The sequence below is a fragment of the Aporhodopirellula rubra genome (assembly GCF_014192335.1).
Lineage (GTDB): Bacteria > Planctomycetota > Planctomycetia > Pirellulales > Pirellulaceae > Rhodopirellula > Rhodopirellula rubra.
On sequence record NZ_JACHXU010000007.1, the window covers coordinates 115344 to 164323 of the forward strand.

General features: G+C 56.8%; 27 protein-coding genes (1 of these 27 only partly in view). 13 read left to right on the forward strand and 14 right to left on the reverse strand.

Annotated features, from left to right (window positions below):
• A protein-coding gene (locus FHS27_RS11635; RefSeq protein ID WP_184305116.1) for a glucuronyl esterase domain-containing protein crosses the window boundary here: on the forward strand, window positions 1-881 show its 3' portion. 424 nt of this gene lie to the left of the window's left edge; only the last 881 of its 1305 coding nucleotides appear in the window; its start codon lies off the left edge, out of view; its stop codon occupies window positions 879-881.
• 119 nt (window positions 882-1000) lie between these two features.
• Here the strand turns inward: FHS27_RS11635 and FHS27_RS11640 are convergent, their stop codons facing one another.
• Entirely contained in the window at window positions 1001-1930 is a 930-nt protein-coding gene (locus FHS27_RS11640) for a glycosyltransferase family 2 protein (protein ID WP_184305117.1), read from the reverse strand.
• 443 nt (window positions 1931-2373) lie between these two features.
• Here FHS27_RS11640 and FHS27_RS11645 point away from each other — a divergent pair, with 443 nt between their 5' ends.
• The 5 genes from FHS27_RS11645 to FHS27_RS11665 all read left to right on the forward strand — a co-directional run bounded on the left by FHS27_RS11645 (window position 2374) and on the right by FHS27_RS11665 (window position 6977).
• Window positions 2374-3627 carry a cell surface protein gene (locus tag FHS27_RS11645; protein WP_184305118.1) on the forward strand — a complete coding sequence of 418 codons (1254 nt, stop codon included), beginning with the start codon at window positions 2374-2376 and terminating at the stop codon, window positions 3625-3627.
• 327 nt (window positions 3628-3954) lie between these two features.
• Window positions 3955-4473: a TadE family protein gene (locus FHS27_RS11650; protein WP_009094295.1), complete on the forward strand. Its 519-nt coding sequence runs from the start codon at window positions 3955-3957 to the stop codon at window positions 4471-4473.
• A 7-nt stretch (window positions 4474-4480) separates the two neighbouring features.
• Window positions 4481-4954, forward strand: a complete 474-nt coding sequence (locus tag FHS27_RS11655) for a TadE/TadG family type IV pilus assembly protein (protein WP_246419580.1) — start codon at window positions 4481-4483, stop codon at window positions 4952-4954.
• 97 nt (window positions 4955-5051) lie between these two features.
• On the forward strand, window positions 5052-6359 hold the full coding sequence (locus FHS27_RS11660) for a vWA domain-containing protein (protein ID WP_184305119.1): 1308 nt from the start codon (window positions 5052-5054) through the stop codon (window positions 6357-6359).
• A 57-nt stretch (window positions 6360-6416) separates the two neighbouring features.
• A complete protein-coding gene (locus tag FHS27_RS11665) occupies window positions 6417-6977 on the forward strand; it encodes a hypothetical protein (RefSeq protein WP_184305120.1) in 561 nt (186 codons plus the stop codon).
• 136 nt (window positions 6978-7113) lie between these two features.
• Here FHS27_RS11665 and FHS27_RS11670 read toward each other — a convergent pair whose 3' ends face one another.
• From FHS27_RS11670 to FHS27_RS11680, 3 genes are all read right to left on the reverse strand, one after another.
• Window positions 7114-8298, reverse strand: coding sequence for an ATP-grasp domain-containing protein (locus FHS27_RS11670; RefSeq protein ID WP_184305121.1), 1185 nt, complete (start codon window positions 8296-8298; stop codon window positions 7114-7116).
• A gap of 241 nt (window positions 8299-8539) precedes the next feature.
• Complete coding sequence (locus FHS27_RS11675) at window positions 8540-8935, reverse strand: hypothetical protein (RefSeq protein WP_184305122.1); 396 nt, start codon at window positions 8933-8935, stop codon at window positions 8540-8542.
• A gap of 235 nt (window positions 8936-9170) precedes the next feature.
• A complete protein-coding gene (locus FHS27_RS11680) occupies window positions 9171-9902 on the reverse strand; it encodes a methyltransferase (RefSeq protein WP_184305123.1) in 732 nt (243 codons plus the stop codon).
• Window positions 9903-10275: 373 nt separating this feature from the next.
• On the opposite strand from FHS27_RS11680, the gene FHS27_RS11685 reads away from it, so the two are divergent.
• The 3 genes from FHS27_RS11685 (at window position 10276) to FHS27_RS11695 (ending at window position 19700) form a co-directional block, all read left to right on the forward strand.
• On the forward strand, window positions 10276-13485 hold the full coding sequence (locus FHS27_RS11685; RefSeq protein ID WP_184305124.1) for a RecQ family ATP-dependent DNA helicase: 3210 nt from the start codon (window positions 10276-10278) through the stop codon (window positions 13483-13485).
• Window positions 13486-13696: 211 nt separating this feature from the next.
• Window positions 13697-16966, forward strand: coding sequence for a response regulator (locus FHS27_RS11690; protein WP_184305125.1), 3270 nt, complete (start codon window positions 13697-13699; stop codon window positions 16964-16966).
• Window positions 16967-17300: 334 nt separating this feature from the next.
• Window positions 17301-19700 carry a glycoside hydrolase family 95 protein gene (locus tag FHS27_RS11695; protein WP_184305126.1) on the forward strand — a complete coding sequence of 800 codons (2400 nt, stop codon included), beginning with the start codon at window positions 17301-17303 and terminating at the stop codon, window positions 19698-19700.
• Between the two features lie 72 nt (window positions 19701-19772).
• Here the strand turns inward: FHS27_RS11695 and FHS27_RS11700 are convergent, their stop codons facing one another.
• The gene (locus tag FHS27_RS11700; protein ID WP_184305127.1) at window positions 19773-20285 is read right to left on the reverse strand and encodes a YkgJ family cysteine cluster protein; all 513 of its coding nucleotides are present in this window, start codon (window positions 20283-20285) and stop codon (window positions 19773-19775) included.
• A gap of 309 nt (window positions 20286-20594) precedes the next feature.
• Here FHS27_RS11700 and FHS27_RS11705 point away from each other — a divergent pair, with 309 nt between their 5' ends.
• Window positions 20595-21485: a formyltransferase family protein gene (locus FHS27_RS11705; RefSeq protein WP_009094280.1), complete on the forward strand. Its 891-nt coding sequence runs from the start codon at window positions 20595-20597 to the stop codon at window positions 21483-21485.
• A gap of 6 nt (window positions 21486-21491) precedes the next feature.
• Here FHS27_RS11705 and FHS27_RS11710 read toward each other — a convergent pair whose 3' ends face one another.
• From FHS27_RS11710 to FHS27_RS11745, 8 genes are all read right to left on the reverse strand, one after another.
• A complete protein-coding gene (locus FHS27_RS11710; RefSeq protein WP_184305250.1) occupies window positions 21492-22538 on the reverse strand; it encodes an AAA family ATPase in 1047 nt (348 codons plus the stop codon).
• 72 nt (window positions 22539-22610) lie between these two features.
• Window positions 22611-23678: an SAM-dependent methyltransferase gene (locus tag FHS27_RS11715; protein ID WP_246419581.1), complete on the reverse strand. Its 1068-nt coding sequence runs from the start codon at window positions 23676-23678 to the stop codon at window positions 22611-22613.
• Window positions 23679-23761: 83 nt separating this feature from the next.
• Window positions 23762-25369 carry a hypothetical protein gene (locus tag FHS27_RS11720; protein ID WP_315854532.1) on the reverse strand — a complete coding sequence of 536 codons (1608 nt, stop codon included), beginning with the start codon at window positions 25367-25369 and terminating at the stop codon, window positions 23762-23764.
• 59 nt (window positions 25370-25428) lie between these two features.
• Entirely contained in the window at window positions 25429-27342 is a 1914-nt protein-coding gene (locus tag FHS27_RS11725) for a DUF4129 domain-containing protein (RefSeq protein ID WP_184305130.1), read from the reverse strand.
• 6 nt (window positions 27343-27348) lie between these two features.
• Window positions 27349-28359, reverse strand: coding sequence for a stage II sporulation protein M (locus FHS27_RS11730; protein ID WP_009094275.1), 1011 nt, complete (start codon window positions 28357-28359; stop codon window positions 27349-27351).
• Between the two features lie 88 nt (window positions 28360-28447).
• Window positions 28448-29245: a 3-keto-disaccharide hydrolase gene (locus tag FHS27_RS11735; protein ID WP_184305131.1), complete on the reverse strand. Its 798-nt coding sequence runs from the start codon at window positions 29243-29245 to the stop codon at window positions 28448-28450.
• 488 nt (window positions 29246-29733) lie between these two features.
• Entirely contained in the window at window positions 29734-30195 is a 462-nt protein-coding gene (locus tag FHS27_RS11740; protein WP_184305132.1) for a RidA family protein, read from the reverse strand.
• Window positions 30195-31307 (reverse strand): ROK family protein, encoded by a 1113-nt coding sequence (locus FHS27_RS11745; protein ID WP_184305133.1) that lies wholly within the window; start codon window positions 31305-31307, stop codon window positions 30195-30197. Before FHS27_RS11745 ends, FHS27_RS11740 begins: the two co-directional genes overlap by 1 nt.
• Window positions 31308-31629: 322 nt before the next feature.
• Here FHS27_RS11745 and pepT point away from each other — a divergent pair, with 322 nt between their 5' ends.
• Both pepT and FHS27_RS11755 read left to right on the forward strand, forming a co-directional pair.
• Entirely contained in the window at window positions 31630-32895 is a 1266-nt protein-coding gene (gene pepT, locus FHS27_RS11750) for a peptidase T (RefSeq protein ID WP_184305134.1), read from the forward strand.
• 78 nt (window positions 32896-32973) lie between these two features.
• Complete coding sequence (locus FHS27_RS11755; RefSeq protein ID WP_184305135.1) at window positions 32974-33741, forward strand: DUF4332 domain-containing protein; 768 nt, start codon at window positions 32974-32976, stop codon at window positions 33739-33741.
• A gap of 329 nt (window positions 33742-34070) precedes the next feature.
• Here the strand turns inward: FHS27_RS11755 and FHS27_RS11760 are convergent, their stop codons facing one another.
• A complete protein-coding gene (locus FHS27_RS11760) occupies window positions 34071-35402 on the reverse strand; it encodes an acyltransferase family protein (RefSeq protein ID WP_246419586.1) in 1332 nt (443 codons plus the stop codon).
• 673 nt (window positions 35403-36075) lie between these two features.
• Between FHS27_RS11760 and FHS27_RS11765 the strand changes: the two genes are divergently transcribed.
• Window positions 36076-48980: Ig-like domain-containing protein (locus tag FHS27_RS11765; RefSeq protein WP_184305136.1), on the forward strand; the 12905-nt coding region annotated here is incomplete at its 3' end.

Here is a 48980-nt window from a genome sequence, read left to right on the forward strand (position 1 = left end):
ACACCGTCTCGCCAGATCCCTCGATCCGAATCCCGTCATCGTGGGTTCCCGATCGAGGCTCGCAAACCACCGACGGGCACCGCGCGACCGAGCGTGGCCGCGGCGTCGCCGCATCGCGGTGGCCAAATCGCATGATCAACGGCGCAGGCTACGCAGTGATCACGGCCTACTGCGGCGACATTGACCCAGACTTTGACGACGGATTTCAAAACGGCCTTCATGCGTTGATGCCTGACTATGTCGAGAGTCTGCCGCCCGATCAACGACCGGGGACGATCGCGGCATGGTCCTACGGCCTGTCATGCATTCTTGACGCGGTCACGGCGACAGAAGAACTCAACATCGATGCCTCAAATGTCGCGTTAATCGGGCACTCACGATTGGGCAAAACTTCGCTGTGGGCTGGTGCGACGGATACACGTTTCGCGGCCGTCATCAGCAACAACTCGGGATGCGGCGGCGCGGCACTGTCACGGCGCGCCTTTGGCGAAACCGTTGCCCGGATCAACCGAAATTTCCCTCATTGGTTTTGCGAGGGATTTCATCATTACGACCAGCGCGAAAGTGAACTGCCCGTCGACTCACATCAACTCTTAGCGATGGCCGCACCACGCCCCATCGCCGTCGGCAGCGCAGTCGATGATCAGTGGGCCGACCCGAGAGGTGAATTCCTGGCCTCGCTTCACGCATCCCCGGTCTATGAAGTACTCGGCCTCGCGGGCCTGAAGGACGAAGAAAACCAAACGCCTTCCGATCTTCCCGTCGTCGACGATGCCTTCACCTCGGGCACCATCTCGTATCACCTCCGCACTGGCAAGCACGACCTGAAAGAATCCGACTGGATGCGGTACATCCAATTCCTTGATCGCTTCCTCAAATAATAAAGGCGTCGGTACCTTTCCGCACGCCGATGCATTCATTGCATCGCAGCGTTTTTCCACTCAGGCAAACGTCATCGATCAAAGTCGGACAACGTTTTCACTCAGAAAGAACGTTCGACTTACGCGGCGCGGTATTGGATCAACCCGCGGAGCGTCTGCATCAACGTCGAGATACGAGGACGGAATTGATCGTCGAGAAACTCACCTTCAAAGCTCGTCGGAACTTCCATCACGACTTTGGCCCGACGCGCGACCTTCGCGGTTACTTCGGCGTCAAAGCCACGATCGCATTCACGCAATTCAAGCGAACGGATCAGGTCACCACGGAACACCTTGTGTGAACTTTCCATGTCCGAGATTTTCATCCCGGTAGCGAGGTTTGCCACGAGCGTTGTGATGCGTCCCGACAAACGCGACGCGATCGAGATTCCTCGACGTGTGTCACGACGAAGCCGCCGAGAACCGTAAACGGCGTCGGCCTTGTTCTCGAGAATCGGCCATACCGCGCCGAGCAAGTCGGCAGGATCGTACGCCATGTCAGCGTCTTGGATGGCAACGACACGGCCCGTCGAATGTCGCAATGCCATCCGAATCGCCGAACCACGGCCGTGGTGTTTACGACGGCGGAGCACCGTCAAATTTGATTTCGGCATCAGGCTTCGAGCGTAATGCCAACTTCCGTCAGTGCTGCCATCATCGACAACGATCACTTCGCATGACGCGGGCATCACTTCTTCGATCCGCGATAGCACTTCAGGCAAACTCTCACGGGCGTTGTACACCGGCACGATGATTGAGATATCAAACGACGTGACGGGTGTGTTACCGCAGGCAACCTGCTGCGCCTCAGCAATCAAACTGAGAGTATCATCAATTCGTTCGAGAACGTCGTCTGCATACGACGTCGAGTGGGGCGATTCCCATGCGGTCTCGTCAGCGATCTTTTCAATCGCGGGAACGTAGTCCAGTGTCGCCCCGTCGTCGTTCGGACTCAGCGGGAATGCTGGTGAGTCGGTCTTGCTCGGTGATTCAATCGTCGAAGTTGCCATATGCCCATTACTCTGCGTTGCTGAGAAAGGCGATCACTCGCGCCGGTGAGTCTTTTCATCGGCGCCGAGGAAGTGTTCGCCAAGGGAACTATGGGGAACGATCACTCGGCGAGACGCCACCTCGCCGCAAATCCGAACGATTCTCTAGACAACTGTTTCGTCCCCCCTAACGACAAATCCGAACGAATCGATTGTGCGGATCAACGCCGAGTTTGACATGTGATGCCGCCTTCCGAATCGAGGTGCAAACGCCGTCATTTGGTTTTCGTTGCATTAATCCCACACCCAAATGGCATCGCCCCGTGAGACGAATCATTTCTTAATCTCACACCAAACTTACCTTTGGCGAACTTGACGGCTGATTGCGGGCTGGTTCACGGACGTTTACCTTAATAGGAACACGTTACTTCCCTCGTCTACCTCCGCAATTACGAGTTTGGGCCATGAGCCAACAAGCACAAGCCAACGCTCCTGACGATAAACCTCAGTCGCAAACCCAATCGAGTCCCTCCCAGCCAAACTTGGATACCCGCTCCACATCGATGCGGGATTATCTCGACCGGGCACTCGAAACATTGAAGAAATTCGGAGGCGGTAAGAACGAAGCGCCTCAAGAACTGATCACATTGCTCGAAGACGTGAAGTACCTCGACGAAGCCAAGGTGCTCGCGATCGCGGAAGTGATCAAACACATGAGTTCGTTCAACGCGTTGGTCCGCGAGAACGTCGAAAGTGTTCAAATCGGCAACCGGTACATGGACATCGCACAAATGTTCGATTCCATCCGGGACGACAGCAAACGCTTGATCTCGCAACTCGACGACGGCAAAATCAGCGGAACCGAGAAGGTATCCAATTGGTGGATGAAGATGCGTCGGGGTACCCCGAGCGACCGATTCGAGCAGATTGTGGAAGTCTACGGCGATGTCGCCAAAGACACCAAACACGCTCTGAAATCGGAAGAGCAAATCATGGACGCGTACATCGATTTTCGGTTTGCACTGAAGGAATCGGAAGTCCTCGCCCGAGAACTGCTCGACCAGCACCTGCCGATTCTCGAAGCGGCCAAAGATGGTCTCGCCACCGCGCAAACCACATTGGACAATTACGAAGGAACGGATGAAGGCGGCAAGAGTCAGCTAGAGCTTCGCCGCGACGAAGCCCGGCACCGGTTCGAGAAAGAAGACAAGACTTATCAATTGCTGAAAGACATCGCCGAAAACCTCGAAATCGGATACGACGTCGGCGAAACCCTGATCACCAAATTGAAACAAACCCACGACGTAAAAGAACGCGTGTTCCGCCGTGCGGTCACGTTCTTCACCACCAACGAACACGTCTTCACAATCCTCGGCACGGTCTACACGAGCCAGCACGGGTTACATGAGGTCACTCAGGCGACCGAGGCCATGAAAGACGGCGTCAATCGCGGACTCGAGGACGTCGCCAGCCTCGGACGTGAACTCGAACGGGCTGCCCTCAAAGCCGGTTATGGCAGCACGATTGATCCGGAATCCGTCCAAAAGCTCGTCGACGCGATCAGCGGATTCCAAATTGAATCGCTGCAAATGATCGCCGAACTCCGCAAAGAGAGCGAAGAAAGCACCAAAGCGATTCGTAAGAGTGTCGAAGAGGGCAAGCGAAAATATCAAGCGACGCTGGGACGCTACGCTCGCGGTGAATCCTTGACGGGCTAACCGTTCCTAACCCAACGAATGATTCATGTCCCCGCCCGACGCAATGCGTTGGGCGGGGTTTTTGCTGCGCATTGCCCTCAGCCCCCATGCCTTTTTCGCCCGCGATCTTCCCCTACGAAAATCCCTGAATAATTCGACCTCAGGGGAAATCCTGACCTAGATTTGCTACTAGAGGGAGGTATCGGATGCCAGTTCGGCAACTTCTCTCCCAAGTGATTTTTCACCGAATCGTTGCAACTCGCTCACCAACTTGGCGTGTCTGTGCTGGCAACAAAACGTTTGCCATGCTGAACACCGGAGACGCCAGGAACTGGGATTTCCCGCACTATGAACGCCCCAACACGCATCCCAACCGCACAACGCGACGGAGCCAACCGTCGGCCACGCTTTCGTCGCGTCTCCCGTGGCGCACACCCGACTCGTCGGGGCGGCAATTTCCTAGGCATCAAACGCGTCGCCACCGCGACGGCCGAGGTGGCGATTTGCCTGCCCGTTTTGATGACACTGACCCTCGCGACGATTGACCTCTGCTCAGTCTTCTTCTTGAAAGAAACCGTTTCGATCGCCGCCTACGAAGGTGCTCGTCGGGGCGTCAACCGCGGCGGCACCAACGCCGCCGCGATCGCCCGCGTCCAGCAAGTCCTCAACGAACGCGGAATTCAATTCGGCAGTGGTGCGATCTCCTTCGAAGGGGCCACCTACGACAGTGCCGAGACACTCGAACACGTCACGCTCGTCGTGACCGTCCCCGCCGCGGGTAACCTCGCCGCACCGGCGGGTTTGTACGGCGACCTGCAGCTCACCGCGCGTGTCACGATGCGTAAAGAATTCGAGAACCAAGAGTAGTCGTCTTATGAAACACAATTCACCGAATCGCTCGACTCTCTCGCACCGCCCTCGACGCTCTCAACGGCGCTCTCAGGTGCGTCGCGGCCCCAAACGTGTCGCGGCGACACTGGTCGAATTTGCACTCGTTTGCAACGTGCTGATCGTCACGATCTTCACCTGCATGGAGTTTGCGAGAATGAACATGGCACGCAACCTCGCTCAAGACGCCGCCTACTTTGCGGCTCGTACAGCGATCGTGCCTGGTGCAACGGCAGCCGAAGCCGAGGCCGAAGGAGAACGCATCATGAGTTCGATCTTCAGCAGCGGATACACGGTCACCTGTAGCCCGATCTCCGACGAAACCGAAGAGGTCTCGGTACGCGTCGCCGTCGAGCTTGACGATGTCGCCTTCTTCTTGCCGCTGTTCCTCAGTGGCATCGAATTGGAGTCGACCGCAAAAATGCAAACCGAACGCTACAGCGGTTTCTACGAGCAATAACTGTTTCCAACATCCACCCAATTGAACTTGGCCCGGGGGGGCTTTTTTCAAACTCTCTCTCACCACTGCCTCACTCACCTAGACCGAGTCTCTCACCATGTACCACTCCCCCCTCTCTCGCAATCGAGATCAACGCAGCAACACGTGCTCGCCTTCGATTCAATCGAACGTCCAGTCGCGTCCACACCATGGTGGCGTCACCGTGTTGTTGGCCGTGGTGTTGCCGGTACTCGCCATCCTAGCCGCGTTCGCTATCAACTCGGCTCACATGCAGTTGACGAAGACTGAATTGATGATCGCCTCCGACGCCGCCGCTCGTTCGGCAGGCCGTACGTTCAGTGAAGAGCAAACCGTCGAAGCCGCCAAACAGGCCGCAATGATCACCGCGGCTCTGAACAACGTTAATAACGAACCGTTGCAACTGAGCACCTCGGACGAAGGCAACGAAATCGAATTCGGGTACTCCGAACAAAACGGCTCCGCCGGTCGATTTGTGTTCAACAAAATCCCGACCAGCCAAGTGAACGGGAACGAGTTGACAGTCAGCTCCGTCCGGATCAACGCCAAACGAGACAGCTCCTCCCAAGGTGGCAAGGTTGAACTGATTTTCCCGAGCCTGATGGCCCGCAAGGACTTCTCACCAACGACCAGCAGCGTCGCAATGCAAGTCGACCGCGACATCGCATTGATCCTCGACCGTAGCGGATCGATGGAATGGCCCGATTACGATTGGCCGTCGGGGTTCAACATGTGGAGTCGCTCGGCAATGGATGCCGCAGAAGATGCAAACATCATCTATTACAACCGATACGGAAACGCCTACTACTCGAGCGGGCAAAACGAGAACACTTACAAAGAATTCATGTGGGAGGAATACCTCGACCTTGGCCCTCGACCTCCGACGCCTTGGGAAAATCTCGTCGTCGCCGTGAACGCATTCCTCGACGTGCTCGAAGACACTCCACAAAACGAACAAGTCTCGATCGCGAGCTACTCGAACTACGGCACACTCGACATCTACCTGACACACGACTATGACGACGTCCGTGACACGGTCGCCTCACTGCGAACCGGCGGTGGCACAGGAATCGGACGCGGAATGCAGTCCGGTGAAGCCGCGTTCGAACACGCCAATGCTCGCCCGTTTGCATCGAAGACGATGGTCGTCATGACCGACGGAAATCACAACACCGGTATCGATCCTGACGACGTCGCTCGATCCATGATGAGCAACGACAACGTCAACATCCAAACCGTGACATTCAGCGACGGTGCCAACCAAGCCGACATGCAAGAAGTCGCACGCATTGGAGCGGGCAAACACTATCACGCCTCATCGGGCAGTGAGTTGGTGAGTGCCTTCCAAGAGATCGCTAACAACTTGCCGACAATTTTGACGAAGTAGTCAAATTGACGCAGCTTTTGCCTTCATCTGCCAAAGCGTCACCTACACTCTCAGTGTATGAACAACAACGTCTCCCGAAACGAAAACGAACTATCCGCTGCGGCTCTCTTGAGCCGTGGCGGATCGCCGCGTAACCCCGCACCAACGATGCACCCGTTGTCGAAAGGGTTGCTCGCCGTCTCAATCATGCTCGGCGTCATCCTGCTCTGCGGATTGGCACTGCGGATGAGTGTCGGATTGGTCAGCGACCAGCAACATGCCTCGTTGGGTGTTTCCGCCAAACAGGCTTCCCGATCGAACGACGAACAACTCAGCGAACGCCAGCGTGAAATCGAACGGATCCGCGAAGAAGCACGCCGCAAAGATCGTGAACTACTCAATCGGCGCCGGGAACGTCTTTGGCGTGAACAGTGTGTCGACCGACCTGATAAAACCGCTGCGTACCAAAATTGGTACCACGAGGTCCGCGAAATCGAAGACCAACTGAAGGGCGCCGAAGAAATCCAAGCACAACTCGGCCCCGAAGAAGCCAAAAATGGGCCACTCGCGGAAGGCAGTGTGCTGTGGCATCGAAAGCAGCGGTTACTGGATCTCAAAGCCGACGCGCCCTCGCTGTAAGCGAGCAATCTGAACAGTGCCGCGTCAAACGGTCCTCTCGAATCGTCAAGACCGCTTCTCGCTCGATCGCCCTCGCAACGAATGGACTGTTACAACGCCGTAACAGGCGACAATCAATCTAGCCAGATCCCACGAACTAGCGTGGGCATCCCGGTAGCGCCGCCTCGCAATCACTGAGACACCATTGCACCGATTCGGTCGGCACGTTGATCAACGGAGCTCGATCACTCCCAAGAGACAACAACCGCGTGAGATTTTGGTCGGTCATCTTACGCAGACCGATGTAAGACGTGGTCAGTCGTGAATTGATTTCAATCACGGCGTCATGGTTAGCGTCTCTACCGAGGATCAAATCGATCCCGAGAAACCCGCTGAGCTTTCCAGGTAACGCTTGCATCACACGTGTCACCAACGCGTGGGCACGCAACTGCATTTCGACGGGCACGGGCCCACATCCGCCGCGGTATACCAATTGGCTGGTCGATAACGGAGCGGCACCCGATTGCGAGATCGCGTCATCGGGTTCGTGGGGAACCTCTTCAATCGTCTGCCACACGGCGGGCAACATGTTCACGCGACCGTTGCCACGCTGCCCTGTCACGATCACGGATGCAGATCGACCGACCAAACGTTGCTGCGTGATCTCATGATCCTGCATCGACTCGAGTGCGGGCTGCAATTCGTCGTAACGTCGGATGTCCATCGCACCACACCCATCGCGTGGTTTGACCAAATATCCGCCCTCAGGAAATCCGCCGATCAGCGGATTCACCTTTCCCGTCGAAAGAGGCCGCGAACATACGTACGGTCGCTCATCGCTGCCGACTTTGCGGCGTTCGACACACCATGTGTCAGGGTGGGCGATGTCCTCGCCGTGCAGCCATTTCGCCGTCGCCCATTTATCTCCCGAGAGCCCGATCGCATTCCCGCTGGGCGCGAGCACCTCAACCCCGGCTGCTCGCATCAACGAAATGCCTTTGGTCAACAGAGCATCGTTTTCAGGAATGACAACAACCGCGAAATCGCATTGACGCGCCGCCGCGATCCACTGATTCCATGGTGCCGCACATGGTTCCATCGCGACGACATCAATATTCGGCGTGTCGAAGACAGGGAACTTCAATCTCGGGTCGACCGGAGTGCAGACGCTCGCCCATTCCGAAAAATCCTCCACCAACGCTCGCCACATCGAGCCCCCTTCCCCTAGCAGCGATTCGGGAATGGCATGGGGCAGAGTGTCAAACATCCCTCCACCGCAGAGATACTCGGCGACAAAAACACGCGGTGACCCCGATTGAGATCCAGGGGCGTTGTCGTTCATGACAGACGATCCGTCCGAGATAGAATTAAAGGAAATACCTTTCGTTGCACCGAAACGCTACAAGACCGCAGAGTGAAGTGCGGTGACTCATTTGTCGACGCTCCTGTGACGAAGGCCCATGACGCGACTGCTCATGAACCGAACAGGCCTAAACGAGCTAGACCCAAACCTACTGCGATCAACCTGACGAAGTATTAACCGGCCAGGCAACCACTCACCAAACCCAAAACGCAATCGCGACTTAACGGGCCGATTCTGGATTCGCGTCGTTCCACTGAGTGTCGACGTTCACACCGGGTGAATTGACCTTCACACCTCGTTGCAATGACGCGTCGACTTCGGTGTTCGGCGTTTTCACTTGGACGCCTTTGCCGTGGGCAACATCGACGTCAACGTTTTCGGTTCGGACGGTGACGCTCTCGCCTGCCTTTCGTTTGACGTCGACTCCTGGAGCCTGCACGTCAACGCTGCCGTCGCCGTCGATCTTCACACTCCCGCTGCCCCAATTCAGTTCGAAACCGTCCGACTTCGCTCCCGCACCGCCGTTGTTGTTCCCGCCATCGCACCCGGCGATGCAAACACAGAGTGACGCGGTCATAACCGCCAGTCCAGAGAAAGCTGTTTTAGTCAGGAGCATTTTGAAGATCCGTGAAATCGAAAGTAGGAAAATGAAAGAAGAAAGCTGAACAACGCCATGACCGGGAAACATCCCGACACGACGCCGATAGAATGATGTCTTAATTCGTCGCGAGACGCCCTTGTGTTACCGGACGATTGATCGCTGGTAGACAACGCGGAACTCGATTCCGTGACACTCCCAACAACCGTCGTCGACACAGTGATTTACGAGGAAAGATCGTCTCCGCACCGAGTTATTCATTGGCACCATAGCCGATATAGACTGTACTAGGCAGCCAACGAGGTTTTCTTTTCTGAACGTTTTGAAATCCATACGGCTCCATCGCTTCGCGCACCAACGCGTCCGGCAGGAAGATTTCCTGAACGCCAAAGACGACGCACCCTCCCGGCGCCAAAAAACGACGCGATTGGTCCAGAAAATCTCTCAGCACGCTCGCCCCGTCGTCACCACCGTCCCACATTTGGTCGCCGTCCACTTCGAGCCGGCGGGTCAGTTGCAATTCGCGCCCTGTTTGGGTGGGGACGTAGGGCGGGTTGAAGTAGATGAAATCGTAGGTGGACTCCGAGGTAACCTCGGAAAACAAATCACTGAGCCAAAACTGAACATCGTGCTTGTTGAACCGCGCCACCTCCTGGGAACTATTCACTCGGCTCGGTGAACAGTCAACACCGTCAATTTTTACTTGGTCCGGCGGAGTCTGTGCCGCGATCGACAGACTGACCAGGGCACCTTGGCCGATCCCCATTTCGAGCAGCCTCAGCGGTCTGTCGTTGGTTCGTTTCGCCAGAGATTCGGCGACCATTTCGTTCATCGTTCTCGCCAACAACACCGTCGTCGGGTCGTACTGAACGGCGACCCCACGCGGCAATCGCACCCCAAAGACGTATCGAATCAGCCACGGGCTACGTCGCAATCTCTTCAACAGAGGCTGGACAACCGGATAGACCAGATGACTTAGTCGCATAAATAAGCTGTGATTCCGATGCGACCGTGCCTTTCACTCGCTAACCATCCGAGCCGACAAAAACAACACAGCCTCGAAAGAGACACTCTAAGAATGTCTCACCGGGGGTAGCGTGACACAGCCCATAGTTTATCAAAATGCCCCCTGCGGTCCATCGCACGACGAGGTACGTAAAAGCCGCGGATTTGCTATAACGGGATCTCCACGTCTGCGACGACATGCCCGATGGACGGCTGTATCGTTCCAGGCCCAGGTAGGCCGCACGGCAGACAAGTCGAAAGCCAGGCAGAGCGTCCAAATCGCGAGAGCCTTACCGCGACGCTTCCGTCACCGCTAATCGTTTCCAACCTCTCCTCCCGCCTAGGCGTTTCGGATGACACCGCCCGCGACTTCTCCCACCGCGTCTTCGCAAACCCCATCGGCAACGGCAAAATCTCGAGTCGTCCGCCCCACGACAGACAACCCGGAATCGTTGTTACCACGATTCGGTCTCGAGTCGTTTCGTCCCGGGCAACGCGGCGTCGTCGATGCCCTGGCCTCGGGTGAGGATTGCCTCTGCGTGATGCCGACCGGCGGCGGAAAGAGCCTCTGCTATCAATTACCAGCCCTCGCGCGCCAGGGAACCACCATCGTGGTCTCCCCTTTGATCGCGTTGATGAAGGACCAAGTCGACACGCTGCAATCGCGAGGTATCCGCGCCAAATTGATCAACAGTTCGCTCTCGCAAGGACAGCAAGAGTCCGTGATGGAAGCGATGTCTCGAGGCGAACTGGACCTGGTGTACGTCGCGCCCGAACGACTCCGCAACGGTCTCTTTCTCGACGCGGTCGCCAAGGCCGACATCTCGCTCCTCGCCGTCGATGAAGCCCACTGCGTGAGCGAATGGGGGCACGACTTTCGGCCCGACTATGCACGGCTCGGAAAATTCCGCGACCGCTATCTCGATGGCGTGCAAACGATCGCGTTGACCGCCACAGCGACGCCAACGGTTCGCGACGACATCTGCGAACTGTTGAACCTGCAGGAACCACGGGTCTTCGTCACCGGGTTCGCACGCACGAACCTGAAGTTCGCCGTTGAGTCCTGCAACAACGACACCGCCAAACGTGATCTGCTCCAAAAATACCTAAGGGGCCGCGACGGTACCGGGATCATCTACGCGGCAACGCGAAAACGTTGCGAAGAGATCGCCGAATGGTTGCCTGAAAAGACCGGTCGCAAAGTCGGCGCCTATCACGCGGGACTGCATCCCGATGATCGTCGCCGAGTTCAAGAGTCGTTTATGAAAGGGGAACTTTCGGCGATCGTCGCGACGAACGCATTCGGAATGGGAATCGATAAATCCGACATCCGTTTCGTCGTCCACTTCAACATCCCCGGGTCGCTCGAGGCCTACTACCAGGAAGCCGGACGTGCCGGACGCGACGGCGAGATGAGCGATTGCTTGCTGCTCTTCGCATACTTCGATCGCCAGATCCAAGAGTTCTTTATCGAGAACCGGTATCCATCGAAAGCCACCGTCAAGAAGGTCTACGAATACCTGCTTTCGTGCGAAGAAGATCCGATCGAATTAACACTCGAACAACTCCGCACGGCAATTGATGTTCGCGACGGCACCGAAGCGATCAGTACATCGGAAACCCTGCTCGCTCGCGCCGGAGTACTCAAACGGCTCGATGCCGGTTCGAACCAAGCGATCGTGCGAATCGACAGCGACGCACCGACCTTGCTCGATTTCCTGCCACGCGAGGCGAAAATCAAACGCCGCGTCATGACGGCGGTCGAAAAGGTCGTTGGAATCCGTCGCGGCGAGGACGTTTACGTGCGTCCCGACACGATCGCAAAGCTCGCCGAGATGGATCGCGCCAAAGTAACCACCCAACTGCGTGAACTGACCAAATTGCGTTCGTTCGATTACGTGCCTCCCTTCCGTGGCCGCGCGGTGCATATCACTCGTCGCGACCTTCATTTCAATCAACTCGCGATTGACTTCGACGAACTCGAACGACGCAAAGCCGCCGAATACGAAAAACTCGAAGCGGTGATCCAGTTCGCACGCGCCCCCTCGTGCCGACAACGCGTGATCCTCGATTACTTCGGTGACCCCAACGCAGCCGATTGCACGCGGTGCGACCGATGCGATCCCGTCGGCGGAAAACTCATCCGAGACGGCGATTGGACGGGAGGCAATACCAACACGGAGACGAACGGATCCGGCAACGCGCCGTCGACTTCGATCGCCTACCCCGACATCGACGAACGCCACCTACTCACCGGAGTGCGAGTGGTCTTGTCTGGCGTCGTGCGAACCCACGGCCGACTGGGCAAAAACTTGATCGCACAAATGCTCGCCGGTTCGAAAAACAAACGCGTCACGCAACTGCGTCTCGACCGCCTCAGCACCTACGGCATGCTCACCGGCATGACTCAGTCTGAACTTGCCGACGTGATGGACTCTCTGTTGGCCGCCGGTTTACTCGAACAGAAAGAAATCAGCGAACGTCGCCCCACGGTACACATGACCGACCCGGGACGCCGCGTGATGAACTGCCACGATCCGTTGCCCGCCGCCTTTCAATTGAAACATCGGTTGGCCAAAAAACTCGCCCGCGCCGCCTCTCAAATTGAGTCCGGCGACGTCGCCGTTGACGAATCGTCTGACATCGTGATTGGTTCGCCCCCGAGTCCCCGGAATCCCCCGAGTCCACCGGCGTCACCATCGCCCGAACCGAGCCAACGAACCACCACTTCGACAACGCCGGACTCAGAACCGCCTACGGCGCCAACGCCTGCACGTTCGGTCGATCGTCCCTCATCGCCCGCTCAGGAGAAATCCACGCGAGAACCCTTGGCGCCGAACAACTCGCTGGGTGGCATCGACCTAAAAAGCATCGTTGCCGAAGATCCCGAACAGATCCTAGTTCGCGAACTGACGGATCGAATGAAACGATTTCGCCGCAAACGATCGGCAGCCCTGGGAGTTTCCCCGCACCAAATCCTCACCGGATCGACAATTGAACGATTGGCACAAAGTCGCCCCGCCAACGGCACGCAACTCGAGAGCGTCTCGGGGATCAGTAGCGAATTCATGGAGGCCTACGGCAGCGACCTGCTAGAACTGATCGCGACAACCATGTCGCAGCACGAAATCGACTACCCACCGCAACCGTCCACACCGCAAACTGCTGAGTCCAAACCCGCTACACCACCCACGACGACACCGACTGCCGATAAATCATCCTCACGCCCCGTCGTGACTGCGGCGGAGCCCACACCGCCCAACGATGCATCCAGACAGGCACCGGAACCAGTACCCGTTTCTGAACCGGAGACTCGCCCGAATTCCTCACGCGATGACGAGGCAACGGTTCATTCCGATCCAGAGGCGTGGCGGAAAGACTATTGGACGTGGCGACTGTGCCGCGACGGTTATACGCTTGACCAGATCAGCGAGATCCGAGGTGTCAGCGTTGACGGACTCATGGCCCATCTCGTCGCCGCCGCTCGTGCCGGACACACGGTTGACCCACAGTGGGGAGGTTCGCCCGAACGCACCGCAATCCTACGACGTATTCTTGGCTAGACAACTTATGCGGGCGTGTAGTGCGGTTAAACGCCAACAGCAATCGCTGATTCAATCAATCTCGCTAAGTGTATCCGATCAGATTTCGCGTGAAGCGGGCTCCCGATCTACGATGCAACCCCCTATTGGGTTACAATCCGATCAGTGGGCATTAGATGACGTAAAAGTTAAGAGAACCTAGCCTTAGGCGGCGCAATCGAGAGCGGGAGCAGTGCGAATTATCTACAAACTGCTGCTCGCGACCCTTTTGCCAGCAGCATTGATCTGGACCGTCGGCAACTATGCCGCGAGCGTCGGGCAAAAAAGCCTACAAACCGCGATCAGAAAAACGTCTCAAACACGGGCCGCGGCCGTCATGGATGAGATCGACCGGATCGTACAATCTCGGTTCATTCAGTGGAAAGCCTACACGCGAAGCGACCTCGTCCAACAAACGCTCGCGGATTCAAACGCGTCCTTTCTTGAGTTCGATGACGTCGAGTCGATTATCGACACTCGCGACACCCAGTGGCGGTCCACGCCCCCGGGCGAAACCACGCCCCTCATGAAATTGCTGATGAACAACAAGGTCGCTCGAGACCTGCGTTCATTGATGGAAAAACTCAACGAAGGCAGCGGCTACACCATCTTTGGAGAAGTCTTCTTCACCAATCGGTTTGGTGCCAACATCGCGCAGTCCAACCGAACGTCCGACTACCGACAAAACGACGAACAATGGTGGCAGGACGCGGTTCGCGACGGCATGTCGATCAGTGACGTGAAGTTCGACGAAAGTGCCAACATTCACTCCATCGACCTTGCCTTACGGATCGACGACGCCGACGGGAAGTTTCTAGGGGTGATGAAGGCCGTCATGAATATCCGCGAGGTGTTCAGCGTGGTCGACCGCCGCAATGAAAGATACGGCGCAGGCGAACGCCTCCTGCTGCTCGACAACAATGGCGCCGTCTTGCACATCGGAAATGAATCACCGATCCCAATGACCGATGCGTCTTACTACCTCGACAACGTGCAACTGTCCGAACGACTCCCCTACGCGACCGCCTATCACACGGACCCGAAAACCGACGAAACCTACCTCGTCGCGTTGGCGTTATCACAGGGGTATGGTGACTTTGACGGGCTCGGCTGGATCCTCGTCAGTGAAACACAAGAGTCGCACGCGTTTGCCCCCGTGAACGATCTGCGACGAAGATTGAGATGGTTTTCGCTAACTGCCACATTCATGGCCGCTCTCGCCGGTGGACTGATCGCGTGGTCACTCTCTCGGCGCATCGCACGATTGACCGAAGCGACCGTTGCGATCGCCGGTGGTGACCTGGACACTCGCGTTGTCGATGGTGGGCACGATGAGATCACAAAGCTCGCAAATCATTTCAATTTGATGAGCGAACAATTGCAGGAAACTCAAACCGCATTGGTCGCCGCTCGAGACGAAGCGTTCAAAGCCAACCAAGCCAAGAGTGCGTTCCTGGCCAACATGAGTCACGAAATCCGCACCCCGATGAACGGCATCATCGGCATGAGCGAACTGCTCGCCGATACGCCACTGGAACACGAGCAACGCGAATACCTCGGGATGGTTCGCAGTTCGGCCGATTCGCTCTTACGATTGATCAACGACATTCTCGACTTCTCGAAGATCGAAGCGGGCAAGATGGAACTCGAGGTCATTCCGTTTGACCTGCGTGATTGCGTCGAGACCACCGCTCGTTCGTTGAGCCTGAGGGCGGCCGACAAGGGTCTCGAAATGGCCTGCCGGATCGATCCCAAGATACCGCAGTGGGTGCAAGGCGACCCCGGACGCCTACGTCAAATCATTATCAACCTTGCTGGCAACGCGATGAAGTTTACCGAGCAAGGCGAGGTCGTTATCTCGGTCGAACAAGAAAGCGGAACCGATAAAAAAGTGCTTCTACATTTCACGGTTCGTGATACGGGCATCGGTATCCCCAAGCAAAGTCTGACCAAGGTTTTCGATTCGTTTTCGCAGGTCGATTCGTCGACCACACGCAAGTACGGTGGATCGGGATTGGGCCTGACGATCTCATCGCAACTCGTCGATTTGATGGGTGGTCGTATTTGGGTAGAGAGCGATCTCGGTGTTGGTACTAAATTCCATTTCACCGTGCCGCTAGGAATCAGCAGCCCGGCACCTCCCCCAGCCCCCGCCGCACTCGACGGCCTGAGCGGAATGCCCGTCCTGATCGTGGACGACAATCCGACCAACCGACAGATTTTTCGCGAATTACTCAAATCGTGGAAACTGTGCCCGACCTGTGTCGAAGACGGACCGACCGCGTTAGCCGAACTGCGACGCGCCGCCGCTTTTAAAAACGGTGTTATTTCAAATGGCGCGACACATCGCGAAGAACGCAGTGGCAACAACGATCCAACGTGTTCCGAACCCACGACAACGCCTTATCAGCTCGTCTTGCTGGACTGCATGATGCCGGACATGGATGGATTCACCGTCGCACAAACGATGCGTGAAGATCCCGCCATCGCGGACGTTGACGTTATCATGGTCTCCTCCGCCGCGGGCAGCGACGACTCACGACGATGTCGCGAACTGGGGATCGCGCGTTACCTTACCAAACCGTTCGTGCAGTCCGAATTACTCGAGACGATTTTGCAGGTCAAACACCGTCACGAGAAACAAACCACACACACGACGATCACAGCACCCGCGACCACACCACTTAACGTGCTGCTCGTAGAAGACAGCTACATCAACCAACGTGTTGCCACCGGACTGCTCGAACGCAACGGCCATCACGTCGAGACTGCTGAAAACGGAGAACTCGCCATCGACGCGTGGCGCAACGGAAACTTCGACGTAATCTTGATGGATTGGCAGATGCCCGTCATGGACGGTACCGAAGCGACGGCCATCATCCGCGCCGAAGAGAAGTCAACCGGAAAACACATTCCCATCATCGCGATGACCGCTGCCGCGATGAAGGGCGACCGCGAAATGTGTCTCGCCGCCGGAATGGACGATTACCTCAGCAAACCAATCGACCCTGCCATACTAGTTGCGAAACTTTCAAATTTAAAACACTCGCATACGACGCAGAACGAGTCATCCAGCGCATCGCCAAATCATTCGATCGACGCGTCCAATTCGTTCGATCACAACGGCATCAATATCGAAACCGCTCGCGAGCAAATGGGCGGCTGCGACGATTCAATCCTAATCGAACTCGCCAAAGCACTCGCGACGGAATGCCAAACAAAGCAAGACGAAATGCGCAACGCCCTAGATCAACAAGACCTCGAAGTCGCTGGACGTGCCGCACACACGCTCAAGGGAGCGTCCACTCTTTTCGGCGCTAGTGAACTGGTGGATCAACTGCAGGAAATGGAACGCTTCGCTCGTGAAAACGATCTCGAGCGAGCCCGGGAGTTGTTTCCAACGATTCAAGAATCCTGCAGTACGGTCATGACCCAACTCGAAGGCTTCATCGGCGACTTGTGACGCACCGAAACGGCACGAGCTCGATTTCCCGTAGTAAAATCGATCAGACGTGATTTTTTTTCGCGGAGCGACGATCGAGTCAGCGACGAACTCCTGGCGTCTTCTCTCCGCCGAAACGTGCTCAACAGAACCACGAGTGACCACGCGGCGCACAATCCCACAAATTTTGCGTTACCGACACGCTAAATCAGTTCCAAATCAAGCTGACACACGTCTCATCGAGACAGATCGCCACGCCACACGATTGCTTCGTGGAGTTGAATCGACACGTCGAATAGGGTTGTCTATGGAACACCCTGAGTCCCCCTTTGAAATTCATCGAGTAAACAAGTCCATGATTGACGCACGTTTGACATCGGCCATTTTGTTGTTTGCAGTCCTTACCTTCGGAGCGGCGGCCAATCTCCCCGGCCAGAACAAGTTCGTCCATAAGGAAAACGTTGAGATCGTCCCACTCGATAAGGCTCCTGAGGAGGAGCTGTCGTTGTGGTTCAACGAGCCCGCGACTTACTGGGAAGACGCACTGCCTCTGGGCAACGGTCGACTCGGGGCCATGGTTTATGGCGGCGTCGCAAACGAACTGATCCAGCTCAATGAAGAAACGATCTGGGCCGGACCGCCGTATCCCGTCGTCAAGAAGAACATCAGCCAAGAGACCGATGCGATTCGAAAATTGCTCTTCGAAGGCAAGTACGCGGAAGCTCAGAAATGGCAACAATCTCTGATGGCTCCACGTATCTCTCCACGCAGCTATCAAACCATGGGTGAACTCCGGCTACAGTTTGACGTTGAAAAAACAGCAACCGACTATCGCCGTGATTTGAATCTCGATACCGCTGTCGCAACCACGCAGTACACCGTCGATAACGTCACCTACACCCGTGAAGTAACGATCAGCCCGGTCGACCAAGTCATCACCGTGCACATCACCGCGAGCGAACCGGGAAAGGTCTCCTTTACCGCCTCGGTCGAGCGTGACGGAAAATTCAGCGTCACCGGAGAGGGTGACAATGTCTTGGTCGCACGCGGACAAGCCGCTCACGGTGACAAACACCTCGGCGTTCATTTTGCCACGGTCTACCAAACCGTTGCCGAGAACGGGACAACGGAAATCAACGACGACAAACTCGCCGTCCGCTCGGCTGACTCGGCAACGATCTATATTGCCGCGTCCACTGATTACAACCGCGACAACACGGACTCACCGCTAACACACGACTTAGTGGACGCATCCAAGAACACAATCAATTCCGCGACAAAGAAAGGCTACACCGACCTGCGTTCAGACTCCATCGCTTCGCACCAACAGCTTTTCCGCCGCATGTCGCTGGACCTCGGACCACCTTCGCAGCGGTCGACGCTCGCTCGCCTGAATCAATACGCTAACAGCGCTACGGGAACGGATCCTAATTTGGAGGCACTCTATTTTCACTACGGCCGATATCTGCTGATCACGTCATCGCGAAGCGGGAACCTGCCCTCCAACCTGCAGGGGCTCTGGTGCAAGGACATGAAAGCACCTTGGAACAGCGATTACCACATCAACATCAACATTCAGATGTGCTATTGGCCCGCCGAAACATGCAACCTTTCGGAGTGCCACCTTCCTTTCATCGACTACATCGAACGCCTCGTCCCGTCAGGTCAAGAAACGGCACAAGACCTCTACAGCAGCCGCGGATTCCTCGCCGGACACACGTCCGATGTTTGGCACGGAACGGTTCCGTTCGGAATGGCACAATACGGGCAATGGGTCGTCGGTGGCGCGTGGTGCACGCAGCACTTCATGGAACACTATCGATTCACGAAGGATCGTGAGTTCTTAAAAACGCGTGCCTACCCGATCCTCAAAGAAGCCTCGCTGTTTTTCTTGGACTGGCTCGTCACCGATCCGCAATCCGGAAAACTGGTTTCAGGACCGAGCACATCGCCCGAAAACAAATTTCTGGTGCCCGGCACCGACGTTGCAACGAATCTTTCGATGGGCCCGTCCATGGACCAGCAAATCATCTGGGACGTCTTCACAAACACACTAGAAGCCGCTGAGGTTTTAGGGATCGACGATCAGTTCATCCAGGACGTGGAAACCGCGTTAGCAAACCTAGCACTCCCCAAGGTCGGTTCCGACGGGCGGCTGATGGAATGGACCGACGAGTTTGAAGAGGTCGACATGGGGCACCGACACATCTCGCATCTTTATGGCCTGTATCCCGGACGCCAATATCACCTCAACAACAACCCCGAAATGGTGGCCGCGGCGCGAAAGTCGATCGAGACACGACTGGCCAAGGGCGGCGGACATACCGGTTGGAGTCGAGCGTGGATTATCAACTTTTGGGCCCGGTTCAAAAACGCCGACAAAGCCCACGAAAACATTGCTTTGCTGCTGAAGAAGTCGACCCACAACAACCTTTTCGACAAACACCCACCGTTCCAAATCGACGGTAACTTTGGCGGCACCGCGGGCATCGCCGAGATGCTGGTTCAGTCTCACGCGGGCGAAATCGAACTGCTACCTGCGTTGCCTGACGCGTGGCCCAGCGGATCGGTACGCGGGCTTCGCGCACGTGGCGGATTCGAAATCGACATGGAGTGGGCACAAGGCAAACTAGTCGCAGCAACACTCCGTTCGCTTTCGGGAAACCAATGCACGGTCCGCTACGGCGACAGCAAAATCGACGTTGAAACCGAGAAAGACGCCGAGATCGATCTCACTGAAATGCTTTCGATTTAAATGCGGCCTGGTTTCGTTTGGGGTGATCAACGCGGATCACTCCAAACGATCAGTCTCAAACCACGTACGTCATCAAACGACCGGCAACCCGGTCGGTCGTCGGCTTCGGATCGCGTCTTGTTTCCGACGCCCGGCCTGTTCGAATTGCGGCCCAAACAGGGCGTCGGCATATTCGTCGATTTGCTCGGGCGTTTCAAAGTAACGCTCATAGCACCAGTCGTCTTCGAATTCGCAATTGTCGGTCGTGTACTCGCGACAAATCTCAGGACGGGTTTCGTAGATCCCGCAACGATAGTCATCCTGCAGATGCTTGCATGTGGTATGCACGAGCAAGTACCAAGTTTCTTCATCCACGAACACGGTCGCTCGGTCATGCAGCAAATACCAGCGGATGAAATCAAAGTCCTTCCGCGAGACCGGTTCGTCGATCGGTAGTGCAAAGTAATGACAACACTTTGCCGTGCAGTAATCGCACAGGCTCTCTCCCTTCGGCAAATCCGCACGACTTCGTACCCGGCTGCGGGTGGTCGCAGGCGTCGGATCAGAATTCCGTTTCAGTTTCTTTTTCGTTTTTGTCTTCGACATTGATGCGAGTCGGGTGCAGGACGGCGAAAGGAGGCGGATGGTCGGAATCGCCGGCGGCGTTAACCAGATTGGCGGGACCGAAAACGCGTTGGCAGAACGAACGAGCGAGGTGGCAAACAAAACCGAGGGAAACCGGGCCCCTGATCGGTCATGGAGATCCGGTCACATCGCCGTTACCCACGACGTGGACGGGGTGGCAATGAGAATTGGCACGGTGGTAGAGTAGTCCCACGATCGCTGCATTCTGACTATCAGATCCAGCGAAGTCCACCCGCTCGTCATAACTCTTAACGCCACGTTTCGCCCGCCATGGAAGTCGTCATCACCGCACTCGGTCCCGACCACACGGGTCTGGCCGATCCGATTATTCACCACCTGACCGGTCGCGGGGCCCGAATCGCCGAAATCCAGATGTACGATCACGACGAACGTTCGTTGTTCGCGATGTTGTGCCGAATCGAATTCGATGACCTGCCCAAAGGCAATGGGGAGGTTTCCCTGACGAAACTGCAGGACGAAATGCGCCAAATCGGCGAACATACCGGGCTTTCGATCCGAGCCTGGAGCCCCGATTTTCGTGCCCGAAGGCCACGACTCGCCGTCGCGTGCACCTACGTCGAAGACACGCCTCGTGCAGTCCTGCAGGCGGTTACCGACGGTGTCATCGGCGCGGACGTCCCCGTGGTAATTTCGAACCGCAAAAAACTCGCGCCGCTGGCTGCCGAGTTTGATACCGAATTCCGAATGATCGGTGACGGACAGGGCGGCGCCGATAACGCGATGCTAGTCGCCACGCTCGACGAACTCGATATCGACTACTTAATCCTCGCACGCTACATGCGAGTCCTCCCGGCGGAAGTGTGTTGGCAATTCGCCGGTGGGCGGATCATCAATTTGCATCACGGATTGCTGCCCGGGTTCCCCGGTTTTCGCCCCTACCACGATGCCAATAACGCCCGCATGTTGACCTTTGGTGCTACCTGCCACTTCATCATCCCCGAACTCGACGCGGGCAATCAAACGATCAATCAACGGACCTTTTCAGTCGCCCCCGGTACACCAATCGAACAAATCATCGCCGAAGGCGAACGCGACAATGAACCCAAGTGCCTGGTCGAAGGTGTCCGCCGCGTGGTCGACCAAGAAGTGTATCTGCACTTCCACCGTGTCGTTCCACGAAAACAATTTCGACCTGAATAGGCGAGATCAAAGAAGACTCGCGGGAGCCACACGGTGTTCTTTCACTAACCGCTGCACCAAATCAGCGACCGTGACACCATCCGCCTCCGCAGCGAAGGTTGGCACGATGCGGTGCCGAAGCACCGGCAACGCGAGCGTCTGAACGTCATCAATCGTCACGTGTGTGCGACCGTGCAACAGTGCGCGAGCTTTCGACGCGAGCACCAATTGTTGACTCGCCCGAGGCCCAGGGCCCCACTGGATCCATTCCCGCACCCATTCTTTGGCTTCGGGATCCGTCGGCCGCGCGTCACGGACCAAATCGATTACCCAATCTTTGACGTGTGGCGGCAACGGTACGCGGCGGACCAACGACTGGAACCGAACGATGTCCTCGCCACTGATCACATGCTGAACTTCGGGCAGTTCACCTGAGGTCGTCCGGTCAACAATCTCCGCTTCCTCGTCACGACTCGGATAGGCAACAACAACGTGGAACAGGAATCGATCACGCTGCGCCTCCGGCAACGGATAGGTCCCTTCCTGCTCAATCGGATTCTGTGTGGCAAGCACGAAAAACGGTTCAGCCAATGGGTATGTTTTTCCGCCCGCAGTCACCTCATGTTCCTGCATCGCTTCGAGCAACGCGGCTTGCGTTTTCGGCGGCGTCCGGTTGATTTCATCAGCCAGCAACATCTGCGTGAAGATGGGCCCCTTGCGAAAGATCATCTCCCGCCGACCGGTTTCGTGATCCTCTTGAATGATGTCTGTCCCGGTAATATCACCGGGCATCAAATCTGGCGTGAATTGAATACGTCGAAAATCCAGACTCATCGACGAAGCCAACGTCCGGACCATCAACGTCTTCGCGAGCCCCGGAACACCTTCGAGCAAACAGTGCCCGCGTGCGAGAATCGCGATCAACAATTGCTCGACGACATCGTTCTGCCCAACGACGATGCGGCTGACCTGATCTTTGACCTTGTTAACGCTCGCGATCAATGCCATCGCGGCTTCATTGTCACCGATCGGCAATTGTTCGGATTCGATTTCTCGCGGTGGTGGCGTGATCATCGTGTCGTTCAATCTGTAAGGTAGGGAGGGAATGCAGGAGGCGGGATCACCATTATACCCACTCGTTCCGGCTTACGTGCGGAGTGTGACCGCGAAACAAACCTCACATCGGTTTCTCGCCAAATGGCGAATCTCGATCCGTTCGGGACGCCACCGTTCCACTTCCCGTCTCCACCGGGGGATCTGGCTGGCCCGCTCGTAGTCACCCAACTTCATCGTGATCAAGCAACCACGAATGCTGGTCTCACGGCTATCAACGATATTACGCACCGTGCTCAACGTGGCATCGGGCTTGACCGTCGAATCCACCAATAACCACTTCGCACCGCGATAAATTCGTCGCGGCAAATCCCCCGCTCGCGCCGCGTAGTGCATGAATCGAGGATGTTCTGCAATTCGCGGGTCCATCTCAGCCGGGTCAATCCCAATCACATCGAGTCCCATCTCGAGCAGTCGTCCGCAGGCGCCCCCGGGTGCGCTGCCCACCTCGACGGCGAGGTCACCGGGCCGCAGATCAAAACCGCTCCACGCGATCGCCTCGGCCGCTTTGTAGTAGGCCCTCGAAATCGGTTCATACTCCGGTGAAACGGGCTGCACTCCTCCGGGCCAACGTGTCGGCAGAGTCGTTGCCGTGTGCGTTCCAAAGAACCAATGCGAAGGATCAACCAGAACGACATCGAGGACTTCCTCAGATGGTTGTGCGATTTCATTTGCGGCCGAACACCGAAGCCGCTCGGGGCCCAATCGCTCGAGAATCCGCGAAGCAACCGCCATCGAAACCTCATCGCTGCCCGGTTCAAAATCGAATCGACCGATCGGCGCTCGGTCCCGTGGCCAAACATGCAGATGATCCAGTGGCAACGACAGCGTTGAAATCGATTCGATCAAACGCTCGATCAGCTCGTCGGCGTTGCTCGATTTTCCGCTACCCAATGATCGCGACGCTGTTCGAATGAAGATATCCGTCGGCAACGGTGCGTTGTCATTATGTTTGGCAGTAACAAAACCGGGCCGCGAAAAGGACAGCCGCCACCCCGCCGACGCGATCGACTCTTTGACGATGCCTTCCGCGCCGTGGGCGCAAGAAAACATCGCGAAACTCGGCCCAGACGCGGGCGAGGGCTGAGGGGCAGTACTCATGGTGGACGGCAATCTGTAGTAATTCGAAAATAGAAGAGCGGAATATAAACAAGAAGGCAAAATCGTATACGGCTATTCCACTTCTAAGATTCCTTTACAGACGATTCGGCATCGGTCGTCGGCGTTCCGGGGTCATCTGCGGTCTCAGTCGCCGCTGAGTTTGTCGCGGCCATATCGCGTTTCGTAGCACCCGATGGCTCAGAAGCGACCACCGCGTCAGAATCAACCGCATCGCCTGCCGCCGAAGGCACGGTTTGAGGAGACTCCGCATCGGGAGGCCCCGAGTTAGCAGCCCCCTCATTCGGCGGCGATGCGACTGAAGGCGGTGGGACCGGTTCCGGCAAAACCCACGGCCCCGACGTTTCGCCGCGAACATGCCTCAGGTACTGACTGATCCGTTCCTGAGCGTACTCCTTCCCGCCGCCACGCCGCATCAACGTGGCCATCGCGGACAAATGATTGCCGAAGTGCGTCACGCGGTTATACCGAACCCGACGTGGCCGGCCGAACACCGGCAACAACATCAGACACAACACGACTCCCAAAAACGCCACGTGCATGTTGATCAGGCTCAGTGGCATCTCCGTCATCAATTCCCATCCTTTCGATTTGGGAATTCCGGGTTTGACCGTCGAGATGGGAATTGGAAACTGATCCGATGCTAGAAACGAGACGCGTAGCGCCGAATCGCTCGACTCCTCGTCGGTTGTGCTCGCAGCGAAACGAATCTCATCGCGAATCGTCTTTGCCATCTCCTGAGCCGCATCGGACGTCATCGCAAAATTCGTCAACAATCCACCACTTGCGACAACGAGAATTCTCGAGTCCCCCCATCGCTCGTCCATGATGCGCAGCAGCGTCGTCAGTGATGACTTGCCACCAGGCACCGACACAGTTTCCTGTAAGAGTGGATCAAAACGTCTCGTCTCCGGTTGGACGGGTGTGTCGTCCTCTGCATCCGATTGCTCATCATCGTTGTCATCGTCTGCCCCTTTGTCCCAGTCCAACTCAGACAACTCGTTACCTGACGCCGCTGCGTTTCGCGAGCGTGGCTCCACGTAAGGTTCCAAGTCGAAATCGCAAACTCGACGGTCTGACAAACGAACTCGATAAGGCAAAGCGTCCGCGGCAAACCAGTCCTTGACCCGAATGCTTTCGCGTCCCGCGTCGGTCAACAATCGTTCGTTAATTTCCCTCGCCAACCTTCGTCGGTATTCCAAACGTTGTTTTGGTGGCGCGACCTCGGCGGCAACATGAAAGTACTCCTCCGTACTGCCTCCATCGGGCACAATGAACACGAGCGTGTGGTTCCCTTGGGTGAGCCATCGCTCCATCCACTTTCTGACCGAAGTCTCGTTGATCGGTGCCCACTCGTTGGGAACCCATACGATCGCGTCGTTCTGTTCCTCACGAACCGACAAACGAACAAGATCACGCGTTTTCATCTCACGCGGACTCGCCGCCTCGCTCGCGTCGGGTGCCGGTGTCTCGTCGGGTGCCTGTTGCAGCAACGCCCGAAAAGCACCGAATCCGTTGACACTCTGCTGCCCAGACGCTCCCGTCGACGCACCGTACTCGGTATCAAACCCCATGCATCCGCTCACAACGAGCGACATCAACGACACAATCGACACGACCGCGTACTTCGTGCCGCAGAACTCCGAGGACGATTTGATCTTCGTCGAACGCACTGCACTCGATTTTTTCGATGGGGCCGAAAGGGCGTCAACTGAGGGAGATCGCGAGGCACTCATGATGCGGACCCTTTTCCCGAGAGGGCCTGTTCGATTTGCAAATTGTTTTGCCACAACCCCTCGAACTGCTCACGGCTCAATGAGTGCTTTCCGAAATACGATCGTTCGAACGCATCAACCGTTTCGTTGAGTTGGTCGCCGATGCGGACATGAGATTGTTTCGATTCACGAACATACTGCTTGTTGGTTTTCCAACGTGACAAACGCAAACAACCCGCGCGGTCGAGCATCAACAATTGGTGCCCATAGAGAAAAATGATCGCACGATCAAAATCTCCCGCATCCATCAATCGTTCCAACTCGGAACGTGGATTCACATTGGTGTCCCTCAGTTCCGCGGGCAGTTCCGCGATCCGCTGTTTTGTTTGTTCATCGAGGGTCCGCGCGTGCACCACGGATTGCGACAACGCGTCGGGCCGAAAATCGAAAGAGCTGTTTGCGAACACGTACATCAACAATCCCACCAACGCACCGATGAGACACATCAGCAGAAGCCATCCGAGCACGTTCACAAAGCTCAAACCATTCCACCATGAGCCGTTTGCCACAGCGGGTTTCGTTGGTGTCGCAGGACGCGGCTTGGGCTTCGCCGGTTTCACCAGCCACCGACTGTCTCGATTATCGGTGTCGTCGCGAGTATCACTCAGTTCGATCGGCCGGATCTTTCCTTCCTCGGCATCGAACCAAGCCGAGTCCACAACAACGGGCGTCTCCGCTGCTGCAACAAAATGAAAATCCGCCGACGACGCGGTCGCCGATGCTGAAAAAAACACGCCATTGGCAACACTGAGCACGAACAACAACCACACCAACATCCCCGGTGGCGAGGACACGTTCGATGCCGACGACTCAGATACAGGAGCAGTCGGCGTCGCGTTCGCCGAAGGGGCAACCGTCTCGGGTACCGCTTTGGAGTCCGATGAATCGGTCGCACTTGTTTCACTGACCGCCGGTTGTTTCATGCCCGTCGCACGATTGGGAACCGGCCTGGCCGGAGCCCCCATGAAGTCTTCACCGAATTGCCGATACGCCTCCGCTCGGATCGCCAACTCGACTTCCCAACCCTCCAATCGAATCCGCGCGTCGAGATACCCGAGCAATCGAACGACCACGCTCAACGATGCGATCAACCATAACGACAGTGGAAAGAAAACCAGCATCGCAAACATATCCGCCGACCAATCGCCCAACGCGATGCCACGTGTCCACACCAACGCGAAGAACACACACGCGAGCAACGCGGTCAGCGTCAACGAGACCGTAAGGAACCGGCCCCCCAAATCACTTGCCATCGGAGAATGAAGTGCTTTGGAGCGACGCTTTAACGTGATCGCGTTGGCATCCTTACTGCGGATCGGACAACGTTCGAGCAATATCATTTCGGGGATAAACGGACGATTACTTCGAATCAACGCCGCCACCAGAATAAAGCTGATTGGCATCACGAAATCAAAGAAGACATGCGCGTCTTGCTTCCACTGCATCGCCACCACAATCATGGCAGGGATCGCCAACCGTTTCACACCGAGCGTCCACAACAATGGCCAAAACATCGAACGCACTTCGCGGACCGCACTGCGCAGAGTCGGCTGTTTTTCGAAGATCGCCTGCCCGAGCATGTATGTCGTCAGCACACCCGCGATCGGCGTCTGCAAGAACACCAACGTCATCATCCAAAACACATATCGCCCACGCTCGACGTCGCCTTCATCGTCGAAAAATCCTTGGTTGGTAAACCAACTCGGTAACCACCCCAACAACAATAGGTCGGCAATAATCCAAAACGCAGCCCCCACAAAAAACGCATGGAAGAATGCGTGCGGATAGCGACGTATCATCAACAGCGACAAGTCGCCAATTTCCGATAACGTTCGCACACGAATCGCGACGTGAGTTTGATCTAGTTGCACGGCGTTCTAACCGCCTCGAACGAGAGTACGTCGGGGACCGCGTGGGAAACCCAAGACAACGAAGTAGAAACTGATCAAGGCCGAAGACATGATCGCCCACCCCGCTTTAAAAAGATAAGGTGCAGGACTCGGCGACAAGAACCCTTCCGTGAACGCCGCGAGCACAAACAACGTCGCCGCCGCCGCCATGATCGGAACGCTGCGATGGGCCGATCGTCGCATCGAGTCCATTCGGGTTAAACCATCGGTGTGAAACAAGCCCACGCCCAAACGCAGCCCCGCCGCAGCCGACAGCGCGATCGCCGTCAATTCGAACGGGCCATGCGCGGTCACAAAGTGGAAAAAGTTGTCACTGCCGCCGACATCTTCACGCGCCATATAACCGAACATCGTGCCCAGCGCGACGCCGTTGTACGCCAGAATGTACAAGCACGGAATCAACAGAATCCCATACGCAAAACACTGCAATCCGATACCGGTATTATGCATGATGTAAAACCCCGACATCGTGACATAGTGATTCAACGAACCATCGATCCGCTGGTCATACATCTGCTCGAGCGCGTCGAGTTGTTCCGTTCCGACAACGTTGTCTGCGAAGTTTGGAAACAGCGTCTGCTGGTAACCGAGATACATCGACAAACCGAACAATCCGAAGAAGACAATCGTGGCGATCCTCACGCATGGATCCGCGAAGATTTGACGGGGAGCATCACGAAAAATCAGATCGAAGAAACCGACCGGCGAAAATTTGCCCGATCGGTAGAGCTGGTTGTGAGCCCTCGCAACCAGCCGGTGCAGATACGTGACCGTCGCCGGGGGCAAGTGATAGGCGTCCGCAAGAGCAAGATCCGCACAGACGCCTCGATACAACGTCGCGAACCGAACAATCCCCTTCGCACCGCGATACTGTTCGCCCGCCTTGACGGTCTTTCCGCCCACTTCCATGGCTTCGCAAAGCCGCTCGAGTTCATCCCAATTGCTGCGACGTTTTTCGAGTAGCTTTGCGATGTTCATTCGCCGTTACCTGCACTATCCGAGTGGGACGATCGATCGTCCAATGAGTATAGCGTTTGAGCCGAGATCGTGGGCGTGTTGAAAACGACTACTCTGCCGAATCCGATGCCGCCGCCGACTCTGTTTCCGATTCACTCGCGGTTTCGTCGGCAACCTGTGCGGGCTGATATTCACGCACCCAAATGTTCCGAAATCGAACAGGGTTGCCGTGATCTTGAATCGCAATTGGCCCCTTGGGCCCATGCGAGTTGTACTGGGGTGCACGATTAAACGGTGTGTCTCCCAACAACTCAAAATGATTCAAAACAAGCACGCCGTTGTGCGTCGCAGTGATGTAAGCCGGTGACAACAATTCGCCGTTGTCATCAAACCGCGGTGCCGTCCAAAAAATGTCGTACGAATTCCATTCTCCGGGCGGACGCATCGCGTTGACCGCCGGCGGCGTCTGCTTGTAGATCGCTCCTGCCTGGCCGTCGAAGTAGGTCTTATTTTCATACGAATCAAGAACCTGCATCTCGTACCGCCCCATCATGAAGATGCCGCTGTTGCCGCGGCCCTGTGACTTGCCTTTGGGCGGCGTGGGTGCCGACCACTCCACGTGAATCTGGCAATCGCCGAACGTGTCCTTGCTGCGGATCATCCCTTTGCCGGAAATCAACACATCGTCATTGGTCATCCAGTTTTCGCCGTTCTCCCATTTCGCTACGTCCTCGGCACCCCCGAACAGAACCACCGCATCGGAGGGTGGATCGTTGTCTGTTTTTCCGGGCGTGATAATTTTGGGTTCGAGCCAATCGATCCCGGTCAAATATTCTTCAGCCGTCAACAAATTGGCGGAAGCCAAAACCAATGTTACCGCAACGATTGCAAATACGGACGTTTTCATGTGGAAGCTCGGTGGGTGTGGTGGGAGGAAGGAGAGGAAATGGTCCAGCGATTTCCGACGCCGTCAAAGCCGGCAAATGAAACTTTGCCAACGTCACACGGCCTCAAAAAACCGGCCACAAAACCATGATGGGTCACAGTGTAACTTCGGGGCAGCGTGCACGCTCGCGTAAACGACGCTCCGCGAACCTGTCGGGGAAAAATAAAACGGAAATCCAGTCGCACGCGACACCGCCCAGTTTCAATTCGCCCCAATTTCAATCGCGGAATCGGTTCGGACCGACAGATCGAAATCAATCAGGCTTCCCGCCGTCTGGACGCGTGTTGTGCGAGCGTCCAACTGAGATTGCCGCGACGCTTTCGAACGACACTGGCGGTACCGACGGGAGCATTTCAAACGATGATGTGCCTGGTCACCGTAGCTGGCTTTGCCAAGGTTCAGGCCCCGCGAAGTCCGACGACTCCGTCTACATCATTAGAGAAAATGCTCTATTCAATTTCGAAGATCGCCTCGATCTCCACCGCCATTTTGCCAGGCAGGGCGTTACTGCCGACGGCGCTGCGTGCCCCCACACCGGCATCGTCACCGAACACCTCTCGCATCAACTCGCTACAACCGTTCACAACGGCGGGCTGCTCGTCAAACTCTTCGGTACAACGAACGAAGCCGGTCAACTTAATCAACCTCGTGACGCGGTCCAACGATCCTAGGTGCCCACGTAACGTGGACAAAATCGCAAGCCCGACCAACCGAGCGGCGGCGTAGCCTTGATCGGAATCCATATCCGCCCCCAAACGTCCGGTCACCAAATAGCCGTCGCTCTGGAGCGGGCCGTGCCCCGACAGGTACAAAAGGTTGCCATCTTGGATGACGGGTTTGTAAAGCCCGAGTGCTTGAGGTGGTGGCGGCAGTTCGAGGCCCAGCTTCTCGATTTGTGCGTCGTGACTCATCAGTCAGCCTTCTTTTCGTCGTCGTTCTTGGAAGAGTCTTTTTTACCTTCGTCTTTCGAAGCCTTGCTCTTTTTCGCGTCTTCGGAATTCGCTTCCTTCGCGTTCTCGGCCTCGATGTCGCTCTCGAACTGCAGCTTAGCCCATGCAGCCGACCCCATCACACCGGCATCGTCACCCAGTTTCGCGGCCACGATTTTGAATCGATTCTTGTAAACCGGCATCACACATTCATTGGCAACCTTGCGAATGTTGTCCAACAACAACTCTTCCATCGCTTCGACCAATCCTCCACCCAAGATGATCTTGTCCGGGCAGAGTACATGAACGATGTTAACCACGGCATAACCGAGCACGGTGGCGGCTTCCTCGATCAATCGCTTAACCGCCTTGTCACCTTTCTTGACCGAATCCGCTAACGCGCCGCTTCGGATTTCGGCAATGTCGGTACCCGACGATTCAAACAGTGCCGGGGCCTCACCACGGTAGGCGAGCTTGGCCGCCTCAGCCGCGATCGACAACCGACTCGCTTCGGTCTCGAGCGTCCCGGGAATTTCACCACCGCTGCAACGCACGCCGGCACTGATCCGGGTGTGGCCGATCTCCATACACGAGATCCCGGCGCCTTGCAGAATCTTTCCTTCGTAAACGCAACCGCCTCCGATTCCGGTACCAGGAAATAGCCCAACCGCACATCGACTGCCTTCGGCCGCACCAAACCGGTACTCGCCGTAAACCCCGGCGTCGACATCGTTGAGCACCGCGACGCGGCAAGCAAACTGTTTGCTTAAGAACTTCTGAATGTCGACATTGTCCCAACCGAGGTTAGGCGTCGACAGCAATCGGCCGGAATCGAGGTCGATCGGGCCCGGACATCCAATCCCGATACCGGCGATACGTTCTGGCTCGATGTCGTTTTCGTTCAACAATCGTGTGATCGTCGATGCGATCCTCGCGATTCCGTTGTCAGACCCCTCGCGTCCACGCGTCTTTCGTCGCCGACGAGCGATGGGCTTCATGTCGTTGTCGTACGCAATGGCGAGCATTTTGGTGCCGCCGAGATCGAACCCGATCCAGATATCTTTCAAAACAATCCTCGAGTTGTATGTGTTCATGCTGATTCGGGAGCGAGCCGATACGACTTCACCGCCCGGGGCCTACAACGGCACAATCCGGTGCTGTGAATAAAGAAGAATCTGAGAGGCCGGATTCTTCAAGCCCTGATCTTTCTTCCATGCTCCGCCGGACGCCTCCCACCGGACATCCGCGTTGCGGTCTCCCCTGTCTCAACGTTGCCCCCATCGCGATCGATCTGCCACGCAGTATAAATACATGCCAGCAGTCAAAAACAGACGCACGGGAACTCGCCCGACGCCGGCTTCCCAAACGCCCCAACATCGCCCATCGACGTCCCTCCTTCGATCGAAAGCACGCACCATGTCCAATTCGCCTGTCGCTGATCTCCCGCTTCAGACCGATCGCCTGCTCGAGCGTTTCCTCCGATACGTCAAGATCGACACCGCTGCCGATCCACATTCGGACACCTATCCGAGCAGCGTGAAACAGCTCGAACTCGGAAAACTTCTTGCCGACGAACTGATGGCGATGGGAATCGAGGACGTCGATTTCACCAGTGATGGACTCGTGATCGCGACCGTGCCCGCCTCCGCACCGGGCGATTTGCCCGTCGTTGCGGTGGTCGCTCATGTCGACACCTCTCCAGAGGCCCCCAGCGCCAACATTCAACCGCAAGTCGTACGGGAATACGCCGGCGGCGACATCTCGCTGCCCAACGGGGCATCCATCACCGTCGCCGACTATCCCAAATTGGAACAAATGGTGGGACAAACGCTGGTCACGACCGACGGCAACACGCTGCTCGGCGGAGACGATAAAGCGGGCGTGGCGATCATCATGGAAGTCGCGCACACATTGATGGAACACCCCGAAATCCCACACGGGCCGGTGCGAGTCGTCATGACGTGCGACGAGGAAATCGGTCACGGGACTGACAAAATAGACCTGTCACAACTCCGCGCCACCGTCGGCTACACGATCGACGGCGGCGGCCACGGCGAAATCGATGTGGAGACATTCTCCGCGGATGCCGTCACGGTCACCTTCACGGGGCACAACATCCACCCCGCGATCGCCAAGGACCGAATGGTCAACTCGATTCGCGCCGCCGCACGCTTCGTCGACTCGCTCCCGATTTCCGACCAAACGCCTGAAACGACCGATGGCCGCGACGGGTTCATCCATGTGCACGACGTCCTCGGCGGTGTCGGAAAAACGCGAGTCGAATTGCTCCTGCGAAGCTTCGAAAGCGACAAACTCGAACAATATGCGGCCCAAGTTAGCGAACTCGCCGACGCCGCCGCGGCAGCCGTCACCGGGACCAAAGTCCAGTGCGACGTCCGGCGACAATACCGTAATTTGGGAGAGGGGCTCGCCGCCCTGCCCGAGGCGGTCGCGCTCGCCGAACAGGCCTTCGCGAACCTCGGATTGCCGTGCTCACGCGAGATCGTACGCGGCGGGACCGACGGCAGCCAATTGACCGAAAAAGGCTTGCCGACCCCAAATTTATCCAGCGGCCAGCATAATATTCACAGCGTCCTGGAGTTCGCAAACCTCAACGAAATGCGTGATTCAGCGCGACATTTGATCGAATTGCTGCGACTGTGGGGCGAAAAACTCTCCTGATTGCCCTGGCCTTGGGAGGCCGCCGCCTGATACCGAAAAAACTCCTCGAATGCTTCTTTCAATCAGGAGTCTTATCACATGTTCGAGTTTTTTAAACGTTTGGTGTTCCCCGCCAAAGCCGAAAAAAACGATGTCGTTTTCTGGGTCGATCTCCCCGAGATTCCCAAACCGCCACGCAATCACAAAAACGCCGCAGTGAACCGCTCCTCCGCGGCCGAACTCACGACGCGGCAACACGCTTCTCCCGAACCAGCCATCAGTGCCAGATCGATCGCCGAACCGGTCATCGTGGGCTCCTCCTCCGCCGATCCACATCGACGCACGGTGCAACGCGGCAAACCGCAACCCATGCGACGCCGCGCCGCCGAATCACCGCTGTCGTCGCACCGCGAACGGTTGCTAGCGATGCGAATCGAACATTTGAAACTCTGCCCCGTCGAACGTTGCGAACAGTTGGCGGCGATCGGCGTCCAAACCGCCGGCGATCTGATCTACGGCGACCCCAAGCGAATCTCACAAACGTTTCGCAAGCCAGAACGAGCCGAGCGGGCGATCCGGCGATACCGGGCCGCGATCCGGTTGGCCTTGGCCGTCGATTCCATGATGCCGCGAGACGCGTTACTGCTGGTCGCAATCCATCGCCGCAGCGTTGCGAGCCTCTCAAGAGAATCCGCCGCACAATTGCACCGCGACCTCGAACGGTTCTCGCTCAGTAGCCGCGGAAGCAAAATGATCGGCCGTCGCGGCGTCCCCAGCTTGCGACGCGTCAAAGCCTGGGTCGCCACCTGCCGAGAAATGGCCGCCGCAGCAACCGCTCCCCCTGAGTTCGCCAGACAAGCCGCCTAACGCCAAAGCCGCGTCAAACATCTCAACGCAAGCCACCCGGTCGAAAACGATCAGGTGGCTTTTTTCATAACAACACCCACCACCGCAAAGCAGTCAACCACGCCCGTCAGTCTGCCACGTAATGCAGGTTGCCACGTCTTTCAGTCTACCACGTAATGCAGGCTGCCAGCCTGCAACCACCACACTCACCCGCGAACAAGACACCAACAACGCAGCTCACTCGTCTCCCTCAGCCCCAACGACAACGAGCAGCACGCGCGCACGCGGGACAACAATCATGCGGCGCAGTCCCGAGAAACAATCACCACGCCAACCGCACGCGTGCCGCCTTACGCGGCCCGCTTCTGCGTCGAGGCAACTTCGCTCGGTCGTGGAAACTCGATCGAGCGAGTCGGTTCTTCCGCTTTGGTTCGCTCCGCAAGACGCCGTCGACGACACGAGGCCAGCCAACTGACCGACCACCCCGCCGATACCCCCAGCCCCGTCACCAACGCGACTTTAATCACCGGTGAAACGCCTGGTAGCGCAAACTTCGCCGCGATGTGTGCGAGCCCCACCACAGGATGATGGAGCAGATAGATCATGAACGAAGCTCCCGCGAGTGATTTCATCACTCGTCCGAGCCGATTGATGTTGGCGAGCGAAACACCCATCAACGCAAAGGTCATCAACGCCGCCGCCGCCACACTCATGACCGCGAGCGAAGATCGAACAATGAGCGACGTCACCGGAAGTCCACCGGCAAATCGATCGGATTGAACAACGGGGTCGACTCCGGCCCAGCCGCCGTTCATCCATTGCATCGGATCACCGACCACACCGAGCCACCATGTCCCCGTGCAGACTGCCGCGATCGTCAGCAAAATCCCAGGCCCCATCAGACGTGAACCGTAGTCCCTCACATCATCCAGTTCCGGGTCCAACCGATACCAAAGCGCACCAGAGGCGAAGAACGCACCGCTGTAAAACCATTTCGATACCACGGGCAAAAACGAATGCTGAAAACCCCAAACGACTTCGGGACGCATCGTCAACGATACCACTGCCACTACAAAGCACATCGGCAATGCAATCCGGCCGATCTGCGCGGCACTGCGCCGCGTCAACGACGTCCACACACAGGCCAGAACCAACACGTACATCATCAAGTATTGCAGGAACCACAAATGACTGAGGCCCCAAAGATTGCGATCGATCCCACCCTCAAACTTCATCCGCCGAACGTGACTCACCGAGACCTGACCTTCGGCCAGCCAACCGAGCATCCAGGTATAGAACTCGATCGGCAACAAAAACACAACCGTCAACAGCAGCGGCCAACCCAGGCGACGAATCCGCTGGGTCGCGGTGAACCATGCCCCACGATACGCCATGCTTCGAGCGGCGAAAAAGCCCGCGATCACCAAGAAAATGGGCATGATCACGATCTCGATCGCCCAAAAGACAGCCGTGACTGACTCACTCGGCGAGTCCTGGACACTCCAACTCAACCCGGCCATCGCCGGATTCGCGTACGGGACACACGCATGCAGGAGAACCACCGCCACCGCTGCGCAAGCACGCAACGCATCAATCCCCGCAAAATGGCCGCCTTGAGGGCGCAACACGGGCGCAGCAGGAGAGTGATTTGACGCTGCTGTTATCGGGAGAATGTTGGGCATGTCCATTGCCAGTGGTCGCATCCAAACAGGAATAATGCCCCCGAGCGCCAAAGCAAACGAGGTGAAACCTCGCTTCTACAAAACAAATGCGCAACACCACCAGAGCGAAATTTCAACACGCTCGCTCCTCCACGCCTCCCCGCTCCATTTGGTATGAGCAGCACTCAATGCTCCTGCACATCACCCGGAGAGGTGTACTTATCCAGTATTCGATTCACTAACGAATCAGTCGGCTGCGTAGCGTTGGACATTGTTTCGGTGACCCGCTGGTGGAGTTCCCATTCAAGGAATGGCTCACCCTTCACTCGACCATCCAATACCAATATCTACTGGTCTGTAACGAAGATGGCCGACGCAACAACCGTTGACCAAACGTGTCAGGTACTCGGAGTCGAATTGGTGACCGAACGAAATCGGTCGACCGTTCTGTTTAGCGGATCATCAAACAAACACAGCAATGGCGACTGGGGTTTGCACACCCAATATCAAACTTTTTTCGCAGAATGCGCAAGTAACGCGCAGAACCGAGCAAAAAATGTTTGCACTCGTTCCACTGATCCACCAAGTTTCGGTCACCCAACCCCCAACACCTCCCATAGGCGGACGAATGACACGGTTTTCGCGAATATCGTCATTATTAAAAATCACGCGACCGAGCCAGAAGAAACGGAAGTTGCAAGAGAAACGAAAGGCGCGCAACCACATCGTCCAACAACTCGAACGGCGGGATCATCCCGGATCGATGCTGGAGGCGTCGATGTTTGCTTTGCTCGGACCGCCCGATGGCAAATCGAACGATCCGATCGATCAGATGTTGGATTCAGCGGAGGCGATGCGAGAGAGGCGTGCCGAGTACGAGCGTCTGACCAATTTCAGCCACCGCGCCGCCCAGCCCTATCGAAAGAACCTTCCGGACGATCTAAGGGGCGGACCGCCCAGCAAGCGATTTTTTGAGCAAGACGTTAGCCCTCAACAACGACGGGCATTCCAAAACCGATTTTTGGATCTGCTCGAACGTCGCATGCAGCGACAAGCAAGCAACCCACTACTTGACTCGGTTTTCCAAGATCAAATTGGCGTTGGGCTCGATCAGCCGCTCAGTGAAGATGCCAGCGAGGCAACCTCGCGTAGTGTCATCGATCACTCTCTGGCTGGCCCGACCAGCGGCGGAACCGGCGGTGGTGGTGGAGGCGGTGGTACCAAGGCGCCAATGAGCGAGGCCACTAATCAACCTGGCGGAACCATGGGGGCATCTCTTGGCGGCCAAGCTTCCGGCGGGGGCGGCGGTGCGGATTCGGCGACCGGCGATGCCGTCGAAGTCGCCGCTAGCGAGAATGGGTCCGCCTCGGAATCCGAATCGGGCGCTGAGGAAGCGGTTTCCAGCACCACGCAAACTGAAGACAGCGCGACGGTCACTTCGCGGGATGCTCAATCGCAAGAGACTGAGCAACCAGCGCAAGCTTCCCAAGGGAATGCCTCGCCAGAGACAAATGCATCTCCAGCCATCATTCGTGCGTCGGCCGAAGAGATTTTGCGAGCGACTCCTGCGGCGGGCGCTCCTGCAATCACGACCGCAGCCACGACGGATGGGCGGGGCGAAGGTCGTTTTGTCGTGGTGGCTCAAATCAGTGACGCATTCGCCGACTCGCAGATCATTGATGCGATCGCGATTCGTGATGGAGTGGCACGGTCCCTGGGAAGCCTCACTGTTGATGAAAACGAGCTGGTTGCCCGGCTTGTTGGCGCTGGCAGGCTGAGCAGTGGCGACGAGGTCGTCTTGCATCAACACAATGGCGACGGAGTCCTGGGGAGTGTTTCGGAACGTTGGGTTGTTCAAGAGGCGGGAGATGTTGATCAAGACGGGGTGCCCGAAAGTTTGGAACGACTGCTTACCGACGGAAATCAGGATGGAATCGAGGACGCGGTCCAGGTCAGCGTGGCGACGCTACCCGATGCCATCGAAGGGAAACCAGCAACCCTGGATGCGCGGGGGGATCGATTGGTGGGCGTACGCAACACCGAGCCGCAAGACGAACGATCCAATCACCGGCTGCCGCTTGGCTTGTTCGAGTTCCAACTTCACGACGTCCCGGTGGGGGATATCCGAGCGGTCGACGTGTACCTGCCCGATGACGAGCCGGTCGAGTCCTGGTTCAAAGAGGACCCCGATACGGGCCGGCTCTATGAGTTCTTCTTCGATGGCGAAACCGGCGCCGTGCAGACGGATTTCGGATACACGCTCTATTTGCAAGACGGCGGCCGTGGCGATGAGGATGGCATTGCCAACGGAGTGATTGTTGATCCGGGTGGTCCGGGGTTCGCAGGCTCGATTACCGTCACCGAAGATCGCGAACTATCTACCCTGAATGAGTATGGCGGTTCGTCGTCCGCGTCCGCCGGTGACTATCGAGATATTTCTTTTAATGGGCGAACTTTCAAGGCGGTCAATGAGGGCGACTCACTGTTGACGACCGTGTCGCGATCGATCGTCATTCCCGAAAATCCTTCTTGGTTGATTTTTGGGTTCGAAGCCGGATTCGATCCCGAAAGCGAAGGCCAAATCAACGACGCTTTTGAAGTCGCTTTGTTGGACGCCGACGGCCAAAGTGTGATTTCCACCTTTGATGTGGATCGAGACAGTTACTTCAACCTGACCGAACAATCCGAACAACGTCTGCTGGGGGACGGCAGCCTCCAACTTGAGATTGCCGAGAGTGTTCCGGACAGTAACGACGACAACCCACCGGTCACCTTCACGCAGACCGACGACGGGACGCTTCCGAACTACCGATCTGGGTACGTTGACTTAGATATCTCGACTCTATTCGCCGGCCAAGAAGTCACCCTGGTGATGCGTTTGGTAAACAATGACGGTGATTCGGGATCCTGGTTTCGGCTAACCGATGACCGGCCGATTCCGGTGGCCATTGATGACGCCTACCAAACCACTCAGAACAACTCTCTGACGATCGACGTGGTCAGTGGTTTGCTCGCCAATGATGTCGATGGTGATCTCAACGCGGTTCGCGACTTGGCCGTGATCCTGGATACGGCGACATTGCCCTCATCTGACCAGGGGACCATTGAGCTCGGCGAAGATGGGGCTTTCGTCTTCACTCCTGCGGCGGGATTTTTCAATGTGGGGAACAATGGCACGCCGGAGGATCCCAGTGACGATAATTTCGTTGAGTTCACTTATTTCGTCAGTAACGGCCTATTCAGCAGCGAAGCCCCAGCAACGGTTCGCATTCATGTCGAGAAGGTCAATCAACCACCCATCGCGATCGATGATGATTTCGGCCAGGTTGACGAAGACACCTCGATCACGATCGATAGTGTGGCCAACGATTCCGATCCCGACGGAGATGACATCGGTGTGGTGTCGATCAACGGCACGCCCATCGCCGTCGGCACTCCGGTTGCAATCGAGAACGGATCGGTCGCCCTGCAAAACGATGGGCAGCTTACTATCACACCAGCGGCGAACTTTCATGGTGCGATCTCGTTTTCGTACACGATCGAAGATACCAGTCGGGTCCCCGCGAGCGCCAACGTCACCGGATCGTTTGCATCAGTTAACGATCTCCCTGCAGGGGATATCCCCGATCGCGTTGGACAAGATGCGGCTGGACTGAACGTGGACGCGGCAGCGGGCCTGCTGTCATTCTTCAGCGATGTGGATGCGGGAGACACGGTTTCGATTGGGGAAGTCAGCGGGGTGCCTGCGGGCATTCTTTACAACGCGACCTTGGATCGGTTCGAAGGCGAGTACGCTGCTGAAGCGTCCGCGTTGAGTCCCTACTCGGTGTCCGTGGAGGTCAACGATAGCAACGGCGGGACCATCCTTCGAGCTTTCCAGTGGACCGTTTCCAACCCAGTTCCCGTGGCTGCGGACGACTCGTTCGAAACCGACGCCCTGTCGACGATCACAGCAGCCAACGTTTTCGTCGCCAACTCAACAAACGCCGACACTGATGACGACCTTTTTAGCGTGATCGAAGTCGACGGAGATTCCGCGTCGGTGGGACAATGGATCTCCGGTGACAATGGTGGTCGGTTTTTGATCTCGTCGGATGGATCGTTGCAGTTTGATCCGCAAGGTGATTTCAATGCGTTGCCTGCGGAAGCCGATGCGCTGACGTCGATCAGCTATCGACTGGTTGATTCCCAAGGGGCAACTTCGGACAGTGCGACCGCCACGGTTCGCGTCCTCGGGGTCAACGAAGCGCCGCAGGGTACCGATAATCTCATCAATATCATCGAAGACGAATCGTATGGATTCATGGTTTCGGACTTTGGGTTCATTGACCCCGTCGACAGCCCATCGGATTCGTTCGCCGCACTCGTGGTGACCAGTTTGCCAGCCCCAGCGGAAGGTGCGCTCCTGCTAAACGGTTCCACCGTGAATACAGGCGACGAAATCCCGGTCGATCAAATCGCGAACCTCCAGTTCGTGCCGGTGGCGCAACTGGTCGGTGCGGGGCTCGGGCAATTTACCTTCCAAGTACGTGATAACGGGGGTACCGAGCGTACCGGACAGGACTTGGACCCGACGCCCAACACCATTTCTTTCAACATCGCATCGGTCAACGATTTGCCGGTGGCCGACGATGATGCGCACACGACCCACGAGGACGTCAGCCTCACGGTCGATGTGACTTCCGGTGTACTGGCCGGTGACGGCGATGCTGACGGCGATGTGCTCACGGCGGTGATTCGGTCGCAGCCCACCCTGGGCAGCGTCACCCTAAACCATGATGGCTCTTTCAGCTATGTGCCCGAGGCGAACGTGTTTGGTACCGACACCTTCACCTACGTCGCGAGCGATGGCATTGGACAGTCGAACATTGCCACGGTGACGATCGAGGTGCAGTCAGTCAACGATGCTCCATCGGGAACCGACAACACGATCGTGATTCTCGAAGACGGCCATCACCAATTCTCAGCTGCTGACTTTGGTTTCAATGACCCCTCGGACACACCTTCGGATTTGTTTGCCTCGGTTATCCTTGGATCGGCCCCAGCGACGTCTGAAGGCGTCTTGTCGCTCAACGGGCTCCAACTCGCCGCCGGCGCGGAGATCCCGTTCGGGAATCTTTCCGAGCTTGTGTTCACGCCCATTGCCAACTTGAACGGCACGGGGTTGGGGGCCTTTTCTTTTCAGGTTCGTGATGATGGCGGTGTCGAGCGTGGCGGAGTGGATTTGGATTCGACCAGCAGCACCATCCTGTTTGACGTGTTGCCCGTTAACGACGCGCCACTCGGGACGGACCGAACCGTCGTGGTCAATGAAGACTCGCCCTACGGCTTCAGTGCCTCCGACTTTGGATTCAGCGACCCAGCCGATTCGCCGTCGCATTCCTTGTCGGCCGTGCGGATCAATTCGATACCTCTGGACGGCAGTCTGACGCTTGCGGGTACCAACGTGGTTGCTGGCGATGCGGTTCCGGTTGCCGTGATCGCCTCGTTGGTCTTCACGCCGTCCAGTAACGAACACGGAAACGCTTATACGAGCTTCACCTTCGCGGTGATCGATGATGGTGGAACCGGGCAGGGAGGTGTGGATACCGATACGGAACCCAATACGATCACCATTGATGTGTTGCCCGTCAACGATGCACCCTCGGGCGCCGATCGGACTGTGACGATCAACGAGGATGCGCCCTACGAATTCTCAGCATCCGACTTTGGACTGAGCGATCCGATCGATGTACCTGCGGACTTCTTGGCATCCGTGGTGATCACAACGCTTCCCAATGCGACCGAGGGTGCATTGACGCTCAATGGATCGAACGTCAGCGCCGGTGCCGAGATCGATGTGGCCGACCTTGGCAATCTGGCATTTACACCGGTCGGCGAACTGAATGGCAGTAGCCTGGGTGCGTTCACGTTCCAAGTTCGGGACGATGGTGGTGTGGACCGTGGCGGCATCGATTTGGATGCGACGCCCAACACGATCGATTTTGACATTCAGTCGGTCAATGACCTGCCGGTTGCCGATGACGATGCCTACGTCACCAATGAAGACAGCACGCTGACGGTGGTTGCCGCGGCGGGTGTGCTTCATGGTGACAGCGATCCTGATGGCGATGCGCTCACGGCCGTGATCCAGTCCCAACCGACTCTCGGTAGCGTGACGCTCGGTGCCGATGGTTCGTTCACCTACGTGCCCGATGCCAACGTCTTTGGCACCGACTCGTTTACCTACGTCGCCAATGACGGCTCAGACACATCGAACCTAGCTACCGTGACGATCGAAGTCTTGCCAGTCAACGATGCTCCCGCTGGCGCTGATCGAACCGTGACGATCGACGAAGACACCTCTTACGACTTCACGGCCGCCGATTTTGGATTCACCGACCCGTTCGATATTCCCGCCGACGTGCTGGCATCCGTGGTGATCACATCGCTACCCGATGCGACGGAGGGTGCCTTGACTCTCAACGGATCGAGCGTCAGCGCCGGTGACGAGATCGATATGGCCGACCTTGGCGATCTGGCATTCACACCGGTTGCCGAACTGAATGGCAATAGCCTGGGTGCGTTCACGTTCCAGGTTCGCGACGATGGTGGTGTGGACCGTGGTGGCGTCGATTTGGATGCGACGCCCAACACAATCGATTTTGATATTCAGTCGGTCAATGACCTGCCTGTTGCCGATGACGATGCCTACGTCACCAATGAAGACAGCACGCTGACGGTGGTTGCTGCGGCGGGTGTGCTCGATGGTGACAGCGATCCTGATGGTGATGCGCTCACGGCCGTGATCCAGTCCCAACCGACCCTCGGTAGCGTGACGCTTAGCGCCGATGGTTCGTTCACCTACGTGCCCGACGCCAACGTCTTTGGCAGCGACTCGTTTACCTACGTCGCCAACGACGGTTCGGACACGTCGAACCTAGCTACGGTGACGATTGAAGTGTTGCCGGTCAACGACGCTCCCGCTGGTACCGACCGAACCGTGACGATCGACGAGGACACGTCGTACGACTTCACGGCCGCCGATTTTGGATTCGCCGACCCGTTCGACACTCCGGCCGACGTGCTGGCATCCGTGGTGATCACATCGCTACCCGATGCGGCCGAAGGTGCTCTGACTCTGAATGGATCGAGCGTCAGCGCCGGTGACGAGATCGATATGGCCGACCTTGGCGATCTGGCATTCACAACGGTTGCCGAACTGAATGGCAGTAGCTTGGGTGCGTTCACGTTCCAAGTTCGGGACGATGGTGGTGTGGATCGCGGCGGCGTCGATTTGGATGCGACGCCCAACACAATCGATTTTGATATTCAATCGGTCAATGACCTGCCGGTTGCCGATGACGACACCTACGTCACCAATGAAGACAGCACTCTTGGGGTCGATTCCTCCGTTGGTGTGCTCGATGGTGACAGCGATCCGGATGGCGATGCGCTCACGGCCGTGATCCAGTCCCAACCGACCCTCGGTAGCGTGACGCTTGGCGCCGATGGTTCGTTCACCTACGTGCCCGATGCCAACGTCTTTGGCACCGACTCGTTTACCTACGTCGCCAATGATGGTTCGGACGAGTCGAACCTGGCCACGGTGACGATCGAAGTGTTGCCGGTCAACGACGCTCCCGCTGGTACCGACCGAACCGTGACGATCGACGAAGACACATCTTACGACTTCACGGCAGCGGACTTTGGATTCACCGACCCACTCGATACTCCCGCCGACGTGCTGGCATCCGTGTTGATTACATCGCTACCCGATGCGACCGAAGGCGTGCTGGAATTTTCCGGGACACCCGTCGGACTGGGGGATGAGATTCTGGCATCCGACTTGGCGAGCCTGACCTTCACCCCAGCCGCGAATCGGAATGGAGGGCAGCTCGGCTCGTTCACTTTTCAGGTGCGAGATGAGGGGGGGATCGATCGCGGAGGTTTGGACCTTGATCCGTCGCCCAATGTGATCGATTTTCAGATCGCTTCGGTCAACGACCCTCCTCAGGGGGCCAACCAGACAATCGTGATGAACGAGGACTCTTCTTACTCGTTTGGCCAATCGGACTTTGGTTTCAGCGACCCATTCGACGTGCCATCCGATTCTTTCTCGGCAGTGCGGATCGACTCGTTACCGGCCACGGGCGCATTGACGCTTTCCGGGGGCATCGTATCGGTGGGTGACGTCGTGCCCGCAGCGGTGATCGATTCGCTGTTGTTCACGCCGGTTAGTAACGAGTACGGCGACGCGTATTCGGGTTTTACTTATTCAGTGATCGATAGCGGCGGAACCTCTTCGGGTGGAATCGATACTGATTTAGAACCGAAGACGTTTTCAATTAACGTGCTGCCCGTGAATGATGCTCCTTCGGGAACGAACCAGACTTTCCAAATCGATGAAGACAGTTCGTATGGCTTCACAGCGGCTGACTTTGGATTCACCGATCCGGTCGATGTCCCCGCCGACGGGCTGCAGTCGGTAGTGATCACTTCGTTGCCAGACCCGAGCGAAGGGACGCTCACCTTTTCCGGGGCACTCGTCGGTTCGGGTGATGAAATCAACGTCACGGAACTTGGCAATCTCGTCTTCATCCCGGTTTCGGGGTTTGCAGGAGATGGCGTGGGCAGTTTCCAGTTCCAAGTGCGAGATGATGGTGGTGTTGAGCGTGGAGGCATGGACATAGATCCGACGCCCAACACCATCGACTTTGATATTCGGTCGGTCAATGACTCGCCTCTTGCCAATCTGGACGCGTACATAACCAACGAAGACAATGCGTTGGTGATCAGTTCCGCTGATGGCGTTCTAGCCAATGACAGCGATCCTGATGAGGATTCGCTCGTGGCTGCTATCGTGACGCAGCCCACAGGCGGTAGTGTTTCGCTTTCAGCGGATGGATCTTTCACTTATATGCCGAACGCGAATGCATTTGGCACGGATTCATTCACGTATCAAGCCAGCGATGGTTTCGCCAGTTCGGTCACTACCACCGTGACCATCCAGGTGTTGCCAGTCAATGATCCACCGACGTCTGTCGATCGATTCGTTTCGGTTGCCGACAATGACACCTATGGTTTCACAACCGCCGATTTCGGCTTCACCGATCCGGTCGATATCCCATCCGATCAGCTCTTGTCGATTGTGATTGACACACTTCCGGACACTGGGGCTCTGCGGCTCAACGGACAGCTGGTTTCTGCCGGTGACGAAATCGCGGTCGCGGAAGTGAACACGCTTCAGTTCATCCCGGGCGGGAACGTGAACAGCACGACAACCACTTCGCTCGAGTTTCGAGTCCGCGACGACGGGGGGACCCAGCTCGGTGGAATCGATCTTGCGCTTTCACCGAACACGATCACGATTGCAATCACTCCGACTAACGACGCGCCGCTTGCTGTCGACGACACATTCGTGACCGAAGCGGGCGTCGCGGTGTCGATTCCCGTTCTTGCGAATGACTCGGATCCCAATGATGACGTGTTGGCGATCGTTTCGGTGAACGGAGTTTCGCTTGCGGCCGGGCAATCGACCGAAGTGACGGGAGGAACAGTCGAGCGTCTGTCGGACGAGACGCTACGGTTTTCACCCGGCAGTGATTTTTTCGGGGACGTGTCCTTTGACTATGAAATCACCGATGGGGAACTCTCTGACATCGCGATGGTTTCAGGAACGGTCACGCAAAGCCACGTCGGTGTTTGTTACCCGGTCATTGACTTTGATCGAGCTGCCAATGGTGCGTTTACCGAAGGTGGCGACCTCGCGGCGGACCTGTATTCGGATTGGGGAGTGACGATCTCCAGCGCCAACCCTCAGCGTCCTGCGATGCTATTCGATTCTTCAGCCCCAACTGGAGGTGATCCGGATCTTGGATCGCCCAACACGAGTTTCGGCGGCCCCGGAGTTGGCACGGGTGGTGCCTCGAGTGCGACCGGTGAGAACGCCCTGCATCAAAAACGAATCCTGATCATTAGTGAGGATGGGGATTCATCGGATCCAGACGATAATGCTCACGGTGGTGTCCTTGTGTTCGAGTTCGATGCGTCAACCACCGTACACTCAGTGGGTTTGCTCGATATCGACGACTTACAGTCAGAGATTCGTCTCTACGACGCCGCTGGGTCGCTGATTGACTCGTTCGGCGCCGCTGATTTGGGCAACAATTCCTACCAGCGTGTCACGATCGAAACGTCTGGAATTTCCCGGATGGAGATTGAATTGGCCGGTAGCGGCGGGGTGACCGACCTGCAATTCTGCAATGACAACGAGCCCCCGGTGGTGAGCTACACGCTGACCGAGACGATCGACGAGGCGACCACCGCCACCTTGGATCTGCAGTCGACCGGGATGATCGAAACACTCGTGATCGACTGGGGTGATGGGAATCAGCAAACCGTCGCCAACCCCGCGGAATCCATCACGCATACCTATCCCGACGGCGATGAGGTTTACGAGGTCTACTTCTACACCGTCACCGGCGGGGCAATCGAAGCCGTCGAAACGACGATCACGGTCAATAACGTCGCTCCCCTGCTAACCATTGCCGCCCCGGCGGAGGTGGACCAGGGCGAGAGTTTCCAGTTGAATCTTTCGGAAGTGGATCCCGGCGACGATACGATCTACGCATGGCAGATCGATTGGGGTGACGGTTCGTCGGCTCAATGGGTCAACGGCAATCCCTCGAGTGTGACGCATCAGTATTCCTCGGTGGGCACGTACACGATTTCGGCGAAAGCCTTTGACGAAGATAGCCCTCACAACGGAGGGTACGTCGAGTCCAACGGTCAACTTGTCTTTGAGGCTGAGTCGTTCACAACATCGGTGGATGGGACGGGCAATGCGTCAAACAATGATTGGACCGTGCAAACTGATGCCAATGCGTCGGGAAGTGAGTACCTCGCGGCGACACCCAACAGCGGTGTCAACACAGGTGACGCGACGAGGGGACCGCGGCGTGACTACCAGATCACCATTGATGGTCCGGGTACGTTCTACGTTTGGGCTCTGACGCGAGCGTCGTCCGGGGCCGATGATTCGGTTCACCTCGGTGCGAACGGAACGTTGTTGACCGGCGGCCGGTTTGGCCTGAACAACAATTCTTCGAATTGGTCCTGGCAAAACACAGTCGATGGACGATCGGGCGATGATCGCGTGTCCGTCACCTTCGATACCGGGGGAACCCACACGATCAATCTTTGGATGCGCGAGGACGGGGCGCAAATCGACAAGTTGTTCCTAACTCGCGACCCGCAACAAACGCCAACGGGTGATGGCGGTACCGCCACCGTCGCGGCAAGTGGTGGCTATGACTCCAACTCGGTCCAGGTCACCGTGATCGGCGTGAACCAGCCACCAAAGGCGCACGATGACATCTACAGTGTCAACGAAGATAGTCACTTGGATAAGAGTGCGAGTCGCGGTGTGCTCCGCAACGATCATGACCCCGAGGACAGTCCGCTCACCGTCTCTTTGGTATCGGAAACGCAGAACGGTGTTCTGAGTCTTTCCGCCGACGGAAGTTTTACCTACACGCCGGATCCTGATTTTGATGGCTACGACCACTTTGTGTATCAGGTGTCCGATGGAGACAAAACAGACACGGCCACGGTCACCATTCATGTCTGTCCTATCAACGACCCGCCGGTTGCCGTCGACGATCAGTACAGCACGACGGAAGACGTTGCGTTGTCGATCGATCCGTCCAATCCTTCGACGGGAAATAGTCTTTTGGTCAACGATACCGACGTCGACAACAGTACATTGGATGTGCAACTCGTCCGGGTTCCCGAACATGGTAGTGTGACAATCTCCGATGACGGCGGCTTCGTCTACACACCACAATCCAATTATGCCGGTTCTGATGAGTTTCGCTATCGTCTGTTTGACGGTCGTGCTTACTCCGAAGTGGCCGTGGTGTCCATCGATGTGCTCAGCGTGAACGATGCGCCGATTGCCCACGACGATGCTTATGTAACGAGCCACAACGTGCCGATCACGATCAGTGCTGGGGATGGGCTGTTGGACAACGATTCGGATCCGGACGGCGACGCCCTCTCGGTCGTTAGTGTCAGTGAGATTTCACCGACCGGTAGCGGCACCTTCACTCACGCGGCCGACGGTTCGTTCGTGTTCACACCCGCCGTTGACTTTCATGGTTCGGTCACACTGTCGTACACCGTATCCGATGGAGTGCTGACCTCGGACTCCGCGACGGTCACGATTTTGGTCAACAACCCAGTCGACTATGCCAAGTTCTTCGTCGCCGATCATGATAATGATGAGGTGTACAAGTACGATGACGACGGCAGTGTCGTCGACGGAGACTATGCCTTCGATGTGCGTAGCGACGACTCTCCGCTTGGTGTCGCCACGACCAGCGTCGGCGACAAGGTTTGGACGGTCTCTCGAAATCACGAGGTCGTGATTTATAGCGCCGATGGTAATGAGCTCGGCAAATGGCAAGCCCTGCATACCTCCGGCAACCATCGTAACAGCTACGCCGAAGGGATCGCGGTCTTTGGAGACGATGTGTGGCTGGTCGATGACTACTACAACAAAGTCTTGCACTACCCAGGCGGTTTGCACCACACGTCCGGCAATCACAATGCCGCCAATGTGTTCTATCTGGCCAGCGGCAACAACGACCCACGTGGAATCACGACCAACGGCGAGTACATCTTTGTACTTGAGGGGCACAACTACACGCCGCGTGTCTATGTTTACAACATGCAGGGCCACTACGTCGGCAATTGGAAGATGAACCTGGGTGGTAGCTACAAGAAAGTGGAGGGCATCACCGTCAACCCAAACGCCAATGCCGACGGATCCCCATCAACCGAAATTTGGGTCGTCGACGACAAATCGGACAAAGTTTTCTACTTCCCCTACGGCACGACCTACCGTAGCGGCAAGCACTCCCATACCGAAAGTTTTCACCTCCACGCCGACAACTGGGATCCCCACGGCATCGCTGATCCGGCACCGGGCGATTCTGACTACTTGGCTCCGACGGATCCGACCAAAAAAGAGTGGGTCAATACAGGCGGTGGCAACTGGAACGATCCGGCCAACTGGGAAGACGGTTCGCTGCCAGATGTTAACGATGACGTGCTGATTCCTGAGCTCGCTGGGGACGCCGTTATTCTTGTCAACTCATCGACAGCCGCCGAGATTCAATCAATCGAATCAGCGGAAACTCTTCTCATCAGTGGTGGATCCTTGACGCTGTCCACGAATCCGTCTCAGGTCAATCACTTGAGTGTGACGGGCGGTCGGCTCGAAGCGAATAGCTTGCTAAGCGTCGCTCAAACGTTCAATTTCACCGGGGGCGCTCTATGGGGCGACGCGGGGATCGAACTGGCCGACACCGTCATCGGCACGATGTCAGGCAGCAATTACAACGAATACAGTTCGACGATCGCGACAACACTGACCAACCATGGCACGCTCACTTGGGATAGCGAGTACGCCGTGAACTTGGGGGCCAGGATCGATACGACTGGCAACTTCAGCTACGAATACTTCGGTGGCACGCTGCTCAATCACGGGACTTTGGAATTGACCAGTGATGCTCGGCTCAATGATCTGTCCAGTGACTACGACTACGACACCGA

Coding starts and splice junctions, on each gene's coding strand:
- FHS27_RS11665 (WP_184305120.1), top strand. CDS start 6,417: ATGAACAACAACGTCTCCCGAAACGAAAACGAACTATCCGCTGCGGCT.
- FHS27_RS11675 (WP_184305122.1), bottom strand. CDS start 8,935: ATGCTCCTGACTAAAACAGCTTTCTCTGGACTGGCGGTTATGACCGCG.
- FHS27_RS11685 (WP_184305124.1), top strand. CDS start 10,276: ATGACACCGCCCGCGACTTCTCCCACCGCGTCTTCGCAAACCCCATCG.
- FHS27_RS11640 (WP_184305117.1), bottom strand. CDS start 1,930: ATGGCAACTTCGACGATTGAATCACCGAGCAAGACCGACTCACCAGCA.
- FHS27_RS11650 (WP_009094295.1), top strand. CDS start 3,955: ATGAACGCCCCAACACGCATCCCAACCGCACAACGCGACGGAGCCAAC.
- FHS27_RS11710 (WP_184305250.1), bottom strand. CDS start 22,538: ATGATCACGCCACCACCGCGAGAAATCGAATCCGAACAATTGCCGATC.
- pepT (WP_184305134.1), top strand. CDS start 31,630: ATGTCCAATTCGCCTGTCGCTGATCTCCCGCTTCAGACCGATCGCCTG.
- FHS27_RS11745 (WP_184305133.1), bottom strand. CDS start 31,307: ATGAACACATACAACTCGAGGATTGTTTTGAAAGATATCTGGATCGGG.
- FHS27_RS11660 (WP_184305119.1), top strand. CDS start 5,052: ATGTACCACTCCCCCCTCTCTCGCAATCGAGATCAACGCAGCAACACG.
- FHS27_RS11655 (WP_246419580.1), top strand. CDS start 4,481: ATGAAACACAATTCACCGAATCGCTCGACTCTCTCGCACCGCCCTCGA.
- FHS27_RS11680 (WP_184305123.1), bottom strand. CDS start 9,902: ATGCGACTAAGTCATCTGGTCTATCCGGTTGTCCAGCCTCTGTTGAAG.
- FHS27_RS11670 (WP_184305121.1), bottom strand. CDS start 8,298: ATGAACGACAACGCCCCTGGATCTCAATCGGGGTCACCGCGTGTTTTT.
- FHS27_RS11700 (WP_184305127.1), bottom strand. CDS start 20,285: ATGTCGAAGACAAAAACGAAAAAGAAACTGAAACGGAATTCTGATCCG.
- FHS27_RS11730 (WP_009094275.1), bottom strand. CDS start 28,359: ATGAACATCGCAAAGCTACTCGAAAAACGTCGCAGCAATTGGGATGAA.
- FHS27_RS11740 (WP_184305132.1), bottom strand. CDS start 30,195: ATGAGTCACGACGCACAAATCGAGAAGCTGGGCCTCGAACTGCCGCCA.
- FHS27_RS11735 (WP_184305131.1), bottom strand. CDS start 29,245: ATGAAAACGTCCGTATTTGCAATCGTTGCGGTAACATTGGTTTTGGCT.
- FHS27_RS11695 (WP_184305126.1), top strand. CDS start 17,301: ATGATTGACGCACGTTTGACATCGGCCATTTTGTTGTTTGCAGTCCTT.
- FHS27_RS11645 (WP_184305118.1), top strand. CDS start 2,374: ATGAGCCAACAAGCACAAGCCAACGCTCCTGACGATAAACCTCAGTCG.
- FHS27_RS11715 (WP_246419581.1), bottom strand. CDS start 23,678: ATGAGTACTGCCCCTCAGCCCTCGCCCGCGTCTGGGCCGAGTTTCGCG.
- FHS27_RS11755 (WP_184305135.1), top strand. CDS start 32,974: ATGTTCGAGTTTTTTAAACGTTTGGTGTTCCCCGCCAAAGCCGAAAAA.
- FHS27_RS11705 (WP_009094280.1), top strand. CDS start 20,595: ATGGAAGTCGTCATCACCGCACTCGGTCCCGACCACACGGGTCTGGCC.
- FHS27_RS11760 (WP_246419586.1), bottom strand. CDS start 35,402: ATGCCCAACATTCTCCCGATAACAGCAGCGTCAAATCACTCTCCTGCT.